This is a genomic window from Mycoplana ramosa (assembly GCF_041930185.1).
GTDB classification, from domain to species: Bacteria; Pseudomonadota; Alphaproteobacteria; order Rhizobiales; family Rhizobiaceae; genus Mycoplana; species Mycoplana ramosa.
Genome location: NZ_JBHEEW010000009.1, coordinates 112,745 through 168,722 on the forward strand (window position 1 = coordinate 112,745; position 55,978 = coordinate 168,722).

Sequence of the window (55,978 nt, forward strand, 5' to 3'; positions counted from 1 at the left end):
GATGCATGGGGCAGGTGTAGACCGTGCCTTCCGGCACGGTCTGCGTTGAAGTCGCGCCGGACTGGCTCGATCCAGGACGATGTCCGTCGTGATCATGGCCGTGGTGATCCTGTCCGGAGTGTTCGTGCCCATGTGTGTGGTGTTCATGTGCCATCGTAAGTCTCCGGCTAGATCGCGTTTTGATAGGCTACGAACGACATCATGCCCGTCGCCATGTGATAGAGGTGGTGGCAGTGGAACGGCCAGTGTCCAGGGTTTGTCGCATCGAACTGGACAGCCACAGTCGCCATGGGCGGCACGAGCACCGCATCGCGCACCGCTCCGTTGATGCGCTTGCCGTTGATGCCCACCACCTGGAAATGATGGCCGTGCAGGTGCATCGGATGCGCCATCATCGACATGTTCCGCATCACCAATTCTACGCGGTTTCCGCTCGCCACCTCCATCGGGCCATCTGCGGTTCCGATTCCCCAGGTATAGGAGGCCATGTCTCCGGTCAGCGTCAGGGCATACGTCCGGTCCGCGGCGCGTTGCGCCAGCGGGTTTTCCGCCTGCAGCGATTCTTCCATCGCCAGATCGAGCACCGGGCCGCTCTCTGCAGCCATCGTAACGACCTTGAAGATGCTGGCGTCCGCAGTCGCGAGGATGACGCCCGTCCGCTCCTTTGCCCCCTCGCGCAGGGCCAGGATGGGGAAAGCCCCGGAACCTGGCGGAAGCTGCAGGCGGATGTCGAGCCGCTGCCCCATTGAAACTGGGAAGCGGCTTCCTTGTAGCGGGACGACGTCCATCCCATCGACCGCGATCAGTTCGCCTGGGAGGGTGCCGGTGTCGATGGTGAAGGCGGTCGCGGTCGCGCCGTTGATGATGCGCAGGCGGACGCGCCCGCCCTTCTCGACCGCGAAGACCTCCGGATCATCCAGCGTGCGATCGTTGGCAAGGTAGGCGTCGTACTCGATGTCGTTGAGGTCCATGGCCGGCATGCCCGGCATCGCCATGCCCGGCATGTGCTGCTGGTGCATCCCCTCCATGTCGGGCATCGCCGACGCCATGTGCCCGGCGGCCATGTGCCCCGCCATGGCGTGGCCGGAACCGGGGGCCTTCAATCCGGTCAGCAGTTCCTCCGGTGTCTTGAAGGAAAAGTCGTGGAGAAGGATGACGACCTCCTGCTCGTCACGCGCACGGTCGGCCGCTGTCCGCACGATAAGCGGGGCCGCCAGCAGGGCTTGCTCCTGCAGCGTGTGCGCGTGCATCCAGTGCGTGCCTCCCTGACCAACCGGGAAGAGGTAGTGGCGGGTTTCGCCGGTGGGGAGGAGCTTGGCCGGATTGTCAGGCACGCCGTCCATGTCCCACGGAGGCGTCAGCCCATGCCAATGGATCAGCGTGTCTTCGCCCGAATGGTTCAACAAATTGACGTCGAAGTCGCCTCCGGCGTCGAGAACCAATCCGGGCTTTCCGTCGGCCGTGCCAAGTTGAAATACGGTCGCGGCTTTCCCGTTCACCTCAAGGACGCGCTTGGAGATGGACAGATCGGTTGTTCTGTTGGTCGCCGCCCGGGCGGCGCTTGACCAGGGATAGTTTGCGATTGGTGCGAGGGCCGCTGCGCCAATGGCCAGCGTCTTCAGGAATTGTCTGCGGTGCATCTTGATATCTCTCGATCTCGGTCGGAAGCCCGACCTGCTGACGTGTCGGCCCGAGATGGCTCGGGCCGGGTTTCATTCACGACAGGTTGGATCGAGGCGGCTCGAAGACGGCAGCCGCATCCTGGCCCGATAGGCCGACAAGCGCGGTGGGAAAATATGACGGCGTGATTTCGTTGCTCCACGCCGACGAAGCGGGAGAAGGGATGGCGGCACCACAGATGGCGCATGACTTCGCGCAACAGAGCGTGTCCTTGACCGTCTTACCGTGGTGATGGTCTCCGTCGACGGACGCTTGTTGTGGCGACGCGAGAAGGCCCTGAACGGCCACGTCCGCAGTGTGGCAATCAGCCGGCATGGCCTGTGCCGGCGCGTTGAGGAGCAGGCCCGCAATGAGCACGGCCAGAACCAACCTCAACAATGTCACGAAGCATTTGCGGCTTATCATCAGCTCGGCTCAAACCTCGGCGTTGACTGCTAAGTAGGCGCTCCCCTTTGGCGCGCCTTGACCTTCATCAATCTAAATTATGATCCCCCGGTGCGGGGGCATGCAAGTGGATGGCGGCTTCAGCCCCCCTTGCAGCAGCACGATTTTTTGGAGGTGGCCCCGTAACCGGCTTCCGCGATCGCGGCGACGAACCTGTCGGCTCCGACCTGGGAGTCTATGGATGCCGTTTTTGCCTCGAGGTCGATAGCGACCTCCGCCGCAGGATCTACCGATTTCACGGCCTTCGTCACGGCCGCAACACAGTGGCCGCAGGTCATGTCCGGAATATCGAGATGGAACATTAGGAAGTCTCCTGGTGGTTGTTGGAACGAGAATGGGGCTTCCCACTGTGGGAAGGTCAAGGGGGCCTTGGCAAAACATTTGGATGGTTTCGGGTGGTGCGGTGCATCCGTCCGTCGCAGCAGATGCTGGCTTCCAAACGCCCATTGATTTCGCCTTTCGACGCCTGATGATCGTGCTGGCAATGCTCGGAGTTTTCCTCGCGCCAGTGGGCATCAGCGCGGCTGCAAGCGCGATGACGTCCGCCGCCCTGCAGCGTACGACCGGCATGGTCGCCATGGCCCAGATGCCGGCGCGTCGTGCTGCCCCGCTGACGAACAGGCGCAACCGGGCAATTGCGACACGTCTTGTCCTCTGTCTTTGATATGCTCGTCCGCTGTTATCGTCGGTGAACGCCTACCTGATGGCTGGCCGGCCGCGCCGCGCTTTGGCCCGTTCTTCGACATTGGCCCGGACAGGCAGCTTTCCCCGGCGTTTGTCGAACCACCTTCTCATCCTCTAAAGGCCTGATTTCGATTTCGATCATGTTGGCCACTCTCCATAGGTGGCCGACTAGAGTGCGGAACGGCTATCCGTGAGGGGGACTCGTCACAGTCAGTACTTCAGTCTTTCGAGTCGACAATATTTTGGGCGAGGGCAGTTTGTGGCAAACCTATCGGCGCGAGTTACCCAATCCAACGGTCCCAGCGACGAACCAATGGAGCGCCATCAGCTGCTTCATTGATTTTACTGATGAATAATGAGGAAAATGGCGCGCCGAAGAGGATGAAACTGGGAACGCGTATGTGATTGTATTTGACATCAATTCTACAAAATCCTAGCGCCGCTTTAACCTGTATCTGCTCAAGCGGGCAGGATGATCGTCGGCTTGCCAAGCGCTTGGACCGGATAGAGAAGGATGATGATATTGTGCGTTGTATCAAACGCCTCAGCGACGCATTCATGTGGTGCGCCATTCCGGTCCGCAATTGATAGCGTTCGCGGGCTTGTCATTTTGCGGCCCAAGGGCAGGACGGCGCCCAGGGCGTGGTCTAGCGTGATGTGGGAATCGTCAGGCCGTCCGAACTGAGCAACGAATGACGGCGAAGGCTCGATCCTTCGAACGGCGGCCTGTGCCCCATGTCCGTTTACGTACTCGATCGGTTCTAGGATATAGACTACGCAAGCCCTGTGATGCGTGCGCGCGAATTCACGTGCTGATGCGTAGTTGGAAGCACCAAATTTTTTGGCAAGCTTGATCGGCGTTTTGATGTCAAAGGAGCAGTCGGCAGCAAGACGCGCGTAAGTGTCGCCTTTGAACAGTGCAAAACGCGCAAAATTGTTGGCCTCGCGTTCGAACTGATCGGCGATCTCCGGGGTAAGCGTCTGGTCGCAATCCTGGAAGAAGCGAAACATCTTGCGATGAACGGGAAGATCGTGATGCGCGGTCTCATGCAGGGTTAGAAAGGTCTTTTTCGAATTCGATTTGATAGATGTACCGTCGATATGAATCAGGCCCTCGGCGGCATCGTAGATGCCAAACACCTTTGAAATGGCGGACTTGATTTGATTGCCAGCTTCGGCGGCCTTGCCGCGCAGGTATCCAAGTATGGCGGCGGGATCAAAAAGGCTTGTCGGCGCGAGTTGAACGTTGGCAGCGGCGAGAATATCATCGATCGGCACGGGGAACCTGTCCCATGCACTTGCGCGGTCGAGGAGCCGCCGTGCCCGCTCCTCGACCGCGTGAAGGTCCTCGGGGTTTAGACTGCTGTCATCAGGTTTGGTCACCCGGCTTTTTCCTACTACGCATGAATTTCAGATATTGAAGCATCTCTGCTTCTTCCTCGGAAGTTAGGTTGTGTTCGGCGAAAGTAGCGACGCGCCCATGCCGCTCGGTATCGTCGCGTTTCGTTGACGACGTGAGAAATCCGGCCATCTCCATGAGCTTCTCAAAATCGATCGCATAGAGTTCGGCGAGCGCATGCAGGATATTGGGGGAGGGCTTCTGAATCTTCCCGTTCTCGATTTGGCTGAGATAGGCGTTCGACACCTGTTTATTGGTGGCCTCCTCTACTCCACGCAACGTCATTTTCCGGTCGGTCCGAATCGAAGCGAGATACTGACCGAGGGTGGGCTTCGATGAGCTCCTCCCGTCAGTGGGGGCGAGCATGACTGTATCCTCCTGTAAGGCATTGTAGCGTTTATGATTCTAGCGCGATTTCGCTATTCAGGTCAAGCTTGCTAAGTTTGTGCTTGATAAACCTAGCATGCTATGTTACATACTGGGTGAGAGGGCATCCCGCCCGATCAGGTTCTGAATGGAGTATGTGCAATGGCCGAACTTAGAGAAGACAGGAGGGCCGATTCCGGCGTGGAAGAGGTCCTCGATGAGATCATCGATCTCGAAGAATACGCGAAGGCGGGCAGGAGACCGCCTTTGTCCAAGGGATACCGGGTCCTTGTGAACGGCGATGCGTTCGTTCTGCATGATCCCGAGCTGACCGGGCGCGAAGTCTTGACCCTTGCCGGGCTGTTGCCCGCAGAGAACTACACGCTGCGGCTGAAGATGGTGGGCGAGCGGCCGCGGAAGGTCGGCCTCGATGAGAAGATCAATCTTCGGCATCGGGGCGTGGAAAAGTTCAAGGCGCTGCCCCGCGACCAGACGGAGGGCTGAGAGATGGCCCTTCGCCGCGAGTTTGATCTGCCACCTACCGATCGTGAGTTTCTCGATGAGTACGGTCTGCCGTGGGAGACAATCGTGGACGGTTCCCAATGGGTGCTTGTCCATGATTTCCCTCTCCCGCGCGGCTACAACCATGAGACCGTCACTGCTGCTATTAGGATCGAGACGGGCTATCCCAACACCGAACTTAACATGGTGTACTTTTACCCGTCGCTCGCGCGCAAAGACGGGAAGCCGATAGGGGCAACGGAGGCTCGGCAGGCGCTCGACGGCAAGACTTACCAGCGGTGGTCCCGCCACCGGACCGCTGCCAATCCTTGGAAAATCGGGCGTGACCATATCGGAACGCACGTCATTCTGATCGAGGACTGGTTGGATCGGGAGTTTGAGAAATGCCCGTGCCAGTGACCCTCGCGCTCTCGGGCGATCAACACGAACACCTGAAGAGTATTCTCTTCCCCGGCGACGGAAACGAAGCCGTCGCTATTCTGCTCTGCGGCCGCCGCGCGGGCGACCGACGCCATCGTCTCGCGGTCCGCGAAATTCATGGCATTCCCTACGAGGAATGTGTCGAGCGGACGCCGATGCGGGTCACATGGCCGCCGGACTATATCGCGCCGATTCTGGAGCGCGCGGCGGATGAGGGCCTCTCGGTAATAAAAGTCCACAGTCATCCCGGTGGCCACGCGGCATTTTCTTTGACCGACGATAAGGGCGATGCTCAGCTGCTCCCAATGATCCGCGGTTGGGTCGAAGCGGATATACCGCATGGCAGCGCCATCATGTTGCCGGATGGGCAAATGTTTGGCCGCGTTCTGAACGCCGATAACGGGTTTGATCCCATCAATTGCATCAGCGTCGCTGGTGACGATCTTCATTTTTGGTACGCTGATGCCGGCGGCGTTGGACTGCCGAGCTTTGTTGCTTCTCACGCGCAGGCATTCGATGACGGTACAATCGAGCGCTTTCGCCGACTTTCTTTCGCTGTTATCGGAGCGTCCGGCACCGGGAGCCCAACGATCGAGCAGCTCGTGAGGCTTGGAGCCGCGGTCGTTGTCAGCGTGGACGACGATCACATGGAGGAGCGCAATGTAAATCGCATCCTCAACTCGACGATGGAGGACGTGAGGCACAAGCGCTCGAAGGTCGATGTCCTGGCAGATGCCGCTGAGCGAACAGGGCTAGGAACGAAAATAATTCGGGTAAAAAAGAATCTCTGGGACCCGGATGTCGTCCGCGAGGTCGCGCAATGCGATATCATTTTCGGATGCATGGACACGGTGGATGGCCGTTACCTCCTGAATGCGATCGCTTCCTATTACTCGATTCCCTATTTCGATATCGGAGTTCGGCTCGACGCCGTGAAATCCCCTACTGGCAAAGCCCGTATTCGCGAGGTCTGCGGCACCGTCAACTATCTTCGTCCGGGACGCTCAAGCCTGGTTAGCCGCGGCCTGTTTTCGATGAGCGATGTCGCCGCTGCGGGTTTGCGGCGAAATGATCCTCGCGCGCACGAACGGCAAGTCGAGGATGGATACATCAGAGGGGTCCTCGCCCACCGGCCGGCTGTCATAAGCGTGAATATGTTCGCTTCGAGCCTTGCGGTGAACGAACTTCTTGCCCGCCTTCACCCGTTCCGCGAGGAAAGCAATGGCGCTTATGCAGCCGTCATTTTCAGTCTCGCCAGCATGGAGTTCTTCTATGATCCCGAGGAAGGGATTTGCGACATCCTCGGCGGCAAGGTCGGCTTTGGCGACACTTCGCCCCTGCTGGGCCTCATGGAACTGTCGAAGAGGCAAGGCGCATGAGAAAGCTCAGAGCCTTCCTGTATAGCGTATGCCTGCGCCTCTACGGATGGATCGTTCCACCCTATGCAACCCAAGTGGTCGAGGAGAGCCTTCCAAAGCGGCTAAAGCGTCGGACGCTCTACATTGTGGAAGAGGACGGATACCAGGAACAGGCGGCTATGATATGCCCGTGCGGCTGTAGGGCCGTTCTCCATATGAATTTGCTCCCCGATGAACGGCCGTGCTGGCGAGTGACGAGGCATATGGATGGCAGCACAAGTCTACATCCGTCCGTATGGCGTCAAAAGGAATGCAAATCGCATTTCTGGTTCCGCAAAGGCCGCGTGAAGTGGTGCCGAGCAGCCTAGCCGTCGCTCCCCATGATCGGACAGGCTCTTGAGAAACAATAAACTATTCTACAGAAGGGCCGGAAGTTCCTCATTCTCTAGGAACTCCAAAAAATCTGGGTTGCTCAGGACGGCGTCGTAAAAAATATGCTCCCAGCTATTTGGAGTAAGGTCTTCCGCATTGGTCTTAAAGAGTTCCAAGGATGCTCTGACATCCTGTCCCGACGCCCTCATCTTGGAGACCAATCGGAGAAGCCTACGGAACTGCTCGCGGAAAAAGCGTGTGTAGCGCGGGACAATGGCAAGCTCCCTTAGATGGCATCCAACCAGACGTTCCTGCACCGGTGTTAACCCAGGGGCCGGAAGGAGATCGAATAACGGAGCGGTGAACGGTGCCTGAATGGTGAGCTGAAGAACTTGTTCCGCGATGAAGACATCGAAGTAAGGATGAAGGAAGAAACGAGAATCGGCATGATCGCCCGTTTTTATCCCTTTCTCCTTCTGGCACGCGTCGCACATGGGAAAGAGATTGTGTGGCGTAACACAGAAATGCGGATACTCAGTTTTGGGAAGATAGTGATCTAACGTGTTGGGTCGTCCTGCCTCCCCGCACGCTGGGCAAGCAGTAAGATCATGATCGCGAAGGTCATCCAGGATCAGTCGCTGTGCTGCCCCTTCCTTAGGAGAGAGGTACAGGTTCAAAAAGCTCTTTTTTCGTACGTTCGCCGCAGGCCACGGCGGCACGACTGCGGGTGAGCCGCCCGCGTTGAGGTATGCCTGTACGCGGCTTCTCCATTCACCAGCAATGCCGGTGAAGTACGCGGCATTTCTGCCGCCCTGACGTTCTGCAACGACGTCGTCTACGAGCTGAAGCGCGCAGGCTGTCGGTGCTGGCAGCCTCATTATCATCAGTCTCGCTCCATTGCCCTGATCTGGATGATGAGCTCTTCGTTCACATCATCACCAAGGGCTGCAATCAGATCGTCAGCACTATCGTAGTCGGAAAGTTGCTTCTTAATCCAAGCTTCAAATGGTTTTGAAACCCCAATATCTCCGAAAACATAAGAGGAAATTCTCTGTATATCTCCGCCAAAAGTCTGAAATGGAGGATTCTTTAATATGAGTTCGTCATCTCCTTTTTCGAAAACATGCACACACTCGGAGGGCACTTCCCTGACCGTGACTACGGAATGTGTTGCCAAGAGTGCCTTTGAGTTGAAGCGCAACAAAATCTGCTTCAACATGTCAATGAACTGTATCTCAAGGGTCGGATGCAAAAACAGCTCGGGCTCATCGACCAAGATCAGGCTATTGCGCCGAATAGCGCCGACAACGTTGATGACAATATATGCGAAGAGACGTTGTCCCGAACTTAGCTCGATGGGCACGCCGTCTTTAAAGAAGGTGACGCCGCTGTGAGCGAAAATTGCGCCCGACAGCTTGTTCTCATCTAACTGATCAACACGGTCGGCTGAAATCGGGATATACCGGCGGCGATCCTCACCTGTTCCAACGTTGAAGCCGAGATCGCTTACATCAAGATCGTCCAATTCGTCATAGAACGTAGTGAAGCGACGACTGGAAGCAATTTCCACGGCTGCGGCGTCGAAGTCGATCGCGGTCCGGAGAACGCGCTCTACGGTCTCTAGCTTCTTGGACCAGTTGCGTATGGATTTGTACTTCTTGTCGTCCCGCAGGCAGTCGACAAGAGATTTAGCGGCGTTCTTTTTCGGAAACTCGTGAGATATCCGGATGTTGCCGCGCCTTTTGCCATCCGTAGGCTCGCTGCGTCCGCGGAATCCAAAATAGCGATAGGCATCCGTGTCCTGCAATCGCCGCCCGGCGAGATCGACGGGAAAGCGTTCGAACGGGCTATAGGAAATTACGACGATCTGACTGAGGTTGGGCTTTTCGACGAAGCCGGTTTCCGCCTCATCATCAGGAGAAATCCAGTCTCTAACGACCTGATGCAGGGCCTGCGATTTTCCGTGCCCGTTGGGGCCTATCAGCACGTTGATATCATACGGCAGCGGTCCCTCAGAACTGAATTTGAGGCTGAGGGTACTGACATCGCCGTAGATATCTTTGAACCGGAAGCCCAGATCGAGGACAGCAATCAGCTGCTGCTCGAAAACGCGCCAGCCGTCGATAAACGCTTTGGTGCTGCCCCGCTCGCGCTGCAATGAACTTCTGAAGCCTTCAGTCTGGGACAGGGCAATGGCACTATCATCTTCGGCAACGTGAACAAGATAACTTGCATCCCGCAACGCTTGGGCGACCGCCAGAGCGCCCTCCGTCCCGAGAAGCCCGTCAAGCTGCTCATAGAAAGTTATGTCCGAGGGAACGGAAATGTAGTTGGTATTAGGGATGGGAAACGTGCCGTCCCAACCTTCCTCAAGAAGGCGGTCGAGAGCCGTGCTGCTGGTATGTTCGTCTTCGATCAGTAGCCTGATTAGGTCCAGCTCAACGATCTTGTCGTTATATCGCGCCGTAACCGGGAAGCTTGTCTTGTAGCCGTAGTCGTCCCAGTTGTTGGCAAGAAGCTCTATTACATCACCGTCAGCAGAAGGAGGAGGCGTAATTCGGCGGCTCTGCCGACCTAGATAGACGACCCTCATGTGCTTCACGCTCCGGCAATAGGATTGTCACGCACCGCTCGAAGAGCTCTTCCAAAAAAGTGCCGCGTCGCCTTGTCTCTTGCCTCGGCATCAGTCAGCACGATGTTCCGCATCTCGTTATCGCGCTGGAACATTCGGATGGCCCCTTGGAAAAAGGCATCACGGAAGGCTGCGTAGACGACATCGGGCGGGTTGTTGCGGAGCATTTCCGTCAGGTCGTCATTCATGATTTCGCGATTGACCTGTTCAAAACGGATCATATCGGCTTCCGTGAACTCGGTTCCGTGGCGATCGTTGAATGCCTTGACGATCTCGGAGAGCTCCTTGCGCTCATCCTCGGTATACGGCTTTGCGCCGAATTCTGTGATGCCGGCGAGCGCCTCGCGGTCACCGGGCGACAGCGAAGCCGAGCCCTTCTCCTTCTCGACTACCTTGAAGGCCTGAAGTTTCAGCATGTCCTCGGTGATTTCGATCTCGGGCGGTAGCTGCCGGTGGGGCAGCAGCCGGGCCAGCCAGGACGCATAAGAATAGAGCTTCTCAAGGGCCGTATCCTCTAGCTTTATCACCTGCGCGATGAAGCTGTAGAAGCGCATGTAGCTACGCAGGAGCTGCCGGAATTCTTCCTGGCGACCTTCGTCGTCATCCGCCTCGAAACGGCCGACTGCCGCCCGCACCAGACCTTCGAGCCGCGCACGATCACCGCCGCTTAGGTGGCCGCCGTAGAAGGTTTCGGCGAACCGTTCGATCTCCGGCCTGTCCAGATAGCCGAACTTATGCAGGCGTCCCTCCAGTTCGTAGACCTGATTGGGATCGGACATCGCTTCAAGGCTGGTGATCTCGTAATAAGGGCGGAAGGCCGCCTGTATGTCCTCGATCGTGTTCTGAAAATCGAGGATATAAACCCGCTCCTTGCCTGCTCTCGTGCGGTTTAGGCGCGACAGCGTCTGCACAGCCTGCAATCCCGCAAGCTTGCGGTCGATATACATTGCGCAGAGCTTCGGCTGATCAAAGCCGGTCTGGTATTTTTCGGCGACGATCAAGACCTGATAGGTTTCAGGATAGGGTGTGCCATCGGGCTTGAAGCCGTCAAAGCGCCCCGGAAGCTCCGTTTCGGAGAAGCCGTTCAAGTCTGCCTCGGTGTAGGTTTCACCTTCGTAGTCAAGCTCACCGGAGAAGGCGACCAACGTCTTCAGGTCCGTGTATTTTTGAGACGCCGTATAATCACGCACGCCGAAATAGTAGCGAAGGGCATGGTCCCGGCTGGAGGTGACGATCATCGCTTTCGCCTGACCGTTGAGCTCATGCATGACATGGCGGCGGAAATGTTCGACGACGATCTCGACCTTCTGGCCGATGGCCGTCGGGTGTAGATGGGCATAGCGGGCGACCTTGCGCTGCCCGCTGCGGCCACTCAGCTCGGGATCGTCTTCAATGGCCTTCTCAAGCTTATAATAGGCCTTGTAGGTCATGTAGTTCTGGAGCACATCCAGAATGAACCCTTCTTCGATAGCCTGCCGCATCGAGTAAAGGTGAAACGGATGCGGTAGACCGTCAGGACCGACCACGCCGAAGCGTTCCAGCGTGACGTTGCGCGGCGTCGCGGTGAAGGCGAAGAAGCTGATATTCGATTGCGGGCCACGGCTCTTCTGATACTCGGCGATCAGGTCCTCGATATCGTCACTGGAGGTGGCTTCGCGAGTCAGTGCGTCCGTCATGGCCTGGGCCGATCTTCCGGACTGGCTCGAATGTGCCTCATCTATGATGACGGCAAAGGAGCGCTTTGATTGCCCTGAAATCTCCTTGAGGTGCTCGGTCGAAAATTTCTGGATCGTCGTGACGATAATTCGTGCACCCTTGGCGATCGCGTCCTTCAACTGGCGTGACGTGCCGTCGATCTTTTTCACGACGCCGGCCGTTTGCTCGAACTGAGCAACTGTGCCCTGAAGCTGGCGGTCCAGCACAACACGATCAGTGACGATGATCGCGGTGTTGAATACCGCTTGATCGGCAGCGTCATGAAGATTGATGGCCTGATGGGCGAGCCAACCGATCGTGTTGGATTTGCCCGATCCCGCTGAATGCTGAATCAGGTAGTTGCGGCCAGCGCCATGCTCCCCGGCATGCGCCATAATTCTGCGCACCGCGTCGAGCTGCTGGAAGCGCGGAAAGATCATAACTTCCTGCTTGCCTACGACCTCAAGGTGCATAAAGCGGCCAATGATGTCGAGAAGCACGTCGCGTGAGAAGATCGCGCTGCCCCATGCGCCCGCGCGGTACAGGTACGCCACGCGGAACTCGCCGTCGACATCCGGATTGCCGGCACCACCGTCCCGGCCGCGATTGAAGGGCAGGAAGCGCGTCTTCCCGTTTGCAAGCCGCGTCGTCATTGACGCGTTGTCTTCATCCATCGCGAAATGAACGAGCGCCCCGCGCTTGAAGGTCAGAAGCGGCTCGCCAGCAGGCCCCCGATCCTGCCTGTATTGCCGCTCCGCATGGCGGAAGGTCGAGCCGGTCAGAAGGTTTTTAGCTTCAATGGTGACTACGGGCAAGCCGTTCAAGAACAGGACAACATCCAGCCGGCCGCCGTGGCGCTGGCTGTATTCAACCTCCTTTATCACACTGAGAATATTGGCCTGGTACTCGGCAACGCGCTTGGGCTCCAACGCGCTGGCCGGCTTGAAATAGCAGAGCGAGAATTTGATGCCGGGGACGATCTTGATCCCCTGACGCAGCACGTCCAGCAGGCCGCGGTCCTTAAGCGCCTTTCCCAGCTGGCCAAAGAGGGTATCGGTCGCTGAATCGCTGTAGTGAGCGACCAGCTTTTCCCATTCCTCCGGCTGGGTCTCCTGAAGGAAGCGGAGCACCAGCCCTTTATCCATAGCCAGCGGCTTGTCGTAATCTGGCTCGCAGGAGCGCAGGAGATAGCCTTCCCCGGCAACCAACTGCTCAATCAGATGGTTCTGGAGGACGTTCTCCTTATGTGCGTTGTGCTTCTGGTATTCCTGCATAGCCCCCTCAAATCGCGATCAAATCCCCCGGACACTCCAAAAGCAACCTAACTTATTGATTTTACGCTGCTTCTGTTTGCAAACCCCTGCCTCTATGGCCCCTCGCGTCAAATCACGATCAAATCCCCAAAATCACGCCCACACAGGCACATAGCCCGCCTTGGGCCGTTCCGGGTCTGCCGGACGGATCAAATTGCGGTCAAGAGCTGCCCGGATGACTTGTGATACCTGCGCCGCGTTCTGAGGCTCGATCCCGAACCGCTCTCGCAGGGTTGAATTTCTCATGACCTCGCCACTAACGAACTTCAGCACGGCATGCTGCTGACAGGCGCGGATGCGCTCGTCGGTGGTCATGTCGGCGAAGCGGCGCGGCGCCAGAAGCACGGCGCGGGTCGCATTGTTGTCTGCCTGAAAATCCGGCGGCGGGAGCTGATAGAGCTCCGCTGCCGCCACCACCTTGTCGATGCCGGTTCCCTGCTCCTCACAAATCCGCATCCGGCGCATCAGGGCGGCCATAGCCTCGTTGCGGGAACGCGGCGGGGCATCGATAAAGCGATCGGGACTGACGAGCGGCTCGCCCGGATTGGTGATCTCCATCCGGTCCTTGAATAGCTCGATCAGCGGCCCTGTGCCCTGGATCGTCATGTCCTGATGGATGAGCGCGTTGGCGATCAACTCGCGTATGGCAATCGGCGGAAACACTACCGTCTCCGTCCGGAAGGCCTGCCCGATATGTTCATTCTCCGGCAAGAGCGCGCTAATATATTCGATCAGCCCCTTGAAGCCGGAAGCATAGCCGCGTTTGCCGTCCTGCCGCCGCACAACATTGGCGGCACGGTTGTTGCCGTCATAGGCAACAAACCGCACGCCCTTGCGCGACAGACGCGTGTCGAACTCATCCAGATTCTTGGCAAAGAGGATCGCGCCTAGATTGGTGATATTCCAGCGCCCTCCCACATCGGCAATAACCAGCTTCTCAGCCTGAAGTCGGTCGAAGATGCCGTTGCGGTTGTCCGGCAAAGGCTGCTGTGTCAGCTCAAAAAAACTCGTGTAGTCCAGCCGTGCCAGCACCTCATCGCTGGTAACATACTGCGCCGCGATGCCGGTTTCCCAGACATAGGGCTGGAGCTTGGCCCACAGCGCCCGCATGCGATCCGGATAATCTGACAACCTCGGCGTGGCGCTGCCAATCCGGATATAGGCCGTACGGTCGAACTCCACCGGCGCGACAGTTGCTGCCGGTATCTCCAGCAACAACACGCGCCCGTCGGGATGGACGATCTCGTGAAAGGAAAACGCCACGTCCGGCGAGAGCCGCTGCGACAGCCAGAACTCCAGGGGTTGGCTCTGGACGCGCTCCGACGACGGCTGAAACCCCGTACCGATGACCGCATGATCACCGTCCTGCACACCCCACAGCATATAAGCGTGGTTCTTGTCCGCCAGCCGTGCCGCGTTCGACAACGCCGAAATGCGCTCGCCTATCATCTGCGGGTTGGTATTGTTTCCCTTAAACTCAAGCCACGACTGCTCGCCCGGCAACGCCAGAAGGTCATTCACCAGCGCAAGAGGCCGCGACGTCGTCATGCGCGCATCGCCTCCTCGATCTGGTCAAGACGGCGGTCGGTCTGCCCTTTCTTGCCCCAGGTCGCCACATCGATCTCGCCGGTGACAGCAGCCGTAATCAGCGCAGAACGGAACTCTCGCAAGAGAGACGTTGCCCTCTCATTTTTCCTAAGCAGCTCGTCTTCCCTTTGGGTCCTCAGCGAAATCTCTTGCAACAGGGCAAGCTGAGTTTCGATAGGCGGGATTGGCAGGCGCATGTCTAGGAATGCGTCAGGGTATAGACGCAAACGCGAGGAATGAATTCCCTTGCTTCTCCTCGTTGCCTCCGCAACGAATGGCTTTGAACGAACCATCATGTCAACGAAGGCAGGTCGAAGCTCTACAGAGATCGGCGAATACACGCCGTATGATGGGCTGATAAGGCCATGTTCGGAACTCACGCCCATTGCGCCCATCCAAGCCCACATCGTATTGATGATGAGATCGCCAGGCGCGACCAGCTTATAACCCTCGTTGCTCTCCGCCATGAACATGTTCACGTCTTTTTCTGATCGTTTCGTCACGCCCGTGATATGAGAGACTGTCAGAAGCTCTTCCTCGCCTGTTTCGCTCCTTTGCTGGCTTTCACGAAAGTGGACCTTTGCGCGTTCCGCTCTCCATCCGTCTGGCACGACTTTGAGCCAAGGCGTATCATCTGCTATACCCGTGACGGCTCTTGAAGTTATTGCCAAGCGCCTTTCAAAAACAAGTTCGGCAAATTTCGCTCGTTTCTCGATCAATTGATCGATGCGGGCAGTTTCGTGGCCAAGAAAATCTGCGATGACCTTTTGGGTTTTGAGGTCGATATTTGGCAATTTCAGATTGCCAAGCTTGTTGGCGTTGAAGTTGCCAATCGTGCTTTCAATCGTATCGGAACGAATTTGACTCCAATACTGAGAACTTTGGGCCCACCAATGGATGTATCTGGGTTCAACCTTCAAGCGATTCGGGCGAAATCGAACAAGGTATGCTGCAAAAGTAGCAGGTTCTTCTCTTTCAAATACCGTACAACGACCGATAGTTCCTGCGCGTGAGAAGAGAATGTCACCAATTCTCAGCATCTTTTCTTTTGCTGCGTCCTCATCGACCATTTTGGGATTGATGAGATGTAACCTGCCAAAGTCATCGAAATCGGAAGTGCGGATAAGCGGGACTCCGCTATCGACGTACTCGTCTGCCGAGATATTTAGACCGTAGTCGCCATAGATTGAGCATCCATGTTTAAGTCTCACGCCGCCACCTCCTTCAGAAGCCCGGCGATTTCTGCCTCAAGCGCCTTTAATTCGCCATCGATCTCCTCCAGTGGGCGCGGCGGCACGTACTTGTAGAAATAGCGGTTGAAGTTAATCTCGTATCCAACCCGCCCAACCTGACGATCGCTGGCATCTCGGTGGCTCTCGTCAACCCAAGCATCCGGTACGAATGGCTTCACTTCGCGTTCAAAATATTCCCGCCAATCCTCCTTGAGCGGCACGAGCTCATGGTCTCGCAGCTCAGAATCAGGCTCTGGATTCCCTTCCTTATCGGTACAGATGTCCGCGTCCTCGTCGCGCTCTGAAAGCGCAGAGAAGATGGCCTTCTTCATAGGCGCCGCGAGCTTAGTACCTTCCGCCTTTGCTGCCTTGTTCAGTGCTTTCTCGAACGCCGCACGATTAGTGAACAGCGTCTTCGGCAGCGCCATCAGGAGGTCGAGGATCGCCTCTTTCTCGTCCTCACCAAGCTTCTTGAACGCCTTCTCCGCAGACAGACGCTCGATCCGCTCTTCACTCGCTTGGAAATTCAGCCGCAGCGGGCGCTCAACGCGAATCTCGCGGTAGCCGAAATCGGCGGTGTCGAAAATCTTGGCGACATCGGACTCGCCGCTCTCCCCGTTTAGGAAACCGGCATAGATGCGCACGATATCGGCGCGCGCCTCATCCGGTATCTCCCGCCGCTTTGAGCCCAGCGACTTGCGCATAGACTTCCAGAAGCGGTCGCCAGAGGCATCGATGAGCTGGACTTTGCCTTGCCGGTCGGCTGGTTTGCGGTTGGTCAGAAGCCAAGCATAGGTCTGGATGCCGGTGTTGTAGAAGAGGTCCGTCGGCAGGGCGACAATCGCCTCCACCCAGTCATTCTCCAGCATCCAGCGCCGAATTTCGCTCTCGCCCGAAGCCGCGCCGCCCGTAAATAGCGGCGAGCCGTTCATAACGATGCCGATGCGCGAACCGACCTCATCGTCCCGCATCTTGGAGATCATGTGCTGAAGGAACAGCAATTGGCCGTCTGATATGCGAGGTGTGCCAGCGCCAAAACGACCCGAGAAGCCCAGGTTTTCCGCCTCGGCCTTGATCGCGTCCTGATACTTTTTCCAGTCCACGCCGTAGGGTGGATTGGACAGCATGTAGTGGAATTTCTTGTCGGCGTGTGCGTCCTGCGTCAGCGTATTGCCGAAGGCGATCTGCTCGGGGTCGTGGCCGGTCACGAGCATGTCGGATTTGCAGATGCCGAAAGACTCGCCGTTCAGCTCCTGCCCGAACAGCTCGACACGTATGGAAGAGTTAAAATCCTTCAGCGCTTCTTCGGTCAGTGCCAGCATGCCGCCGGTCCCGCAGGCGGGATCGTAAACCTGCCGAATGATCCCCCGGCCGGTAAGTTTCGCATCGTCATTGGCGATCAAAAGGTCAACGATCAGCCGGATAACTTCGCGCGGCGTAAAATGCTCTCCGGCGGTCTCGTTTGAGATTTCCGAGAAGCGGCGGATCAGCTCTTCAAACAGGTAGCCCATTTCGATGTTGGAGACGCGTTCGGGGTGAAGGTCGATCTGGCTAAACCGTTCAAACACCGGCCAGAGTATTTCGCCTTCCTTGAGGCGCTTGAGCTGGTCGGTGAATAGGAATTTGTCGAGGAAGATGTCGCGCACGTTGGCGGAAAAGCTGGTGATATAATCAACCAAATTGGAATGGAGCTGCCGTGCGTCTTGGCCCTTCAGCGTCTCAAAGGTGAAGCGCGAGAGGTTGTAGACCTTCACGTTGCCGCCAACCGCACCGAACAGGATCATATCTCGGGTGGCATCATCGACGCCGTCGGGCAGCCCCTCGGCCGCCTTCAGAACAGCGTCCTTTGATGCCTCAAGAATGCAATCGAGGCGGCGCAACACCACGAAAGGCAGGATGACCTTGCCATACTCGGACTGCTTGAAATCGCCCCTCAATATGTCGGCAATCGACCATGCAAATGCACTGAGGCTCTGCACTTTTGCGCTCTGCTTGGCCACAACTATTCCCCTTGCTGCACTTCGACCTGCGGGAGGGGATTCGTCTGGAGGCCCGTGAGGCGCTCATACTCCTCGATGCTGATGACGACCACGACGGCGCGGCCGTGTTTTTCGATCTTCACCGGTTCCTGACGCGCAATGTCTATGAGATGGCCAAAGCCGTTTTTGGCTTCAGCCGCCGACATCGATTTCATCCTCAAGGCTCCGGAATCCCCCGATTTTGGATATTATGGCCATTTTAGACGTTCGCTACAACAGCGATATCATTCAAGTTGAGTTCGGCGCTCAAAAGTTTCCATAGCCTGCTTCGTCCGGAGCCGTCCGTCGCCCTCACAACGGGCGTGGCGACGGCGATCCGGACAGCAGGCCGGCCTGCTTTGTCTGGTGGGCTCCCGAGCCCTCCTTAGCCTGCGCGAAGGATCGTCACCCGGATGGGCGGAGACCCCGGGCCGGTTATATCCCGGCCATGCGGGGGCTCCGGGCCGCGCTGCGCCGCAACGGCGCCAGCGCCAAGCCTAGAGCCTGACCGCTTTGCGGGCGCGCCCTAAGGCTGCGCGCTCTCATCCTCAGCCCCCTTAAAATGCACCTGCGCCGCAGCACTATAGGCAGTATAGAGAAGCGCCTGCGCTTCCCTGACCCGCTGATACCAGGCGGGATCGAGCAGCACCGCGCTGTGCCCGACCAACTCCCGCTCGATCAAATCGACCACGAGATGGGTGACATGCAGGGCCTCATGACAACCGAACGTCCCCGGCCCGAACCGCTCTTCCAATGACGGGCCAGCCCTATCCCGGCTCTCCGCCTTCCGCCGCTGATCCAGCGCCGCCACACGCTCCTGCTCATAGTTTCCCATAGCCACCCTTCCTCAACGTCTAGAATTCTGGTCTCAAGCCACCCTTATGTCCAATCAAATGAACAAAACTTGACGCCCCACCCGTCATCATGACATAATGTACAAAATTCTGCACATCAACGTGCCTTACGACCAAACCAGTGAACAGACAGGATAACAGACGTGCCGCGCAAGAGAAGTTATTCAAGGGTGACGCATCAGGCGCTCGCCATGCTCGGCAAGCTGATCCGCATCGGCCGGGCCGCGCGCGGCCTGACCGCGCAGGAACTGGCCGACCGTGCCGGCATCAGTCGCACGACTCTCTCCAGCATCGAAAAGGGCGCACCGGGACCTGAGATCGGCATCGTGTTCGAGGTCGCCTCCATCGTGGGTGTGCGGCTGTTCGACTATGACGAGCGCACGCTCCAGATGCACAATGCCCGCCTCGACGAAAAACTGACCCTGCTGCCCAAAAGCGTCCGCCACAGTGTGAAGGAGGTCGATGATGACTTCTAAGACGGGCGCAACAAGGACGGGCGCAACAAAGAAAGCCACGACAAGGAAAGCCACCACGAACACCGACCCCACCGAGGCCTTCGTCTGGGTCTGGCTGCCGGACGCCACGGAGCCGGTGGTGGCCGGCCGGCTCGTACAGGATGGCAACCGTCTGCTTTTCACCTACGGCGCAAGCTACCGCCGCCGCGACAACGCGATCGCGCTCTACGAACCCGAGCTGCCGCTCCAGGAAGGCACGATCGCCCCGCTCAACGGCCTGAACATGGCCAGCTGCATCCGCGACGGCTCGCCCGACGCCTGGGGTCGCCGGGTGATCATCAACCGGCTCACCGGCAGCAAGCCCGATGCCGCCGGCATCCCCGAGATCAGCGAGCTGACTTATCTCCTGCATTCCGGCTCCGACCGGATCGGCGCGCTGGATTTCCAACAATCAGCGACAGAGTATGTCCCCCGCCTTGCCGCACAGGCTTCGCTCGCCGAACTCCAGGAAGCGGCGGCTTTGATCGAAAAGGGCCTGCCGCTCACCCCGGCGCTCGACCAGGCCCTCAATCACGGCACCTCGATCGGCGGCGCCCGCCCCAAGGCGCTGGTCGATGACGACGACAGGAAATTCATCGCCAAATTCTCAGCCGGCAACGACACGCACAGCGTGGTGAAGGCGGAATTCATCGCGATGAGGCTGGCCGCATCCTGCGGCCTGAACGCCGCCCCCGTGTCCATGACCCGCGCCGCACAGAAGGACGTGCTCCTGATCGAGCGCTTCGACCGCACCCACACGCAAAACGGCTGGACCCGGCGCGCGATGGTTTCAGCGCTGACCATGCTCGGCCTCGATGAGATGATGGCCCGCTACGCCTCCTACGAAGACCTCGCCGAACTGATCCGCCACCGCTTCACCGATCCAAAGGATACGCTGCGGGAACTTTACGGCCGCATCTGCTTCAATATTCTCTGCGGCAATACCGACGACCATGCGCGCAATCACGCCGCCTTCTGGGACGGCAAGAACCTGACCCTCACGCCGGCCTACGACATCTGCCCGCAAAGCCGCACCGGCAGCGAAGCCACACAGGCGATGCTGATCAAGGGCGACGCCCGCGCCAGCACACTCGCCACCTGCCTCAATGCCGCCCCCGACTACCACCTCAAGGACGCCGAAGCCGCCGCGCTGATCGAACAGCAACTGGAAACCATCGCCCGACACTGGCCCGCGATCTGCGATGAAGCACAGCTCAGCCCCGTCGACCGCAAGCTTTTCGCCGGCCGCCAGTTCCTGAATCTCTACGCGCTCGAAGGGCTCGAAGGCCACGAGGCGCTGCACGACGCTTACCAGACGACCCGCAACGCGCTGATCGAAGCGGCCGGCACCTGATGATGAGCGCGCCCAACACACTCATTAGACGCAAATGGCCCGGCGCTTTGCTGCGCGCGATGGGCCACGCGACCTGGGCCGCCGAACAAACCGGCTCGGGCATCACGCTGCTGGGCGGCCGCCATCAGGCGCCCTTTACCGCCTGGGCCGGACCGGCCCGACTGTCCAGCACGCTGGGATTCACCACCGTCACCATCCCCCTTGCGGGCAACCACACGGCCAGGCTTGCCGGCGTTACCGTCCCCGAGGCCACGCGCTTCATCGCGTGTGCCAATGACGCCTTTCATGCCTACATACGTGAGCAGTGCGCCGCCGCCGAAGATGAGCTGCGCGCGCTATCCGACGCCGTAAGCCGGCTCGATCAGCCCCGCCGCTACCCGGCAGCCTGCCTGCTCGCGCCGTTCCTGACGCGCGCCACCGCCATCATCGATCGCTTGCCAACCGCTATCCCCGAGGGCGTCCTGTCAGGTGATCAGGAACGGCTGATCGCCACCGTCCGCTCCTTCCGGGACCAACCGGAAGAGGCGCGCCGCGCCGCCATCGCCCGCTTCATCGCCTCCGAGCTGGCCGCGATGAACGGCTTTTTCGAGAACATCGAGAAAAATCCGCTCACGCCCGAACAACGCCTTGCTGTCGTGACGGACGAGGATGCCACGCTGATTCTCGCCGGGGCGGGTTCGGGGAAGACCAGCGTCATCGTCGCCAAGGCTGCCTATCTGATCGAGCGCGGCATCCGCCGGCCGGAAGAGATATTGCTGCTCGCCTTCGGCCGGGACGCCGCCGCCGAAATGGCCGCCCGTATCAAGGAGCGGGCCGGTGTCGATGTCGACGCGCTGACGTTTCATGCGCTCGGCAACCGCATCATCCGCACGGTCGAGGACAAAGGCCCGGCGCTGGCCGCTCATGCCAGCGACGACGCGAAATTCCGGACGCTGCTGCGCGACATCTTGCTCGATGAGGTCGCGTCCACGGCCGGCCTCGGCACGCTGCTGATGGATTGGTTTTCGGCGTTCTACTGGCCGTACAAGACCGAGTGGGATTTCAAGACGCAGGACGCGTACTTCCGCTGGGTGGAGGCGCATGAGCTGCGCACCCTGAACGGCGATCGCGTCAAGAGCTTCGAGGAATGGGAGATCGCCAACTGGCTCTATCGCCAGGGTATCGCGCATGAATATGAGCCGCTTTATGAGGGACCGCTCCCGCCGGATGCGCGCGGCCCCTACCGGCCTGATTTCCGGCTGACGGAAAGCGGCATCTATATCGAACATTTCGGGGTCAGGAAGGCGCGCGAACCGGACGGCTCGACCCGCCTCACGACCGCGCCCCATATCGACCGCGCGCGCTACCTGGCCGACATGGCATGGAAGCGCCAACTGCACGCGACGAACGGCACGACCCTGATCGAGACCTTCAGCTATGAGAAGGTCGAGGGCACGCTGCTCGCCAATCTCAAGGCCAAGCTCGCGCCTCACGTCACGCTCAAACCCGTGGCCGAAGACCGGCTCTTCGCCGCGCTCGCCGCAATGGGACAGGTGGATGCCTTCACGCAGACGCTCGCCACCTTCCTGCGGCATTTCAAAAGCGCGGGCGCGACCATCGCAAGCTGCGAAGCCCGCGCCGCCAACGCGCAGGATGTACCGCGCAGCCGCGCCTTCCTGAAGATTTTCGACGCGCTGATCGATGCCTATGAGGCGCGGCTGGGCGACATGATCGATTTCGAGGACATGATCGTGCGCGCCACGGCCCATGTGCAGAGCGGCGGCTACAAGAGCCCGTACCGGCATATCCTCGTCGATGAGTTCCAGGATATCTCCGCAGGGCGGGCCCAACTGCTGCGCGCCTTGCAAGCGCAGCATGAGGATGCGCGCCTGTTCGCGGTCGGCGATGACTGGCAATCGATCTACCGCTTCGCCGGATCGGACATCCACCTGATGCGCGATTTCGGCAAAGAATTCGGCGGCCGCTTTGCCGGCACCGACGCCGTACACAGCATCGTCGATCTGGGGCGGACCTTCCGCAGTGTCGACAAAATCGCCCACGCGGCGCGGCGCTTCGTGCTGCGCAATCCGGCCCAGATCAAGAAGACCGTCAAGCCGGCCGCCACGACGGCAAACCCCGCGATCACCGTCGCTTATTACAAGCGCAACGAAGAAGGATCGGCGCTCCGGGCGGCGCTTGAGCGCCTGGACACCCGCACCGCGCCCAACACGAGCGTCCTCCTGCTCGGCCGTTACCATCATGCCAAACCCGCCGCGCTCCCGACCCTGATCCGCGCGTTCCCCAGCCTTGCGATCCGCTTCATGACGGTCCATGCGTCCAAGGGTCTTGAAGCCGACCATGTCATCATCCTGCGCGCCGCCTCCGACACGATGGGGTTCCCGTCGGAGATCGTCGATGATCCGCTGCTCGATCTGGTTCTGCCGGACCCTGAGAATTTCGAGCATGCGGAAGAACGCCGGCTGTTCTATGTGGCGCTGACCCGCGCCCGCGACTCCGTGACCATCCTCGCCGACCAGGAAAAACCCTCAACCTTTGTGCGGGAACTGGTCGCCCATCCCGAATACGAGACCACCGAGACGGGCGCGCCCGACCTGGCCCCGCGCCCATGCCCGTCATGCGGCGGCCGTCTGCTCGCGCAGACCGCGAAGGCCGGCGGTACGTATTATGCCTGTGAGCATCGTCATCTCTGCGGCCAGACCCTCAAACCGTGCAGCGTCTGCGGCACCGGCCTGCCGGTCAAAAGCATGGGCAATCCGCATAGTCTGGTCTGTCGCTGCGGCGCATCCTTCCCGGCCTGTCCGTCCTGCACCGATGGCTGGCTCGTCGAGCGTCGGGGCCGAACCGGGAGATTCCTCGGATGCGTGAACTACCCCGCCTGCAAGGGCACGCAGAACCTGCCCGGGCGCGAGCAGAACAACACGCGGTCTCAGCGCTTCTCACGCCGGAAATCCTGACCGGGCCACGAACAAACCCGCAGAAAGCTCACACCCAGAGAGGAACGATGAATCATGTTGGTTTTTCCGCGCCAGGCGCGGAGTTTTCCTCGCGATTCCGGCCACGCCCCTCCGGCTGCTCTTTAGCAATCCCCGGATCGGTGTACCCACAGTGCACGGATTAGCCCCGCATCACAGCAAAGGCCTACCGCTCCCGCTCAAAATCCTTCCCGTCCTCACCGCGCTCGGGCCCACGGGCAGAGCGTGAGCGCCTGATCCGCCGCCCGCCGGACCCGCCATCATCGCCGCCGCCATCACTATCCCGCGCCGCGTCCCGGAACTTGTCGGCGAGCGGCAACTCGGTCCAGTGCACCTCCGGCAGGCCGGTGGCGGGCGCGGCCGGATCGGGACCGCGCGGCACCGGCACCTCCGCCGCCACCTCCCGCGCCCGCCGCCGCCGACGACGGCGCCGACCTTCATCACCGCCGCCACCGCCGCCGCCATCACCGCGCTCGCCCTCCTCACGCCCGCCGCGCTGATCCTCTTTCACCGCCGGCCGCACCGACCCGGCAAAGGCTTCACGCAACGCGCTGCCCTTTTCCTTCTCCTGCCGATCGACGGTGATGACGATCTCCTGATCCTGCACCCCGCGATCAGGATGACGATCATGCCGATCATCATCACGCTGATGATCGCGCTTGCGATACCGGTCCTTCGCCTTGTGCGGCACGGCGGACCGGCCTTTGGGCTTCAGCGCCAGAGTGAGCGCCGGCATGTGGTCGTGGCCTGCGCGCTGGCGCACGCGCTCTTCACGGCGCTGCGCGACTTCATAGCTTTTCAGCTCGCGCGCCTCGATCTGCGCCAGCGCCCGCACTTCGCGCGCGATATCGACGGCCTGCAACGCTTGGCGGTGTGCGAGTGCGCGTTTGTCATCGGCCTGCCGCTCCGCAAGCGCCGCCTTCTCCACCTGATACGCCGCATGACGCTGCGCGTCGCGATGCTTGTGGATCTTCGCGATAACGAAACTCACGCCCGTCACCCGCCCGAGGAAGGCCGCAAGCCCGGTCGGCCTGGCGGCCGCGCGCGCCGCCTTCACCCGCCGCACCTCAGCGAGATAGCGCGCCTTCAGCGCCTGCCGCGCGGAAAGCTGCTCCCGCGCCAGCGCCGCCCGCTCATCGCGATGGCGTGCCCGCAAGGACGCTTGCGCCGCCTCGACCTTCTGCCGCCGTGCGGCCTGGGCGGCCTTGAGCCTGTCGAGCGCCTTGCCGTCGCGCTGGCTTCTGGCGAAGTCCTCGCGCGCCTGTCGATGCTGCGCGACCAGCGCTTTTGCCTCATCGACGCTTGGCAGGGACTCGGGCGGGAATTCGGCTTCCAGAAAGGCGCGGATATCTTTGGTGCGGACCGACCGGTCGTCGATCAGCTTCGGCAGCGCGTTCATGTTGCCGTAGAGATCGACCAGCACATAGGGCCGGCTGCCGGTGGCGAGGATATAGCCCAGCTCTTCGAGCGCGCGGACGAAAGCGCGCGGGCTGTCGCTGCGATTCCAGGCGGCGGTGACCGCCGCCATGCGCTCCTCCTTGGTGATGCCGGAGGATTTCTGCTGCAGCATCTCGTAGAGGGATTTTTTCTTCCGATCATCACCACCGCGCGCATAACCCTCCGGCAGCGCCAGCCCGTGATCGCGGGCGAATACCCGCGTCACCATCATCAGCTTGTCATGGTCGAAGGGCTGGTGGATCGCCTTGCCCGCCCGCGCATCGATGCGCGACCAGACGATATGACAATGCTCGCGCCCGTCCTTGATATGAAAGACGAGCGCGCGCGGCTGGCCCGCAAGCCCGAGCGCCTTCTCGACGCGGTCGGCGTAGTCGAGATATTGCGCCCGGCTGAGCTGCCCCTGGCCGAGATCGGGATTGACCGACAGGCTGTAGAGGTAATTCCGGCATCTGGTCAGGTTATGGGCGATCGCCTCCCACTCGGCGAACGCGCCATGCAGGTCGGAAGCCACCGCGCCGCGGACCTCCGCCACCTCGACATACTCATTGTCGAACGCGTTGAGCAGATGGGTGGCGAGGTCCTGCCCGCCGGCACGCTGGCTCGCCTTGGGGATCATGACGCGATCATGGCTTGCGCCCCAGGGCGGAGAGCAACGCGGCGCGGATGTCATGCAGGTCCCGGACCGCCGCATCGAACAGCGCGGGATCGACCCGATCCGCATCGCCGAGCGCTTTCAGGCGATCATGCAGGGCAGCGGTCTGCGCCAGAAGACGCGCGACCTGCTGCTGTTCGATAGGGGCGCGCCGGGCCTGCCGGGGGGCATCATCGGCGAAAACGGATTGCGTGATGAAGGCACTGACGGAGAGGCCGGATTTCTCGACCCGCGCCCGGAATTCCTCGCGGAGGGCTTCCGGGGGGCGATACGAAATCGGGGCATCGCGTTTCTTCTCCGTCATGCGCACATACATAAATGCGCCGCCGCATCACGGGCCGCGCGCATTCCGCGCGCCGCCGCCGCCACCCACAGCCGCCCGCCCGCACCAAAACGCGGGTCCAGGGGAGCGTCATCCCCTGCGTCGATGGGTTTCCAAAGGGAGAGCCGAAATCCGCCCTTTGGTCGAAGCCGATGCCGAAACACCGGTCGTGGTCCAGGGCGCGACAGCCCTGGCCGTGGTTGCAAGGGGCGCGGAAGCCCCTGCCTGATGGGTCCAGGGAGAGCAGCAATCTCCCGGTCGTGACGCAACGGCGAAACGTTGCCTCAGCCGGGGCGGGTTCGATACCCGCCAGCATCCGCGTCCGGCTGACCGCATCCGTTGGACCGACTCCGCCGCAAGCGGAGACGCAAGCCTTACGGATGCCACCGGGGGGTCCGCGGGGGATGTGAAATCCCCCCGGCAAGGTGCGCGTGGTAGTACCACGCACACCTTGTACAAAAACCTATCCGGACTTCCCCTGTTACTCTCATTATACCAGAGGAGCCGCTCGCTGTGGAAATCTGCACGCCGCTCACAAGCGATCGTCATGCACATTACATGACCGCGATCACGACTGCACGAGGTTTGCGCGCGGAAGATAGGCCGTAAACCAGCCGATATTGAAGCCATCTCTCATCTGCGGTCTCGATCCCGGGCCTGGTGCTGATTGTGATGTACATCCCGGACCGGGGACGGCCGCCGGAAAGGATGGCCCCTCATGAACATCCATGCGCAGGCCGATGCGCTGCCCGGAACCGGGCAGCAGCAGGCCGCCCCTGAGCTCACCCTCAAGCCGACGCGGGAGACCTACGACCGGCTCCAGCAGGCTTACGAGCATTTCAACAAGGCGCTGTTCGACGGCACGCTGCCGAACGCGCTCATCACCTTGCAGCGCCGCAAGGGCACGTTCGGGTATTTCGCGGGACGCAAGTTCAGCAACGATGCGGGCCAGCCCGCCGATGAAATCGCCCTCAACCCGCAGGGCTTCGCCGACCGGGACTTACCCGACATCCTCGCCACCCTCGTCCATGAGATGGTGCATCTGTGGCAGCACCATCACGGCACGCCGGGACGAGGCCGCTACCATAACCGCGAATGGGCGGAGAAGATGAAGGCGATCGGCCTTCACCCGACCGATAACGGCGCGGAGGACGGTAACGAAACCGGCGAGCGCGTCGGCCATATGATCGTCCCCGGCGGTGCTTTCGAGGCGGCCGCGAAGAAGCTCGCGGCCAGGGACTTCACCCTCACCTGGAAGGAAGTGAAACTGCCCCCGCAACAGCCGGGCGAAGGCGCAGCCCAGCCCGCCGACAAGAGCGGCAAGCGCGTGCGCTATTGCTGCCCGGACTGCGACCTCAAGGCCTGGGCGAAGTATGACGCGAAGCTCGTCTGCGGCGACCATATGGTCGCCATGACCCCCGGCGCATAAAGCAACAGGACCCAGAACAGGACGGCGCGCCCCGCACGGGGCGCGCCGTTTTCGCATGGCCGCAGCGCGCGGCTAGAACAATGTCATCTGCCGGGCGGCCTCCTCCTGCGCCTTCCAGGCCTGCGCCCCCGCTTCGCGCTCCAGCCACGCGATGGCGAACGCCACCGCGCCGCCGGCTGCGCCAATCACCGCAGCCGGGGTGAAGTGCGAGCGGTAGCCGGTTTCGGTGACCGGCAAGGGTGCTCTTGCCGGCGCGACGCTCTCCAGCTCCAGATGGGCGGTGCTGAACGGGCCGTCGGAACCGAGCCAGCGTTCTTCATAGCGGACTTCAATGGTGATCCCGCGCCAGACGATGGTGTGGGTTTCGCGGAGGCGCGTCATGACGCGCCCCCGGCTTCGTTGAGGTAAATGCGCGCCGCCAGCTGCTCGCTTGCGGCGAAATCGATGCCGGCCTGCGCGCACCAGTGCCTGATATCGACCAGCAGGTCGGTGATGGCATCGGCATCGTAATAGGGCGCGACCCCGCGGGCCCAGGCGGCGCGGGCGAGTGCGGCCCGCGCGGCGGTGATCTGTACGGTACAGCTCATGATCTCCTCCTTTTCCGGGACAGTGAGGGGGCGCTTACGCGCCCGCCTCCTGTTCGGTCTGTTCGCCCGGGGCCCGGAGGATGACGCGGCCGCCATTGACGGGGACCAGGTCGAGCTGGAGGGTGTAGCCTTCACCGTCCTTGTGATCCCAGGCGGCGCCGATGCGGGTCCAGAAGGACTTTTCGCCTTTTTCGTCGACGTGCCAGGCGATGAAGGCCGGGGCCTTGGGTTCGCGGGCGGGTTTGCTGTTGCGGTTATTGTAGCGTGCCATGATGTAAGCTCCTTTCGCTTGGGTTTTCCTCGACACGCCTCACCTTGGAGCGGGCGGAGAAGCGGCGGGTTCACGGCTGGCGCACGGGAGGGGGATCACCCGCCTTGCAGCGCAGCGAAAGGCGGGGACACCCGGGCGCCACCCCGAAGGGGCCGCAGGGCCTTGAACCGGCCGCGCGCCCGATCAGGTTCCGGCGTGTTCAGTCGAGGGAAATCCCCGGCGGAAGGACGAAGAGCGTCTCACGGCACGCCGCCGCAGCGGCAGGACATGACCGCCCCACAGCCCATGCCCAAGCTCTTGCGGGCACGATCATCGGCAAAGGCGCATTCCCGGACCCGCTCGCCGCCCTCTCGATCACGAAAGTGAAGGCGGCTCCCGGTCAAAAATGTTCCACAAGGCGTCCCGCCGTTCCGCAGGCCCCCGCGATAACATCACAGGAGCAAGCCGATCCGCGCCCCCCGGCTGACCAAAGGGGAGATCAGGCTGTAAGCTTCCGTATGGACAAGCCGAAGGTAAAATCACCGCCCCGCCGCAAGCGGGCGCAACGGCGGCTGAAGAATGACCCCGTCTATTACGTCGTCGCGGTCGAGGACTGGGACTGGGGCTTCTGGTTCGGGGTCAGCAATATGCCGGAGCGCAACGGGCCGTATGACGACTACCGTCATCTGAATCTGCCCGGCAGGCTGCTGCGCCCCGCGAAGCTCAAATGCGAAGACGTCGAGCTGCATATCCTGCCCGACAAGCGGCTCGATGAAGGGGTGCGGGAACAGAACCGGCCGGTCTCGATCGGCCATATCAACCTGCGCAAGGGAAGGATGGACGGCATCCTGTCGATGCCGGCCGACGCGCTGCCGCTGCTGCTGACGCTCGCGACCGCGGAGAAGCTGCGCTTTATGGTCATGCAGGGCGAGCGCCTGCGCTACGGCAGCGCCGCGATCAAAAGCTTCCGCGTGGAAATGAACATCGGGGAGGACGACCTGCCCGATGAAGATTGAGCCGGGACGGCCAGGCCGTCCCGGCCGGTGGTGTTCACCACCAGGAGGAGTAGAAGACGCTCAGCCCGGCGGCCAGAGCCTCACGGGCCTTGGCGACGAAGGCGAGATCGTCTGCGCTCTCGCTGCCGTCGGATGCGCCGAAGAAGAAGCCGGAGGTCGGCGGCAGGGCCCGGTCGCGGATCGCGGCTTCGAGCCGGTCGAGGTCCTCTGCGGTCAATTGCAGATTGACGCAGTTGAAGTCGGGGTCCGTACCGCCCTTCTCGCGGTAGAGCCGCTCCATCCAGCCGTGCAGGTTCGGATGCTTGCGCCAGTAGTGCAGTTCCGACACCTCCTCGGCCTTGAAGTCCACCGGCGTGGCGGGCACTTCGCGCAGGGTGCAGGCGTACATATCGAGTCCCATGATTTTCTCCTTTCGTTGTGGGCGTCCCGCAGGACGCGGCACGAAAGGCCGGGCGGCATCAGCCGCCGTCGTCATGGCCAACACGGGCCGCCGCCATCAGGCGGCCGGCCGGCGCGGGCCGGCCATTGACGCCAAGGCGCCGCCCGGCAGGGACGCGGCGAATACCAAGGGACGGCCACCGAAAGGGTCATGGGCGCGCAGACGCGCTGCACGCAATGCGAACGCCCCGCAGCAAGGCCGCGGGGCGCGCAAGAGGTACAGGCGGAACGGCGATCAGGCCGCGAGCAGGTTGCCGTTGGTCTCCAGCAGCTCCGGCGAGGCGAGGTTCGTGACCCCTTCCAGCTTCGCAATCTGCGCAAAGCTGTAGGTCGAGCCCGTGCCGTCGCGGTCGACCTCGACGAAGGTGTTGCCGCTGCTCTCCGTGAATTGCACGAAATCGGCAATCGCATCGGTCAGCGGGTCGTAGACCGTGTCGAGAATGTCGGTCAGGTCGATGACATCGTCGTCCCCGACGCTGAAATCGCGAATCACGTCGACATTGCTGAAGGCGCTCGCCAGCTCGAACACGAAAATGTCGGCACCCGCGCCGCCATGCATCGTATCGAGGCCCGCACCGCCATAGAGCGTATCGTCGCCGTCGCCGCCGTACAGCAGGTCGTCGCCGTCCTCGCCCTCGACCGTGTCATTGCCCGCGCCGCCATGCATGGCATCATGCCCGGCCCCGCCGGTCATGCTGTCATTCCCGGCAAACCCGATCAGTGTGTTGTCGTTGGCATTCCCCGCGACCATGTCGTTCCCGGACGTGCCGTTGAGCCAGCCATTATAGCCGACCAGCGAGGTCTGGAACCCGTCATCGAAGCGCACAAGCTCGACATGGTAGGTGGAAGTGCCGTGGCGCAGGTTGTTGACGATGATCTCGTCCACCGTTGCCGTGAGAGTAATCTTGGTGTGGTACGTGCCGGAATTGGAGAAGGCGAGGTCGTTGACCGTCCGCCCGCCCGTAATCCAGAGCGTGTCCGTTCCGGCGTGCAGGTCTTCGACCGTATCGAGCCCTTCCTCATAGACGAAGGTATCGTTGCCGGCGAAGCCGCGCATCAGGTCGTTACCCGCCTCGCCGTAGAGCAGGTCGTCGCCGTCGCCGCCCTCCAGCGTGTCGTTGCCGTCACCGCCATAGATCGTGTCATTACCGGCATAACTGCGCAGCGTGTCATTGCCGCCCCAGCCGTAGATGATGTCATCGACCGATGCGCCCGTTGAAATGCCGCTTATGGTTTCGCCGGAAGACGAGCCGTGGGTTTCGATCGTCATCGCCGTCACGTCGATATCCGCGATACCGGCGAGCCGGATCGTCTCGAACACCTTGCCGGCGCTGTGGAACTGGTTGTTGATCTGGATCGAGTTGTTTGCGTCGATCTCGATGAACAGGTCGTACAGGTCGCCCGCACCATTGATGTAGCGCCGGAAGGTCAGCTCGCTGAGGCTCCAGTCCTGGTGGAAGATGATGAGATCATCACCGCCGCTCTCGTCGAAATAGTCATGGCCGGTGGTGTAGACGTAGGTGTCGTCGTCCGCATGGCCGCGCAGCGTGTCGTCCCCCGACCCGCCATCCAGCCAGTCATTGCCGTAGCCGCCACCCAGCGTATCATCGCCGGTCCCGCCATAGAGCGTGTCGTTGCCATTGCTGCCGCTCGCCCCGTTCAGGGTGTCGTTGCCGCCTTCGCCGAAGATCACGTCGTCATTGGCCGTGCCGCCGATCGTGTTGTTGCCGCTGTCGCCCATCGTCACGGTCGAAACGGTGGTCAGGTCCACGGTCGTGAGGTTGGCGTATACCATCGACTCCACGGCTTTGCCGCCGTAGTGGTTCACGATCTTGATCGTGTTGTCTTCATCGAACCAGAGCGTCAGGTCGTTGCCGGAACGCAGATAGTGCGGCGTGATCCCGTTCCACGCGGCGTCGAGTTGAAGCTCCTCCGTCCCGCCCTGGTCGTCGATAGTGTCGTTGCCGCCGGTGTAGATGTAGGTGTCATCATCGACTCCGCCGCGCAGCGTATCATTACCGGCGCCGCCGGACAGGGTGTCCTCGCCGTCGCCGCCCTCCAGCAGGTCGTTACCGTCCCCACCATACAGCGCGTCGTCACCGTACTCGCCCTTGAGCGTGTCGTTACCTGCTTCGCCGTAGAGCGTATCGTTACCATCCTTGCCGTTGATCGTATCGTTCCCGGCCCCGCCATAGATGGTATCGGTGGTCAACGCATTGCCGGAGGTTACGCCGTTGAGCACATCGTTTCCGGCCGAGCCGTACATGGTCCAGGCGATGTTCGTCAGGTCCAACGTAGACGTATCGTCGAACTCAATGGTTTCAACAAAGCCCCCACCTGTCCCAAAGTTAAACTGGTTCTCGATGATGATCTGGCCGACAAAGCTTCCGGTGTCGATATCGATCTGAAGGCCGGTGTTACTTACACGGGTCAGGGTGATATCGCCGGAATCGATGCCGGAGCTGAATAGAATGCGGTCCGCATCGTTCCCCGACCCGGTTCCCTGCTCCCGGATGGCGGCATAGCCGTAATTGATCCCGTAGACGTAGGTGTCGTTGCCCGCGCCGCCTTTCATATAGTTGCTGCCGCTGCCGTCATCGAGCGTGTCGTCGCCGGCCTCGCCGTTCAGCGTGTCGTGGCCCCCGCCGCCATCGAGCGTATCGTTGCCGTTGCCGCCGTTCAGTGTGTCGTCGCCCCCGCCGCCATCGAGCGTGTCGTTGCCGTCGCCGCCGTTCAGCGTGTCGTCGCCAGCACCCGTCGCTAGATTATCGTCACCACTGGTGCCGTTATAGATGCTGCCGTCCGGGGAATCGTACACCAGCAACGCCTCGATATCAGCAAGGTCGAGTGTCGCATCGCTCGCCGTGATCGCCGCATCAAGGTATGCTTGATCACCGCTGGACAGCGTATCCACGCCGATCGTGAACTCGATAACCCGCACCACATTGGCCCAAAACGTCTCGCGTTCGCCTGTGGTGGACAGCGCGGTCGCGAGCGTTTCGAGATCGTCGATGGTGTCAGCGTTCAGGCCGGTCACATCCACAACAATGTCGGACCAACTGTCATAGTACCAATCGCCCGCAAACAGCTCTTTCCCGGCACCCTGCACTAAAAGACGGGAATAGAAATGTTGCTGCGCAATCCAAAACGCTTCCTCCAAGTCTTTGGCAGCGTTGGCGTACGGATTGCTCTGCCCCACTGAACCCGTCTGCACGAAATCTCGACCCATCATCTGCTCAAGGAATTCGAGTTTGCGCGCGTCGATATTGGGGCCGCGGCTGTTGGCAGAAACATCGTCCACGCCCGCCCAACGGTACATGATGTCTGTGACATCATCCATGAGCGATGCGTTAGCCGTGAACAGATCGGCCAACTCTGTGTATTTCAGGACCTTGACGAGATCGAGAAGGTTACCGGTACCCTCATTATCCAGAGACATTGCAACAAACAAATCAGGCAGCAAGCCATATCCGCGAAGCTTCGGTAAGAATGCAACCCGGACATCAGGGTTAAAGTCCTGCGCATAAACCGTGTTGACGTTATCATACTGAAACCATACATCATGAACTATACGGACATCGGGAGCGCTGATGCCGTCATCCACGGTGAACGTACTCGTATGGGAGATGGAGTGTCCTTGATTGGTTGCAGATGATTCAACAGCATTTAAGCTTATGCTGACAATATCAAATTCATCGAGAGAGTGCATTTCAACCACTTCCGAGTGGCCATTTTGATTCTGGTCGCGCCAAATAATTAGCTCAAACCAAATTACGTCTTCTTGGCTTATATTGCCATCTAGGTTGGAGTCATACTGAGACAATATTGTAAAACCATCACTGTATATAGTTCCAAATAGCTCGCTATTGTCATCAATTAAGCCGTTCTTGTTTACGTCTATTGCAAGGAATCCATCTTCAGGCTCTACCCAACCTGTTACTTCACGAAACCCATCTTGATCAATATCCCACGCTACAGTGCTACTTGCGAGAGTGACAAGATTAATTGTTCCGGAGTCATTCAAATCAAGAACTAGCGGTGATCCGTTCTGTTCTGAGTTTCCAAACTTTTGTTTAACTTCATCGATAGGTGGCGGTGGATTTGGCTTGCGCTCGGGGAGCGGGGGCGTAGTTCCTCCTAAATCAACCGGATCCCCGCTGCCAAGATTGTCTCCGGTTGCCTGCAATTTTCCAAGATCGACTTCGGATAATTCATTAAATAAATCGGGCGATGGATTTAGTTTTGAATCCTCCGGCGACATCGCTAGCTGGTTATTATCTAATGCATCTATAAGATAATCTTCAAATTCCTCAAGCGTTCTGCCGCGATGTCCAACTCGGCCAAATTCGTTATTATAGAAGTCCATTTTCGACTGACTTGCGCTATCGGACCATAGCTCCCAGAAAGCCCCAGCAACTCGCGATGTTGCTTCATCGCTAATTTGCTCCATACGGCCATGTATCCAAGCGTGGCGGAATGAGTCGCGAGCAAAAGCGCTACCTCCCGGAAAACTCTCACCGTTTTTCCTTTTGCCATCTGGGAACTCGCGGTCGAAAATTTCGTCAGCCTTATTTCCTTCTTGGATTGCATACAAGGGAATGGTGACAATCGCTCCACCAGCGACAATAACACCACCACCCCAGACAACAAGATTTATTAGCCCCATTTCATTAGTCTCCTTTCAAGGTCAATATAACATTGTCATTATTAGAAGATATCGTCGAAAAATGTAGAATCTCAGATTCCCGACTTATGCATGGCGTGTCATTCTCTGAAGTGCTGTAGAACAGATATCGCGTAGAAAATACTTCTACGTATCCCTTTTTCAGAGAAAGTATATCCGAGACTTCTCCATTACTGAAGAATACGTACGCCAAATCGTATGGCGGCAATCGTAGATTGGGTATATCGTCGCTGTCCCTGATCTTTAATGTAGCAGGCAGTGACATTGTCAAGAAATGGTCTGTTTTCTTGCCTGTCGTCGAATTTTTAGGAAAGTAACATACGATATCCCATTTACCCGGCTTGATTTCAGATATCGAGACTCTTTTATAGCCGATTTCAATTTTGCTAATAATGCGATTCTTAAATAGCAAAACATCCTTGGACTCTACATATGCCCAAATAAAAATAGAACAAGTTACGATAATCATAATTATAGTGATAAAAGATAACGTAAATCGCATTTCGTATGTGGACATTTGTTATTTTCGAGGTTCGAATATCTTTAACTGCGGAAAAAATACTTGCATTTATAAGATGGACTAGGCAACTAAAAAGCGAATTTCCGAAATTTTGGCCTCCGCCGATAGCGAGGCATTGGCGAGGAATCAGCGACTGCTGCACAGCTAGATTCAAAAGTGGACCCGAAAGGTTTTCACTATGCGCCACTCCCCCACCGACTTCACCCGCGATATTCCGCGCGGCATCGCCACGCGGTTCCTGAACCAGCAGTGCGTGCCGCAGGCGCGGTGGCAGGACCCGGCGCAGTTGGCGCGATCACCTGCTGTCGCATACGACTGTAACCGTCCCAGCGCGAAGGTGCTGGTCGGGGCGATTGGTGAGCGCCTGATCGGCATTGAGGACAACCGCCATATGCTGACCGTCGCCGGGTCGCGGGCGGGCAAGTCAGTGATGCTGGTCGCGAATTTGATGTTCTATCGCGGCAGCGTGCTGGCGCTTGATCCCAAGGGAGAACTCGCGAACCTGACCGCGCGCCGCCGTGCGGCGCTGGGGCAGGATGTGCATGTGCTGGACCCGTTTCTCACCTGTCGTGACCATGTCGCGCCATACCGCAAGCGCTACAACCCGCTGGCGATACTGCGGATCGACAGCGACACGGTGATCGAGGATGCGGGGATGATCGCCGACGCGCTGGTCGTGCCGTCCGCGAACTGTATTCCGTGTATTACGAATTTCTACGCCGCGTCTTTGCGCGGCCTGCCGCGCGGGGCGGGTTGCATGGGGTGGCCGGTGCGACGTTCGAGGCGGGCGAGGAATTGCTTTTCCCCCAAAGGCCAGCCGCTGGAAGCGTGGCGTTCAAAATGCGCCGCGAAGTCATCGGCCGGATCAGCTTTCAGGAACGCACGCCAGTCATCGACATACGCCCGCAAGGGCGCGGTCTGCACCAGGCCGTCGTCGCGGCCGGCAATGTGCGCGCGGGTGCTGCTCCAGGCATAGTCTTCGGCGCGCCGGACCATCTTCTCGGCGACGGGATTTCGCTCGACGTAGCGCGCCGCCTGCAAGGTGTAGGCTTCGTCCATCGCGAACGAAGCAAAGCGCCCCTGCCAGAGATAGCCGGTCCAGCGCTTGCGCCGGTTGATCTCCGACGTGTAACGCCGATGCGCCTCGCCGATCCCCCGCGCCAGCGCGTCTTCCGTCTTCGGCACCGCGATCAGGTGGACATGATTGGTCATCAGGCAATACGACCAGATACTCACCCCCGCCCTGCCGCAGCACTCCGCCAGAAGCTCCTTGTAAAGCTCGTAATCCTCGTCCCGAAAAAACACCGGCTGACGGCGATTGCCCCGCTGCGTCACATGATGCGGGATGCCGGGGATCACAATGCGGGCCGTGCGCGGCATGCTTACCTCAGTTCAAAAAATGTATTGTGTCCCGGTTTTTCTCCTGGCGTTAACGCTCTTTCTCCCACGTATTCCTCCTTTTATGATTATGATTAGATGAGCAGTGCGGACTAAAACCCGCGCTCTGTAGTGCGTCAATTGAATCGGAAAATTCAGAAAAAGTAGGTATCAATCCCAGATTAACGGCCAATTGACCACAATTCTCGTTGCGGTTTTTTAAACAGTCTATAACGGCGGGCCCGTTATAGAATGGTGACAATTGCTCTACTAGGAATGGCAGTAATACATTTCCTTTTACACGCTCGTCGGAAACGACAAAACTATGAATACCAACAACTATGGTATTTCGTATGCGCGAAACATCATCGCCGTTAAAACCTGGCGGAACAATTGGTGCTGCTTCAAACGGCGGCGATAGTGCAAGGAATAACTTAGTAAGAGCTTCCGGATTTCCGGCCTTTGCCCAAAACCACAATATATTCCATGCGTTCCGGCACTCCACCGGACCCATATTCGATGATAACAGACGGTCCAAAAGGCGATTATCTGAGAGCCACGAATCCCCAATTTTGGTACTGGTACTGATTGCCTCTCGTTCTAATGCGGGATACGCCTTACTACTCGTATGTGAGTGATTGCCGGCTTCGCCGGTCCCAGCGTTGGCGAGGGCAGCAACATGATCACCTCCACACGAATCCACCACGGCGGGGTTATCTATTCGTCTGTAGTGAGCGTGCAAATTCTCTGCACGCGCGTAGTCGGAAGCACTTGCAAATAATAGTGTTGCCAGTATGGTTAGAATTCGTCTGTGAAGTGATTTATATAGCATTATTTTTCTAAATAATCGCGATTCGTAATGCAGTATAAATATATTGGCATTGTATTCGTGGCAGCTCAACACCTAAAATAATTTATGAAGCATTATGATAACTTATATGGGTAATATGGAACCGAGTTAATCGAGAGGTCCTCCGAGTTACAATTCATTTTCTACGCCGACACGCAGTGATTCCTCGCCTGCCTTGCACGTTGTAGAGGCCACGATGTGCAACCCGGCCCGCCGATAGCTACATGGCATTCAAGTGGTGTCGGGAAGACATCTACTGAGTCGGTTCTCATGAACATACGCCAGTCATCGACCTAAGCCCGCAACAACGCCGTCCGCACCCAACCGTCAACAAGGCCGGCTGGCGCTGGTACGCCATCGATATGTAGTCACGGCTCGCCGCCCGACAGGGCACAGCAAATGCGCGGTTTCGACGGGGAATGGCCGTTGGGGATCACGCTACCTTTACTTCGAAGGAGCTTCAGCAATGAGCGGCATGGGCTCAGATTTCTCGCGCGACATCCCGCGCGGCATCGCCACGCGGTTTCTCAATCAGCAGAGCGTACCGCAGGCGCGGTGGCAGGACCCGGCGCAGTTGGCGCGGTCACCTGCTGTCGCATACGACTGTAACCGCCCCGGCGCGAGGGTGCTGGTCGGGGCGCTTGGTGAGTGCCTGATCGGCATTGAGGACAACCGCCATGTGCTGACCGTCGCCGGGTCGCGGGCGGGCAAGTCGGTGATGCTGGTCGCGAATTTGATGTTCTATCGCGGCAGCGTGCTGGCGCTCGATCCCAAGGGCGAACTGGCGAACCTGACCGCGCGCCGCCGTGCGGCGCTGGGGCAGGATGTGCATGTGCTGGACCCGTTTCTCACCTGCCGCGATCATGTGGCGCCGTACCGCAAGCGCTATAACCCGCTGGCGATGCTGCGCATCGACAGCGACACGGTGATCGAGGATGCGGGGATGATCGCCGACGCGCTGGTCGTGCCGTCGGCGGGCAAGGACCCGCACTGGGATGAGAGCGCGCGCAATTTCATCGAAGGGCTGATCCTGCATATCGCGAGCGACGCGTCGTTTGAGGGGCGGCGGACGCTGGTGACCCTGCGCGACCTGCTGCGCGATGCGATGATCGCCGCCGAAGGCGATGACGAGGTCTTCGCCCTCGAAGACGCGATGTTCGCCAATGCCGAACGCCTGTCGCGCAGCAGCGACACCGACGACCTTGCCAATGCGATCGAGAGCGCGGCGCGGGAGTTCTATGAGAAGCCCGACCGGGAGCGGGCGAGTGTGCTCTCGACCGCGCGGCGGCACACGAAGTTCCTGGATTACAAGGCGATGCGACGGGTGCTGTCGGGGCACGATTTCGACCTGGCCGACCTGAAGCGCGCGGCCAGAGGGCAGACGCTCTATCTCTGCCTGCCCGCCAGCCGCATGGGGCTGTGCAATCGCTGGCTACGCCTGTTCGTCAACCAGATGCTCGACGCGATGGAGCGCGAGCGCGCGAAGCCCGCCGCCCCGGTGCTGGTCTGCCTCGACGAGTTCCCGGTGCTGGGCCATATGCGCCAGCTGGAGGATGCGGCGGGACAGATCGCGTCGTTTGATGTGAAGCTGTGGGTGTTCCTGCAGGACTGGGGCCAGGGCAAGGCGCTGTATGGGGAACGCTGGGAGACGTTTGCCGGCAATGCCGGGGTGCTCCAGTTCTTCGGCAATAATGACCTGATGACGATGGAGTATGTCTCGCGCCGGCTCGGCAAGACGATGGTCGCCGTCACCCGCGAGGGCGAAGTCGGCCCGGACCAGAGTGCCGCCGGCCTGTCAGGACGCTCGGAGAGTATCGAGCTGCACGATTTGCTGACGCCGGAAGAAGTCAGCCGCCTGTTCGCGCGCGCCGACCGGCTGAAGCGGCAGCTGGTGATCTGGGCGGGCTACCACCCGATGATATTGCAGCGGGTGGAGTATTTCGACGCCACCAGCCCGCTGCATGCGCTGTTCGCCGGGAAGTATGACCCGGCCTAGCGGGCGCGGCGATCCTTGCGCGTTATGGACGCCGCGTCGCCTGCGGGCTGGGCGTGCGGGTTCTGGCGGTATTGTTGGTCGTAGAGATAGCGGCCCAGCACGGGATTGTCCGCCACCTCCACCGCGAGCGTGGCGGGGGTGCGGCCCTGCCGGTCCTTGCGGGTGAAGTCGCACGGCCCCGCCGCGATCATAAGCTTGAGGATCGCGACGGCGTTGCGGGCGGCGGCGTAGTGCACGGCGCTCAGGCCCGTATCCGGCTCCGGGTGGTCGAAGTCGCGATAGCCGTCGGCGATCATGCGCTTGACGGCCTCGACATTGCCGGTGCGCACCGCTTCGATGAAGGCGGGCGGCAGCGGGGTGCGGCGGGCTTCGGTGTCATCGCTCATCGCACCGGCTCCTGCCGCTCGAACCGCCAGCTGTTCCATTGCGCCCAGGCGGCGACAAGCTCCGGCAGTGCCGGTTCCCCCTGGGCGTCACCGCCGATACGGATCATGCCGCGCGGCGGGGCGAAGGGGCCGTGCTCCAATATGTGAAGCGCGCGGGCGCTGCCCCGCTCATCACTGTCGCCGGCCGGGAACAGGGTCCGCAGCGCACCCGCGCCGCTCAGCCGGTCGCGCACGAGGATCAGCGCCTGCCCGCCGGCAAGCGCCACGGCCCAGCCGTCGCAGCGGGTCATCGCGGTGCTGGCCACCTTGAAGAAGCGGCGCAGCTCCACCGGGTGGCGCGTATGGGTGCGGGCTGTTGTGACATGGGTGACTTCCTCCGCCTCCAGCGCGCCGCTGCCGTTAAGGGCGATGGTCAGGAGCCGGTATTCGTTACGCCCGCCCGGCGCGTGCCGCGCGGCAAGGTAATCGCCGCACAGCGCCTGCGGGTCGGGCAGGCTGCCATTGCCGAAGAAGGCGGCAAGGCCGTGCAGGATCTGCACCGGCGCCTCGGCCTGCTGAAGGTCGGCGTCGGTGAGGTAGCCCTTCTCTTTGAGGAATGAAGTGGTCGCGTCCAGCCGTTCGCGGCTCAGGACCTGCGTGCCGGCGGCGAAGCGGCGCAGCGCCTCGCCGAGCACGGCGAAGTCGTCTTCCCGGTCATAGAAGGATCGCGGCACGGACTCGGCATCGGCGATATCCAGCGCGACCTGGTGCCACGGGCGCTTGCGCCCGCCCATGCGGGTCTCACTGCGGTAGCGCAGCAGGCGGTCCCGCAGCCGCCTGATGATGGCATCTCCATACTCCATGTCCGGCTCCGCCCGACGCGGTTTGCGCGAGGAATATCCGCCGCAATCGCGCTTATTTTTTGCGCAGACACAGCAAAAGACAAGTCCTTACGAAGAAAGGAGCGCTGGCATGGCCCGCTATACATCGCCCTTCGACGGCGCGCCGTGGACGCGCCAGTATGAGGACGCCGACGGCAATCTCGCCTTCACCATCGAGGCGCGCGCGCTCACGCCCCTGCGCGCCCGGATCGCCGATGGCTGTGCCGGTGTGTGCATCGCCTATCACGTCGTGATGGGCGTGGTCTTCGGCATCCGCGAAGCCAATCCGTGGTGGACCATCGTAATGACCGGCGGCGCGCTTGCCGGCCAGGGCATCATCCGCAGCTGGATCGGGGAGATGTTCGAGCGCCGCGCGCTCATGACCATCACCACCGACAGTTTCGCGGTGCAGCGCCGCCGGTTCGGGCCGTGGGAGCGTTTCGACCGCCGCCACGCCCACCGCTTCGCCCTCGTGCCGCACGACAAGGCGCGGCGCGAGCAGGCAGAGCACGACTATGAGCAGCGCGTCGACCAGGCGCGGGGCCGGCCGCAATTCCGGACGCCCTACTACCAGGAGTCCTACATCGTCACCTTCGAATATCTCGGCCAGCGCCATGACCTCATGGCCGTCTATGGCCGCAAGACAGCCCTCGCGATCCTCGCCCGCCTCAAGGCGTGTGACGAGGTGGTCGAAGCGCAGGCGCGCAAGGGCAAGGGCGTGGCCCTCACCCCGGCGCAGGAATGGGGCGAACAGCCGGGCGACATCCCGGAGCACGCCTGAGGGAAAGGAGAAAGACCATGATCCATGACAGGAATGCCATGCAGCAGGCATGGCTGACCGAGCTTGACCCGCACTACATCCCCAGCCACCCGGCGGCGCTCGCCGCCAAGGCGGCGCGGGAGGTCGAGCGCGGCAGCCGCGCCCGCAGCGCGGCCCCGGCAGCGGGCGGTTCGTCAGCGCTCGGCTGGATCGTGACCGCGATGGTGCTGATCGCGCTCTGCGGCGGCGGCTGAGGTGCGCGCCGCAACATTGAAAGGCCGCCGCTCACGCGGCGGCCTCCTGCGGGCGGGCGAGCCCATGCAGGTAATCGATCGCGCGCTGCGCGTGCGCGGCGGCGGTGAAGACGGCGCGCTTGTCGTCCTTCAGCACCGCCAGCCAGTGCCCGATATAGGCGGCATGGTCGGCGCGATCCTCCAGCGCCAACCCAAGGTCGGCGCACAGGAACGCCGCACCCAGTTCGGCGACCAGCTCTTCGCGGGCGTAGCCGTCATCGCCGAAGCGCTTGCGCCCGAAGTCGCGATCAAGCCGCGTGGCATGGCGCGTCCAGTGCGTCGCCTCGTGGGCGAGTGTGGCGTAGTAAGCCTGCGCGTCGCGGAAGGCTTCGAAGGGCGGCATCTGGATGTAGTCCAGCGCCGGGCTGTAATAGGCGCTGTCGCCACCATGCCTGATATCGGCGCGCGTGGCCGCGAAGTAGGTTTCAGCGTCGGCGATGCGCTCATCGGGGTTACGGCTGCTCTCGGCGGGCGCGTAGAAGTGGCCCGGCAGGCCCTCGATCTGTTCGACGTTGAAGACCGTGTAGGCCTTGAGGAACGGCACGGTGCGTTCGATATCGTCGCCGGTGGCCTCATCCGTCTCGGCGCGGGTGATGGTGTTGGCGTAGACCACCGGCGATCCCTTCTCGCCCTTGCGGACATGGCCGCCCAGTTCGATCGCCTGGCGGAAGGTCATCCAGATCGGCGCGCTGAACGAGCCGCTCATCGCGGACGCCCACAGCGTCAGGACGTTGATGCCGGCATAAGGCTGGCCGTTGTGCCGAAGGGGCCGCGACACATGCCCGGCGGCGTGGGCGGCGTTCCAGGGCTGGGTCCAGGGTTTCACGCCCTGCTCAAGGGCTTCGATGATCTGGTTGGTGATGCGGCTGTAGATGTCCTGCCGCGGGGTTTGCGTTTTGTCCGACATGACCTGTCTCCTTTGCGTCGGGGGTTCCTCAAGACGCGGCAAGGAAGGACGGGCGACCGAGACGGACGGTCAGGCCCTAACACGGTCCCGGCGCAAGCGCCGGGAGTGGTGCGGGCGGGGTTTGAGCGGCCGGCGCGCCCGGCCAGGACTCGCGTCGATCCTTGAGGACCACCGCGCCTGAAGGAGCGGCAAAGGCAGGATGCAAAACGATCCGCGGCACGGGACCGCGCAGGGAAGGAGCAGGCAGATGATGAGCTATGAGCAATGGAAGGCGCTGAACCCGCGCCAGAGGGCGAAGACCCCCGCCGTCGCCGGCGGCTACCTGCGGCCCCAGCACTACGTCACGATCAGCCTCGATGCGGACCTCGCCGCCTGGCTGCTGGAAAACGTCGTCGGGCGGAGTTCATTCACCGCCGATATGGAGGAGACCGTCATCACCGCCCTGCGGATCATCAGGGGCGAGCTGGATGACAGCGTGCTGGACGCCATCAAGGCCCAGGCCGGGGTCTCGGGCCGCAGACGGAAAAGGCCATAACGAACGAAGGGACTTGCCACAAACTCGCCACACGCAGAAAAAGATCGCCTCGGACAATCGAGGTTTTCTGCGGGCTACAGCGGATTCTGAAAGTGGCGGGATGTGGCGCGTTTTTGGCGGTTATGAAAACGAAATCTGCCGCTAACTGCTTGATTTTAAAGTGGTGCCCAGGGACGGAATCGAACCGCCGACACGGGGATTTTCAATCCCCGAAAAACGTCGATTAAGCGATTGATATACAAAGATACTGCTAAGCGCTTGCCACAAATTCGCCACACGCAGAAAGTTGAGCGGCAATTATGTTGGCTCTTTCGGCTCGCAAATGCGTGTGATCCGAGAACAAATGGCCGTAGACGTCGAAGGTTATCTTGACGGAAGAATGCCCCATCAGCGCCTGTACTTCTTTCGGTGTCGCGCCGCTATGAATTTCCAGGGATGCGCGCACGTGCCGCAACGACTTGAGCGGATAGCGCGGCCGCCCCGCGGAATCGACGATCCCACAGGCGCGCTGCAACACGTACCAGCCGCGATTGGTGATGTTGCCGTGGCTCTCGACCATGCCGGTTCCGGTCGGGAAGACCAGATCAAACTCGCTGTGCGGGCAGTGGGCTTTCCAGGCCCGCAGAGCATCGATGACGAGGTCCGGCATATGAATGGTCCGGTAGGAGGATGCTGACTTCGGCAGTCCGATCTCCCGCGTCTCCGTGGCATCCTGCGAAACAGTGATCGTACGCTTCTCGAAGTTCACGTCCCTCCAGGGCAGGCCGATCACTTCGCAAGGACGCATGCCGGAGTAAGCCAAAACAAGAAAAAACGGTTCGTATCGCGCCCAGGCTTTCTCTGTTTGCCGATTGGCGCTTTTTCTCAACTCATGCGCCTTAGCCAACAAGGCCCGCACCTCTGCGAGGCTGGGGATCGCCATATCTTCCTTCTTTTCGTGACGCTGCGAGATCAGAATGGCCGTGCTCTCTGCGGGGTCACTCCGAAGCCGCCCATCAGTCCGGGCTTGCGCCAGTATCGACTTGAAGGAAGTCAGTATTTTCTTTGCGTACTTGCGCGAAAAATCCCGCAGGAGATTGTCACGAAACTCATCGCACATGACCGGCGTCAACTGGTTCAGGCGGACATTGCCGATCTTGGCCGCGATGATCTCGACGTGCTCACGGTACTTTCTCAGCGTCGAACCTTCTACGGGCTCGCGACCCTTGCGGCCTGTATTCTCGCACACATCCAGCCAACGGCTGGCCGCTTCGGAAACAGTGACCGTATCGCGATCATGGAGGAAATCATGATGACCGAGCGTCGCCACAAAGGCGTCGGCGTCCATGCGCCGCGCGAAAGATTTATAGCGGATATGCCCTGACACCGGCTCTTTGTACCGGACCTGCCAGCCAACGCCGGATCGCCCTTTTCTCTTTCTGATGTCTGCCATAATGAAACAATTTTTTTTGTTATATCTGCAATATAGAACAAAAAGTGAACTTATAAGTCAATCCTTATTTCTGTATTGATTCTCCGCGTCTATTTGCAGCTGCCGGTAGATATTCACCAGCGTGCCGCGCTCGATCTTCAGGGTTCCTTCGATGGGATCGACGAAGAAGGGAAGCTTGCGGCGCCCGGCGGCATCCTTGTCGGCGGCCCGCTTCATCTGGCGCGGGGTCAGTTCGACCCCCATTTCGGCCAGCACCTGCCGCGCCTGTTCAAGGCCGATATAATGCGGCGGCATTTGCATCCGCGCCCCCTTTTCTCCTGTCTCCCCTGCGTCTTGTCGCTACCGCGGATCGTACTCGTCGGCGGCGGAGCGATAGGCGCCTTTCTTCGTCACTTTCTCCACGCGACGGCCAAGCTTGTTGCGCGCGACGATTTTCTCGCCGAGCCCGTCAGTCGGATTGATGAACAGGACCGCACCGAACGAATGGCGCAGCCTGTACTCATCCTCGATTTCATGGAGGGTTTCGAAGAGCGCCTGACGCAGTTCGGCGAGGCTCATCTCGCCGAGTATTCTTATCTGCATCCAAACACTCAAAATAATCGTCATTAGAAATCACTCTCAATATTCTTAAATTATATCGCGGCCTCCGCGCTCCAATCAAATTTTTTGAAACCCTCAAACCCGCACAAACGCTGGGCTTTGCGCGTGCTGCGCCTGTCGCCACGCATGCAACGGCCGTGATCCGCGCCCGTCGCCGCCGCGACGCTGCGCGCCTTCTTCTTCCCGCTACTTCTCTCCGCCCGACCACAGGGACCTCATCCGTCGATGATGTGTGTGACCGGGGCCGTTGAGGCCCTGATGGTCGGGGCCTCCGAGAAGAAGGAGAATGCGATGTCCCGCATCATCACTGTCAGCGAACTCAGCCACAAATCCCTGGCCGAACTGCATGTCCTGTACCGTCAGGTGCAGCTTGCACTGGCCCAGGCGCAACCGGGCACGGAGGCGCACCGTCACGCGGTCGCGAGCCTCGATGCCGTCAGCCGGATGATCAGCCTGCGGCAGCAGGCGCCCGCGCCACGGTTCTAATGCCGGCCTACCGGCCCGGTTGCCGCCGGGCCGGTTTCGCGGGGTTTCGGCGAGGATTGGCCCGCCGGAGCACCGCTATCTTCTTTTCAGAGGAAAGGAGATCGGGATGCAGTGTTCTCACCATCGGGAAATGATGACCATCGAGGTCACCGTGCCGCCCTGCCAGGTGGCACAAGCCCGTGCGCTTCTGGCGCGGATGGGCCTGCCTGCCACGGAAGAGAATATCCGCTGGCACTTTGCCATGTTCTTCAATCAGGTCTGGGATCAGGCCTGTTTCATTCATCGTCAGCGGGGCGACCGCTGCGATCCGGGCGGCGGACCACTCGGCCCGGACGACGAAGAGCCGGAATATTGAGCGTAACCGAAGGCCCGCATCTCAGGATGCGGGCCTTCTTCATTATGACGCCGCGCATTTCCACGCGCTTTCCCCGTGAAAACCCGCCCGTCGCCGACCGCATATTCGTCTCATGAGACAGGAGGCGAATATGGACGGTCATCGACAGGAGCGCTCCGGTGCCGTGCCGGCGGAATTTGTACGCTGGGCGCGGAACTACCTGCGCGCCCGCAACGAGCGCGCTACCAGCACCCGCATTAACGCCATGTACGACGCTGTGAGCCTGGTGCTCGGGCTGACGGCGGCGGCGCATTCGCCCGAAGCGTACGAACGCGCCTGGGAGGCCTATTGCGACGGGCTGGGCGCGATCAGCCGCGAACGCGGCCTGGAGCGCCATCCGCACCGTCATCGCGGCGCGGCGAACGACAACTGAACCGGCCGGCGGCTGGGCTGCCGGCTTCCCACTAATACCGAGGACGATGAGATGCGCGGGCATATGTCCAGCGATCGCCGGGCTTTGCGTGCCGATGCGGCCATTGCCGCATCGGGCGCGCACCCGCATGCGTCCGCGGATATGCGCGTCACCAGCACGCTGGGCGGAGATTATCCGGTCAGTGACGAAGAACTGGCCGTTCTCGAAGCCTTCCTGATGCCGGCGCTCGCGCGCCTTTTCGACGACGGCAAGCTTAAACCAGACTCGAAACAGCCGCAAAGGCCTGCCATACAGGATGAAGACTGTATCGATACGGAAATACGGTCATGACACGGCATAGTGCACCATCGTCAACCAATGCAGCGCCGCTGCGCGCTGCGCTCTATATGCGCGTGTCCACCGGGCGGCAGGCGGAAAGCGACCTGTCGATCCCCGACCAGCGGCGGCAGATGACGGCGTTCTGCGCGACGCGCGGCTGGGAGGTGGCGGCGGAGTTTGTCGATGCGGGCCTGTCCGGCACGGATGACAACCGGCCGCAGCTCCAGCGCCTGCTCGATATCGCCACGGCGGGCGGCTCACCCTTCGATGCCGTCGTCGTCCATAGCTTCAGCCGCTTCGCCCGCGATCACTTCGCGCTCGAATATCATGTGCGCCGCCTGCGCAAGCACGGCATCCGCCTTGTCAGCATCGCGCAGGATTTGGGTGACGACCCGATGAGCGTGATGGTGCGGCAGGTCTTCGCGCTGTTCGACGAGTACCAGTCCAAGGAAAACGCCAAGCACGTCCTGCGCGCGATGCAGGAAAACGCCCGGCAGGGCTTCTGGAACGGCGCGGCGGCCCCCTACGGCTATGCCATCGTGGCCGCCGGTCAGCGCGGGGCGAAGACCAAGAAGAAGCTCGCGATCGACCCGGTCGAGGCCGAGACCGTGCGGCTGATCTTCCGGCTGTTCATCGAGGGCGACGGCACGTCCGGCCCGATGGGCGTGAAGGCGGTCGCCGCATGGCTGAACGAACACGGCCATCGCACCCGCCGCGGCGCGCGCTGGGGCATCGGGCCGCTGCACAAGCTCATCACCAGCACGGTCTACAAGGGCGAGTATCGCTTCAACCAGAAAGCCTGGAAGACGAAAGAGCAGAAGCCGGCGGACGAACAGGTCGCCGTGCCGGTCGACCCGATCATCGACCCGGCGACCTTCGACCGGCTGCAAAAGATGCTGAAGACCCGCAACCCGAAGGTGACACCGCCGCGCACCGTGACCGGGCCGATCCTGCTGACCGGCCTTGCCACCTGCGCCAGCTGCGGCGGCGGCATGACCCTGCGCACCGGCAAGTCAGGGCGCTATCGCTACTATGCCTGCGCCACCTGCGCGCAGAAGGGCAAGAGCGCCTGCAAGGGCCGCGCGATCCCGATGGACCGACTCGACAGCATCGTTACGGAAAGGCTCGCTGCCGACCTGCTGACACCCTCAAGGGTCCACACCCTTCTGGAAGCCCTGCTGGAGCGGCAGGCGGCCCGCAAAAGCGACCATGCCGAACGGGTGGCGGCGCTGCGGACCAAACTGCTCGAAGCCGAGGGCCGGCTCAGCCGCCTCTATCAGGCCATCGAGACCGGCATCGCCGACCCCGCCGACCCTACTCTCAAAGACCGGATTGAAATGTTGCGCACCGAGCGCGACATCGCCCAGGCGACACTCGACCGGGCGCTCACCGAAATGCGCCCGGAGGCACGGATCACGCAGGAGAAGATTCAGGCTTTCACCGAAACCATGCGCGCCAACATCTGTGACGGCCCGGTCCCGTTCCGCCGCGCCTATCTGCGCGCCATGATCGACAATGTCGAAGTCGACGACACGGAAATCCGCATCCACGGCCGGAAAACCGTTCTGGAACGCTTGGTTATGGGAAGCGGAGCAACTGCGGCCGGAGTGCCCAGTTTTGTTCGTAAATGGCGCACCCGACAGGATTCGAACCTGTGACCTTTGGAATCGGAATCCAACACTCTATCCAGCTGAGCTACGGGTGCCTGCCGCAGGGGCGATGACTCGCCCCGTCCGATGTGGGGTTCTTAACCCAGGAATGGCCGGGCATCAATCGTGAAAATTCGCAAATCCCTCGACAATCAACGGTCGGCATGATGAGCCCGGTCAGACGGCGGCGCCCGCGGCGGCGTCCATCGCGGCCGTCAGCCGGCTGTCGCCGCCCGTCGAGCCTGCGCGTTGGGCGATCGGGCTCCCGCGGATCGATTGGGCGTGAGCCTCCGGCGTCGCGGCGCCAGGGGCCAGGGCGCCTCTTTTTCGAAGGGGGCCTGTCAAGTTGTTGCCATGGTCGGGCGCCCCGGCAGTGCTGGGGCGTGCTGCCTCAGCCGATCGCGATCTGCCGCTTTTCCTGGACGGATCTGAGCGCGGCGTCGGCGATTTCCAGGGCCGCCAACCCGTCGGCGCCGGAGGGCGAGAGCGGCGCGCCCGATTCGACGGCGGCGATGAAGCTTTTGATCTCGTTGGCATAGGCCTCGGTGTAGCGGGTCATGAAGAAGTCGTGCAGCGGCGGGCGAGTATAGCCGTCGGCATTGGCCAGCTCGATCGACACCGGCCGCTGGTTCTCGGCGCAGACCATGCCCTTCGAGCCGTGCACTTCGATGCGCTGGTCATAGCCGTAGGTCGCGCGGCGCGAATTGGAGATGATCGCCTGCTTGCCGGACGCCGTCTGCAGGATCACCGAGACGCTGTCGTAGTCGCCGGCCGCGCCGATCGCCTGGTCCACCAGCACGGCGGCGGTGGCGCAAACGGAGACCGGTTCCTCACCCAGCAGGAAGCGCGCCATGTCGAAGTCGTGGATCGTCATGTCGCGGAAAATGCCGCCGGAGCGCTTGATATAGTCGACCGGCGGCGCGCCGGGGTCGCGGGAGGTGATCGTCACCATCTCGACCGCGCCGATCCGCCCCTCGTCGATCGCCTTGCGCACGGCCATGAAATGCGGATCGAAGCGCCGGTTGAAGCCAACCATCAGCTTGCCCCTGGTCCCGGTCACCACCTTGATGCAGGCGCGGACGCGATCGACGTCAAGGTCGATCGGCTTTTCACAGAAGACCGCCTTTCCGGCACGCGCGAATCGTTCGATCAGGTCGGCATGCGTATCCGTCGGCGTGCAGATGACGACCGCGTCGATGTCCCTGGCCGCCTCGATCTCCTCGATCGTGCGCACCTGGCAGCCATATTGGCCGGCGATTGCTGCGGCCGCGGCCGGCAAGGCGTCTGCGACCGCGATCAGGAGCGCGTCGGGGTTGCCGGTCACCGCCCTGGCGTGAACCTTGCCGATACGGCCTGCGCCGAGAAGCCCAAATCTCACAGTCATGTCCATACCCTCTTTTGGCCGGTCGTCCGTGCCGGGTGAGGGGCCGAGAACGCGCTACCCCGGTCGCGCCCGCGTTTGGTCGCGGAGTTGGAGCCGCTACTCGGTCGACGCACGCCAAATGTGCGGAACGCGTGAACCGAATGCGATTACATTTGGAATTTTTATTCCATCCGATGGCCGACCCGTCAAGCGTTTCCTGCCACGGCCGTGCGGTTTGCTTTCCGCACGAAACGCCCTAAAAATGTGACGCACAGAAGCCGGAGGCACCCCGTGAAGTTCATCGACCCCGCCCACCCGTTCTATCGCCCGCTCTGGGTCAGGTTGCTGCTGGTCGGGCTGTGCGCTGGCTGGACGGCGGTCGAATACCACAACGGCCAGCAGATGTGGGGTCTGATCTTTCTCGTCATGACCGCCTATGCATTTGCGCAGCTTCTGCTGTTCTACAAGCCCGCCGATCCTGCCGAGAGGGCACCGGAGGAAGACGGTCAAAAGTAGACCTTCGCGCGCTTGTCCGCGCCGCCGGTTTTCCCTTTCCGGGAGCCGGCTTCAGCGTTCAAGGCCGATTGCTTCCTCCGCCTGCAACCGTCGCAGCGTTTCGTCGAGCAGCATGTTGGCGATGGTCATTCGGCGCGTCGCGTTCGCCCTCAATTCGGCCGGAACGCAGTCGGGGTGGTTGTCGCGGGCGAACGCTCGGCGCAGCGCGACGAGCTCGGCGCGTGTCTCCCGGCCGGTCAGCCCGAGATCGGCGGCAACGTCTTCCGGCGCGGTGCGCAGCAGGTGTGGCGGCGGGCGAGGCGGGACAAAAGGTTGCGGTGCCACCATTTCCTGACCGCTGTCGTCGAAGACGGTCCTATAGGCGGCAGCGGCAGCGGCATGGTTTGCCGAGGTATAGGCAGAGCCGGCTGCGAAGACGAAGGGCGTAGAGGGGGCGACGGCCGTCGGGGCAAGGCTCGCCTTGCCATCTGCCGCCGCCTCGGCTTCCTGCGCCTCCGCCTTCAGGCGTTCCAGCACGGTTTCAAAGACGCTTCTGCCGAACACGGGTCCTCCTCAGGCCTGCGCACGGTCGGGGAAGAGCATCCGGGCGCGCTGCAGAATCAGATCATAGAACAGCTTCGCGCTTGGCGGCAGCGCCCGACCCTTCACGGCGATCAGGCTGTAGGGCTTGATGTCGATGTCGAAGTCGGTGTCCAGGATGCGCACCTCGCCGGGACCGCCACCCTTTTGCGTGACGAATTCGGCCATGTCGCGGGCGATCGGCGCGACGGCGTTGGAGGAGCAGACAAGCGCAACGGTCAGCAGCAGCGAGGCGGTGTTGACCACCGTCGTCGGCAGCGGGACGCCTGCGGCGATGAACAGCTCCTCCACGCGGCGGCGCAGAAGCGTGCCGGGCGGCTGGAACACCCAGTCGTAGGCCGGCAGGTCCGAAAGTGACACGACCGGCTTTTCCAGCAGCGGATGGCCGCGGCGCGCGATCAGGCAGGCCTTCTCGATGCCGATCTCCTGGACGTTGAAGAGGCGCGGATCGAGATCGTCGGGCACTCGGGCGATGATGAAGTCATGCTTGGCCGACAGCAGTTCGCGCGCCAGCACGTTGCTCGTTTCGATGCGGACATTGACCTCGATCCCCGGATAGGCGGCGCTGACCTGCTGGACCGCCGGCACCGCAAGGCTGATCGCCGGTGCGGTCACGGTGCCGAGGAAGACGGTGCCGCCGGCGCCTGATTTCAGCGCGGTGATCTCCCGGTCGACCTCGTGCAGTTCGAGCAGGATGCTCCTTGCACGCCGGGCAAAGGCCCGTCCGAATTGCGTCAGTTCCACGCCGCGCGAGGCGCGCTCGCACAGCTGGGCCTTAAGGATCCCCTCCATTTCCGTCAGCATCCGCGAGGCGGCGGGCTGGGAAATGTTGAGGGCCGCGGCGGCGGCGCTGATCTGCCTGTGGTCGTCGATCGCGACGATCATCCGCAGATGGTTGAGTTTCAGGCCGGAGCGCAGCAGGCCGAGCCCGAATTGTTCCTCGCTCGGCTTTTCCGGCAATGGGGTGTCGATGTCGTGCAGCAACGCGAGCCTCTTTGTAAAAATAATACCATTGGCTTTGTTTATATCAACATTGGTATGTTAACAAAAGTTTATTATATTTGACAGTTATGGCAATTCGGTGGATTTTGCCGGCAGGTGCGCTCGTGCCCGAGGGAGTGTGGGGGGCAAGAGGGTTTTTGGATCCTTTTCCTCCGTTGGAGACCGTCGTCTGCAGCAGCGGGCAACGAAGCACTGATTGCGGTCCGAACCATGGGGCGGGCCTGGCAAAACAAGGGAGAGATTTGCCAATGAAATTGATCACCTCGCTTCTCACCGCGGCTGCCATCAGCGTGGCGTCCTTCGCCGTGCCTGCGCTTGCCCAGGACAAGGGCACCGTCGGCATCTCCATGCCGACCAAGACGTCGACCCGCTGGATTTCCGACGGCGAGACGATGGAGAAGCTGTTCAAGGAAGCCGGCTACGAGCCGGACCTGCAGTTCGCCGACGACGACATTCCGAACCAGCTCGCCCAGATCGAGAACATGGTCACCAAGGGCGCCAAGGTGCTCGTGATCGGCGCCATCGACGGCACCACCCTTTCCGACATCCTGGCCAAGGCGCATGACGCCGGCGTCAAGGTCATCGCCTACGACCGCCTGATCCGCGATTCGGCCAATGTCGACTACTACGCGACGTTCGACAATTTCCAGGTCGGTGTCCTGCAGGCGACCAGCCTGGTTGACGGCCTGAAGGCGAAGTTCGGCGATGTGAAGCCTTGGAACGTCGAGCTCTTCGGCGGATCTCCCGACGACAACAACGCCTTCTTCTTCTACGACGGCGCGATGTCGGTTCTGCAGCCGCTCATCGACAGCGGCGACATCGTCATCAAGTCCGGCCAGCAGGGCATGGACCAGGTCGGCACGTTGCGCTGGGACGGTGCGGTCGCCCAGGCCCGCATGGAAAACCTGCTGTCCTCGACCTACACCGACGCGCAGGTCAACGGCGTGCTTTCGCCCTATGACGGCCTCTCCATCGGTATTCTCTCCGCCCTGAAGGGCGTCGGCTACGGTTCCGGCGACATGCCGATGCCGGTCGTCACCGGCCAGGACGCGGAGCTGCCGTCGGTCAAGTCGATCCTCGCCGACGAACAGTTCTCCACGGTCTTCAAGGACACGCGCGAACTGGCCAAGGTCACCGTCGGCATGGTCAATGCCCTCATGGACGGCAAGGAGCCGGAAGTGAACGATACCAAGACCTATGACAACGGCGTCAAGGTCGTTCCCTCCTACCTGCTGAAGCCGGTTGCTGCCGACAAGTCCAATGTCAAGGACATCCTGGTCGGTTCCGGCTACTACACGGAAGATCAGATCAACAACTGATCGCGCAACGAGCAGGGTCCGCGATCCGTTGCGGACCTTTTTTCTCGACGGGGAAGACTGTAGTCTCGGCAGTCGTGATCCATCGCTCGAAGACTGCCGCGGAATGCTTGGACATGGACAACATCATTCTCGAAATGCGGAGCATCACCAAGACGTTTCCGGGCGTCCGGGCGCTCGACAACGTCAGCTTCAAGGTCCGAGAAGGGGAGATTCACGCGCTCGTCGGTGAGAACGGGGCCGGAAAATCGACCCTGATGAAGGTCCTGAGCGGCGTCTATCCCGCCGGTACCTATGACGGCGAGATCCATTACGACGGCAAGCCGCGCCGCTTTTCGACGATCTCCGACAGCGAAGAGCTCGGCATCATCATCATCCACCAGGAACTGGCCCTTGTGCCGCTCCTGTCGATTGCCGAGAACATCTTTCTCGGCAACGAGATCGCCAAAAACGGCGTGATCCATTGGCCGCAGACCTTCGCCCGCACGAAGGAACTTCTGAACAAGGTGGGCCTCAGCGAGTCGCCTGCAACCCTCATTACCGATATTGGCGTCGGCAAGCAGCAGCTCGTGGAGATTGCCAAGGCGCTGTCGAAAAAGGTGCGGCTCCTGATCCTCGACGAGCCGACCGCCTCGCTCAACGAAAAGGACTCCGACGCGCTTCTGAAGCTGCTCATGGAGTTCCGCAACCAGGGCATGACCTCGATCATCATCTCGCACAAGCTGAACGAGATCAGAAAGGTCGCCGACAAGATCACCATCCTGCGCGACGGCGGCACGGTGGAGACGCTGGACTGTCACAAGGAGGACATCAGCGAGGACCGGATCATCAAGGGCATGGTCGGGCGCGACATGGAGGACCGCTATCCATCACGCGAGCCGAAGATCGGCGAGACGCTGCTGGAAGTGAAGAACTGGAACGTCTTCCACCAGCAGCACCGCGACCGGCAGTTTCTGCACGATGTCAGCTTCACCGTCCGCGCCGGCGAGGTCGTCGGCATCGCCGGGCTGATGGGCGCCGGCCGCACCGAGACGGCGATGAGCATCTTCGGCAAGTCCTGGGGCCACAGGATCACCGGCGAAGTGAAAATGCGCGGCAAGCCGGTCGATGTCGGCACGATCCCGAAGGCGATCGACGCGGGCCTCGCCTATGTCACCGAGGACCGCAAGCATCTCGGCCTTGTACTGATCAACACCATCAAGCAGAACACGACGCTGTCGAACCTCGAGGCGGTTTCGAAGAACGGCATCATCGACGACCACAGGGAAGCGAAGGTCGCCACCGACTACCGTTCGAAGCTGCGCATCCGGTCGCACTCGATCTACCAGGAAGCGGTCAACCTTTCCGGCGGCAACCAGCAGAAGGTCGTGCTGTCGAAGTGGCTGTTCACCAATCCCGAGGTGCTGATCCTCGACGAGCCGACCCGCGGCATCGACGTCGGCGCCAAGTTCGAAATCTACACCATCATCAACCAGCTTGCAGCCGAGGGCAAAGGCATCCTGATGATCTCGTCGGAGATGCCGGAACTGCTCGGGACCTGCGACCGCATCTATGTCATGAATGAAGGACGCATCGTCGCCGAGCTTTCCAGGGAGGAAGCAAGCCAGGAATCGATCATGCGCGCCATCATGCGCTCCGGGGGGAAACACTAATGGTCGCCGATACCAGCGCTCAAACCGTCAAACCGTCCATCGGGGACTATCTCAGGAACAATATCCGCGAATACGGCCTTCTCGTCGCGCTCGTCGTCATCATGGTGTTCTTCCAGATCGTCACGAACGGCGTGCTGTTCCGCCCCGTCAACATCACCAACCTCGTGCTGCAGAACTCCTTCATCGTCATCATGGCGTTGGGGATGCTGCTGATCATCGTGGCCGGGCACATCGACCTTTCGGTGGGCTCGATCGTCGCCTTCATCGGCGCGATATCGGCGATCATGCTGGTGAAATGGGGCTTGCCGGCGATTGTCGTCGTCCCTGCCTGTCTCATCGTCGGCGGCATCATGGGGGCTGCGCAAGGCTATTGGGTGGCCTATCAGAAGATCCCGGCCTTCATCGTCACCCTCGCCGGCATGCTCGTCTTCCGCGGCATGACCTATGTGGTGCTCGGCGGCCGGCCGATCGGTCCGTTCCCGAAGGAATTCCAGATTCTATCGACCGGCTTCGTGCCCGACTTTTTGTATTTCCTCAATCCGGCACCGGAGACGATCAAGAACATGGTTGCGCTCGTGGCGGTTCTGGTCCTCGTCGGACTGGCGATCTGGTCCGGCTTCCGCAACCGCCGGATCAACGAGATGCATGGGACGGAGAACGAGCCCTTCGTCTTCTTTGCGATCCAGATGGCGGTCATCGCCGTCGTGGCGCTGTTCATCGGCTTCCAGCTGTCCACCTATCGCGGATTGCCGAACGTGCTGATCGTCATGGGCGTGCTGATTGCACTCTACTCGTTCCTCACCACCCGCTCGACGATCGGCCGGCGAATCTACGCCATGGGCGGCAACGAGAAGGCGGCCAAGCTCTCGGGCATCAACACCGAACGGCTGACCTTCTACACCTTCGCCAACATGGGCGTGCTCGCAGCCCTTGCCGGCATGATCATCACCGCGCGCCTGAATTCGGCCACCCCGAAGGCGGGCGTCGGCTTCGAGCTCGACGTGATCGCGGCCTGCTTCATCGGCGGTGCCTCGGCCTCCGGTGGCGTCGGCAAGATCACCGGTGCCGTAATTGGTGCCTTCATCATGGGCGTGATGAACAATGGCATGTCGATCATGGGCATTGGCATCGACTACCAGCAACTGATCAAGGGGCTGGTACTGCTCGCTGCCGTGTTCTTCGACGTCTACAACAAGAACAAGGGCTGATCGGCTTCGGCCGGACAGCAGGACAAGCCATCTAAGGACGGGGCCGCGCGGCGGTCGGACGGCGCGGCCTGAACCGCGTCCCTGGCGGCGTGTTGCCGGTGCCTCGGGAAATGCAAGGAAGCGAAGCATGCTGGTATCACAGTTGAAGAATGCCGACGGCTCGATCACCGTCGTCGTGCGCGAAGAGGGGCAGAGCGGTCAGGCGATGAAGGGCGCCGCGAGCCTCCATTCGCTGGCGATGGAAGCCGCAGATGCCGGCAAAAGCCTCAAGGACGTGATCGAAGCCCATGGCCTGGGCGATGCCGTCGACCTTGAAAGGGCCTATGCCGAGGGCCGGCTGCTATCGCCGATCACCCACCCCGATCCGGCGCACC

Annotated in this window: 54 protein-coding genes, 1 tRNA gene and 1 pseudogene (2 of these 56 cut by a window edge); 24 read left to right on the forward strand and 32 right to left on the reverse strand. The window is 61.0% G+C overall.

Annotated elements, in window-relative coordinates; all coding sequences use genetic code 11:
* The 6 genes from JNC62_RS13285 to JNC62_RS13310 all read right to left on the reverse strand — a co-directional run.
* Positions 1-7, reverse strand: the beginning of a protein-coding gene (locus tag JNC62_RS13285; protein WP_374839592.1) for a copper-transporting P-type ATPase. It extends 2,084 nt beyond the left edge of the window; only the first 7 of its 2,091 coding nucleotides appear in the window; it begins with the start codon at positions 5-7; its stop codon lies beyond the left edge, outside the window.
* A gap of 160 nt (positions 8-167) precedes the next feature.
* Positions 168-1,640 carry a multicopper oxidase family protein gene (locus tag JNC62_RS13290; protein WP_374839495.1) on the reverse strand — a complete coding sequence of 491 codons (1,473 nt, stop codon included), beginning with the start codon at positions 1,638-1,640 and terminating at the stop codon, positions 168-170.
* 76 nt (positions 1,641-1,716) lie between these two features.
* Complete coding sequence (locus JNC62_RS13295; RefSeq protein ID WP_374839496.1) at positions 1,717-2,085, reverse strand: hypothetical protein; 369 nt, start codon at positions 2,083-2,085, stop codon at positions 1,717-1,719.
* A 119-nt stretch (positions 2,086-2,204) separates the two neighbouring features.
* The gene (locus JNC62_RS13300) at positions 2,205-2,426 is read right to left on the reverse strand and encodes a heavy-metal-associated domain-containing protein (RefSeq protein ID WP_374839497.1); all 222 of its coding nucleotides are present in this window, start codon (positions 2,424-2,426) and stop codon (positions 2,205-2,207) included.
* Positions 2,427-3,267: 841 nt separating this feature from the next.
* The gene (locus JNC62_RS13305) at positions 3,268-4,191 is read right to left on the reverse strand and encodes an ImmA/IrrE family metallo-endopeptidase (RefSeq protein WP_374839498.1); all 924 of its coding nucleotides are present in this window, start codon (positions 4,189-4,191) and stop codon (positions 3,268-3,270) included.
* Entirely contained in the window at positions 4,178-4,573 is a 396-nt protein-coding gene (locus JNC62_RS13310) for a helix-turn-helix domain-containing protein (RefSeq protein WP_374839499.1), read from the reverse strand. The genes JNC62_RS13305 and JNC62_RS13310 overlap by 14 nt, the downstream gene beginning before the upstream one ends.
* Before the next feature lie 162 nt (positions 4,574-4,735).
* On the opposite strand from JNC62_RS13310, the gene JNC62_RS13315 reads away from it, so the two are divergent.
* Genes JNC62_RS13315 through JNC62_RS21135 form a run of 4 tightly spaced genes read left to right on the forward strand, consistent with a single transcriptional unit; the run spans position 4,736 to position 7,241 of the window.
* Positions 4,736-5,077, forward strand: coding sequence for a multiubiquitin domain-containing protein (locus tag JNC62_RS13315; RefSeq protein ID WP_374839500.1), 342 nt, complete (start codon positions 4,736-4,738; stop codon positions 5,075-5,077).
* Between the two features lie 3 nt (positions 5,078-5,080).
* Positions 5,081-5,494 (forward strand): E2/UBC family protein, encoded by a 414-nt coding sequence (locus tag JNC62_RS13320; RefSeq protein WP_374839501.1) that lies wholly within the window; start codon positions 5,081-5,083, stop codon positions 5,492-5,494.
* Positions 5,479-6,894 carry a ThiF family adenylyltransferase gene (locus JNC62_RS13325; protein WP_374839502.1) on the forward strand — a complete coding sequence of 472 codons (1,416 nt, stop codon included), beginning with the start codon at positions 5,479-5,481 and terminating at the stop codon, positions 6,892-6,894. The genes JNC62_RS13320 and JNC62_RS13325 overlap by 16 nt, the downstream gene beginning before the upstream one ends.
* A complete protein-coding gene (locus JNC62_RS21135; RefSeq protein ID WP_510186523.1) occupies positions 6,891-7,241 on the forward strand; it encodes a ubiquitination-like system serine protease family protein in 351 nt (116 codons plus the stop codon). Before JNC62_RS13325 ends, JNC62_RS21135 begins: the two co-directional genes overlap by 4 nt.
* Positions 7,242-7,289: 48 nt before the next feature.
* Here JNC62_RS21135 and JNC62_RS13335 read toward each other — a convergent pair whose 3' ends face one another.
* The 8 genes from JNC62_RS13335 to JNC62_RS13370 form a co-directional block, all read right to left on the reverse strand.
* Positions 7,290-8,129, reverse strand: coding sequence for a hypothetical protein (locus JNC62_RS13335; RefSeq protein ID WP_374839503.1), 840 nt, complete (start codon positions 8,127-8,129; stop codon positions 7,290-7,292).
* The gene (locus tag JNC62_RS13340; RefSeq protein ID WP_374839504.1) at positions 8,129-9,838 is read right to left on the reverse strand and encodes an ATP-binding protein; all 1,710 of its coding nucleotides are present in this window, start codon (positions 9,836-9,838) and stop codon (positions 8,129-8,131) included. Before JNC62_RS13340 ends, JNC62_RS13335 begins: the two co-directional genes overlap by 1 nt.
* Positions 9,839-9,843: 5 nt before the next feature.
* Positions 9,844-12,846 (reverse strand): type I restriction endonuclease subunit R, encoded by a 3,003-nt coding sequence (locus tag JNC62_RS13345; protein ID WP_374839505.1) that lies wholly within the window; start codon positions 12,844-12,846, stop codon positions 9,844-9,846.
* A 132-nt stretch (positions 12,847-12,978) separates the two neighbouring features.
* Positions 12,979-14,433 carry an ATP-binding protein gene (locus tag JNC62_RS13350; protein ID WP_374839506.1) on the reverse strand — a complete coding sequence of 485 codons (1,455 nt, stop codon included), beginning with the start codon at positions 14,431-14,433 and terminating at the stop codon, positions 12,979-12,981.
* Entirely contained in the window at positions 14,430-15,683 is a 1,254-nt protein-coding gene (locus JNC62_RS13355) for a restriction endonuclease subunit S (protein WP_374839507.1), read from the reverse strand. Before JNC62_RS13355 ends, JNC62_RS13350 begins: the two co-directional genes overlap by 4 nt.
* Positions 15,680-17,704, reverse strand: coding sequence for a type I restriction-modification system subunit M (locus tag JNC62_RS13360; RefSeq protein ID WP_374839508.1), 2,025 nt, complete (start codon positions 17,702-17,704; stop codon positions 15,680-15,682). The genes JNC62_RS13355 and JNC62_RS13360 overlap by 4 nt, the downstream gene beginning before the upstream one ends.
* Before the next feature lie 2 nt (positions 17,705-17,706).
* Positions 17,707-17,889 carry a type II toxin-antitoxin system prevent-host-death family antitoxin gene (locus JNC62_RS13365; protein ID WP_374839509.1) on the reverse strand — a complete coding sequence of 61 codons (183 nt, stop codon included), beginning with the start codon at positions 17,887-17,889 and terminating at the stop codon, positions 17,707-17,709.
* A gap of 359 nt (positions 17,890-18,248) precedes the next feature.
* A complete protein-coding gene (locus JNC62_RS13370) occupies positions 18,249-18,557 on the reverse strand; it encodes a hypothetical protein (protein ID WP_374839510.1) in 309 nt (102 codons plus the stop codon).
* Between the two features lie 210 nt (positions 18,558-18,767).
* Between JNC62_RS13370 and JNC62_RS13375 the strand changes: the two genes are divergently transcribed.
* The 3 genes from JNC62_RS13375 to JNC62_RS13385 are packed head-to-tail and all read left to right on the forward strand — an operon-like array spanning position 18,768 to position 23,378.
* Positions 18,768-19,052, forward strand: coding sequence for a helix-turn-helix transcriptional regulator (locus JNC62_RS13375; protein ID WP_276200643.1), 285 nt, complete (start codon positions 18,768-18,770; stop codon positions 19,050-19,052).
* Positions 19,042-20,424 (forward strand): type II toxin-antitoxin system HipA family toxin, encoded by a 1,383-nt coding sequence (locus tag JNC62_RS13380; protein ID WP_374839511.1) that lies wholly within the window; start codon positions 19,042-19,044, stop codon positions 20,422-20,424. The genes JNC62_RS13375 and JNC62_RS13380 overlap by 11 nt, the downstream gene beginning before the upstream one ends.
* A gap of 2 nt (positions 20,425-20,426) precedes the next feature.
* Positions 20,427-23,378 carry a UvrD-helicase domain-containing protein gene (locus JNC62_RS13385; protein WP_374839512.1) on the forward strand — a complete coding sequence of 984 codons (2,952 nt, stop codon included), beginning with the start codon at positions 20,427-20,429 and terminating at the stop codon, positions 23,376-23,378.
* Between the two features lie 184 nt (positions 23,379-23,562).
* On the opposite strand, the gene JNC62_RS13390 is transcribed toward JNC62_RS13385, so the two are convergent.
* Positions 23,563-25,470, reverse strand: a complete 1,908-nt coding sequence (locus JNC62_RS13390; RefSeq protein WP_374839513.1) for a relaxase/mobilization nuclease domain-containing protein — start codon at positions 25,468-25,470, stop codon at positions 23,563-23,565.
* A 7-nt stretch (positions 25,471-25,477) separates the two neighbouring features.
* Positions 25,478-25,810, reverse strand: a complete 333-nt coding sequence (locus JNC62_RS13395) for a hypothetical protein (protein ID WP_374839514.1) — start codon at positions 25,808-25,810, stop codon at positions 25,478-25,480.
* A 736-nt stretch (positions 25,811-26,546) separates the two neighbouring features.
* Between JNC62_RS13395 and JNC62_RS13400 the strand changes: the two genes are divergently transcribed.
* Positions 26,547-27,257 (forward strand): SprT-like domain-containing protein, encoded by a 711-nt coding sequence (locus tag JNC62_RS13400; protein WP_374839515.1) that lies wholly within the window; start codon positions 26,547-26,549, stop codon positions 27,255-27,257.
* 72 nt (positions 27,258-27,329) lie between these two features.
* Here the strand turns inward: JNC62_RS13400 and JNC62_RS13405 are convergent, their stop codons facing one another.
* Genes JNC62_RS13405 through JNC62_RS13415 form a run of 3 tightly spaced genes read right to left on the reverse strand, consistent with a single transcriptional unit; the run spans position 27,330 to position 28,115 of the window.
* A complete protein-coding gene (locus tag JNC62_RS13405) occupies positions 27,330-27,638 on the reverse strand; it encodes a hypothetical protein (protein WP_374839516.1) in 309 nt (102 codons plus the stop codon).
* On the reverse strand, positions 27,635-27,844 hold the full coding sequence (locus JNC62_RS13410; RefSeq protein ID WP_157290593.1) for a hypothetical protein: 210 nt from the start codon (positions 27,842-27,844) through the stop codon (positions 27,635-27,637). Before JNC62_RS13410 ends, JNC62_RS13405 begins: the two co-directional genes overlap by 4 nt.
* A gap of 34 nt (positions 27,845-27,878) precedes the next feature.
* Complete coding sequence (locus tag JNC62_RS13415) at positions 27,879-28,115, reverse strand: hypothetical protein (RefSeq protein ID WP_157290595.1); 237 nt, start codon at positions 28,113-28,115, stop codon at positions 27,879-27,881.
* 497 nt (positions 28,116-28,612) lie between these two features.
* On the opposite strand from JNC62_RS13415, the gene JNC62_RS13420 reads away from it, so the two are divergent.
* A complete protein-coding gene (locus JNC62_RS13420; protein WP_374839517.1) occupies positions 28,613-29,110 on the forward strand; it encodes a hypothetical protein in 498 nt (165 codons plus the stop codon).
* A gap of 34 nt (positions 29,111-29,144) precedes the next feature.
* Here the strand turns inward: JNC62_RS13420 and JNC62_RS13425 are convergent, their stop codons facing one another.
* Together JNC62_RS13425 and JNC62_RS13430 are read right to left on the reverse strand one after the other, a co-directional pair.
* Positions 29,145-29,510 (reverse strand): phosphoglycerate kinase, encoded by a 366-nt coding sequence (locus JNC62_RS13425; protein ID WP_374839518.1) that lies wholly within the window; start codon positions 29,508-29,510, stop codon positions 29,145-29,147.
* 273 nt (positions 29,511-29,783) lie between these two features.
* A complete protein-coding gene (locus tag JNC62_RS13430) occupies positions 29,784-34,214 on the reverse strand; it encodes a calcium-binding protein (RefSeq protein WP_374839519.1) in 4,431 nt (1,476 codons plus the stop codon).
* Between the two features lie 929 nt (positions 34,215-35,143).
* Between JNC62_RS13430 and JNC62_RS13435 the strand changes: the two are divergent.
* Positions 35,144-35,425 (forward strand): annotated as a pseudogene (locus tag JNC62_RS13435) (type IV secretory system conjugative DNA transfer family protein); the annotation flags it as partial.
* A 41-nt stretch (positions 35,426-35,466) separates the two neighbouring features.
* On the opposite strand, the gene JNC62_RS13440 reads toward JNC62_RS13435, so the two are convergent.
* Positions 35,467-36,132: a transposase gene (locus tag JNC62_RS13440; RefSeq protein WP_374839520.1), complete on the reverse strand. Its 666-nt coding sequence runs from the start codon at positions 36,130-36,132 to the stop codon at positions 35,467-35,469.
* A gap of 1,313 nt (positions 36,133-37,445) precedes the next feature.
* On the opposite strand from JNC62_RS13440, the gene JNC62_RS13445 reads away from it, so the two are divergent.
* Positions 37,446-38,975: a type IV secretory system conjugative DNA transfer family protein gene (locus JNC62_RS13445; RefSeq protein ID WP_374839521.1), complete on the forward strand. Its 1,530-nt coding sequence runs from the start codon at positions 37,446-37,448 to the stop codon at positions 38,973-38,975.
* Here the strand turns inward: JNC62_RS13445 and JNC62_RS13450 are convergent.
* Positions 38,972-39,361: an ankyrin repeat domain-containing protein gene (locus JNC62_RS13450; RefSeq protein ID WP_374839522.1), complete on the reverse strand. Its 390-nt coding sequence runs from the start codon at positions 39,359-39,361 to the stop codon at positions 38,972-38,974. The two genes, JNC62_RS13445 and JNC62_RS13450, sit on opposite strands and share 4 nt — an antisense overlap.
* Positions 39,358-40,203, reverse strand: coding sequence for a cupin domain-containing protein (locus JNC62_RS13455; RefSeq protein ID WP_374839523.1), 846 nt, complete (start codon positions 40,201-40,203; stop codon positions 39,358-39,360). Before JNC62_RS13455 ends, JNC62_RS13450 begins: the two co-directional genes overlap by 4 nt.
* A 109-nt stretch (positions 40,204-40,312) precedes the next feature.
* Between JNC62_RS13455 and JNC62_RS13460 the strand changes: the two genes are divergently transcribed.
* Entirely contained in the window at positions 40,313-41,002 is a 690-nt protein-coding gene (locus JNC62_RS13460; protein WP_374839524.1) for a hypothetical protein, read from the forward strand.
* A 17-nt stretch (positions 41,003-41,019) separates the two neighbouring features.
* A complete protein-coding gene (locus JNC62_RS13465) occupies positions 41,020-41,235 on the forward strand; it encodes a hypothetical protein (protein WP_374839525.1) in 216 nt (71 codons plus the stop codon).
* 31 nt (positions 41,236-41,266) lie between these two features.
* Here JNC62_RS13465 and JNC62_RS13470 read toward each other — a convergent pair whose 3' ends face one another.
* Complete coding sequence (locus tag JNC62_RS13470) at positions 41,267-42,181, reverse strand: ArdC family protein (protein ID WP_374839526.1); 915 nt, start codon at positions 42,179-42,181, stop codon at positions 41,267-41,269.
* A gap of 247 nt (positions 42,182-42,428) precedes the next feature.
* Here JNC62_RS13470 and JNC62_RS13475 point away from each other — a divergent pair, with 247 nt between their 5' ends.
* The gene (locus JNC62_RS13475; RefSeq protein ID WP_374839527.1) at positions 42,429-42,716 is read left to right on the forward strand and encodes a hypothetical protein; all 288 of its coding nucleotides are present in this window, start codon (positions 42,429-42,431) and stop codon (positions 42,714-42,716) included.
* Positions 42,717-42,966: 250 nt separating this feature from the next.
* On the opposite strand, the gene JNC62_RS13480 is transcribed toward JNC62_RS13475, so the two are convergent.
* Genes JNC62_RS13480 through JNC62_RS13490 form a run of 3 tightly spaced genes read right to left on the reverse strand, consistent with a single transcriptional unit; the run spans position 42,967 to position 44,730 of the window.
* Positions 42,967-44,148: a tyrosine-type recombinase/integrase gene (locus JNC62_RS13480; RefSeq protein ID WP_374839528.1), complete on the reverse strand. Its 1,182-nt coding sequence runs from the start codon at positions 44,146-44,148 to the stop codon at positions 42,967-42,969.
* Between the two features lie 57 nt (positions 44,149-44,205).
* Positions 44,206-44,448, reverse strand: coding sequence for a hypothetical protein (locus JNC62_RS13485; RefSeq protein WP_369986443.1), 243 nt, complete (start codon positions 44,446-44,448; stop codon positions 44,206-44,208).
* 39 nt (positions 44,449-44,487) lie between these two features.
* A complete protein-coding gene (locus tag JNC62_RS13490) occupies positions 44,488-44,730 on the reverse strand; it encodes a hypothetical protein (protein ID WP_369986444.1) in 243 nt (80 codons plus the stop codon).
* Between the two features lie 309 nt (positions 44,731-45,039).
* Between JNC62_RS13490 and JNC62_RS13495 the strand changes: the two genes are divergently transcribed.
* From JNC62_RS13495 to JNC62_RS13515, 5 genes are all read left to right on the forward strand, one after another.
* Positions 45,040-45,234, forward strand: a complete 195-nt coding sequence (locus JNC62_RS13495) for a hypothetical protein (protein WP_374839529.1) — start codon at positions 45,040-45,042, stop codon at positions 45,232-45,234.
* Between the two features lie 133 nt (positions 45,235-45,367).
* Entirely contained in the window at positions 45,368-45,589 is a 222-nt protein-coding gene (locus tag JNC62_RS13500) for a hypothetical protein (RefSeq protein ID WP_374839530.1), read from the forward strand.
* A gap of 130 nt (positions 45,590-45,719) precedes the next feature.
* Positions 45,720-46,001 (forward strand): hypothetical protein, encoded by a 282-nt coding sequence (locus JNC62_RS13505; protein WP_374839531.1) that lies wholly within the window; start codon positions 45,720-45,722, stop codon positions 45,999-46,001.
* Between the two features lie 51 nt (positions 46,002-46,052).
* Positions 46,053-46,331 carry a hypothetical protein gene (locus JNC62_RS13510; protein ID WP_374839532.1) on the forward strand — a complete coding sequence of 93 codons (279 nt, stop codon included), beginning with the start codon at positions 46,053-46,055 and terminating at the stop codon, positions 46,329-46,331.
* Positions 46,328-47,977, forward strand: a complete 1,650-nt coding sequence (locus JNC62_RS13515) for a recombinase family protein (protein ID WP_374839533.1) — start codon at positions 46,328-46,330, stop codon at positions 47,975-47,977. Before JNC62_RS13510 ends, JNC62_RS13515 begins: the two co-directional genes overlap by 4 nt.
* Here JNC62_RS13515 and JNC62_RS13520 read toward each other — a convergent pair.
* A tRNA-Arg gene (locus JNC62_RS13520) sits at positions 47,948-48,024 on the reverse strand. The genes JNC62_RS13515 and JNC62_RS13520 overlap by 30 nt on opposite strands.
* A 335-nt stretch (positions 48,025-48,359) precedes the next feature.
* Positions 48,360-49,352 (reverse strand): inositol 2-dehydrogenase, encoded by a 993-nt coding sequence (iolG, locus tag JNC62_RS13525; RefSeq protein ID WP_374839534.1) that lies wholly within the window; start codon positions 49,350-49,352, stop codon positions 48,360-48,362.
* 270 nt (positions 49,353-49,622) lie between these two features.
* On the opposite strand from iolG, the gene JNC62_RS13530 reads away from it, so the two are divergent.
* Positions 49,623-49,847, forward strand: coding sequence for a hypothetical protein (locus tag JNC62_RS13530; RefSeq protein WP_374839535.1), 225 nt, complete (start codon positions 49,623-49,625; stop codon positions 49,845-49,847).
* A gap of 51 nt (positions 49,848-49,898) precedes the next feature.
* On the opposite strand, the gene JNC62_RS13535 is transcribed toward JNC62_RS13530, so the two are convergent.
* Together JNC62_RS13535 and JNC62_RS13540 are read right to left on the reverse strand one after the other, a co-directional pair.
* Positions 49,899-50,390 carry a hypothetical protein gene (locus JNC62_RS13535; protein WP_374839536.1) on the reverse strand — a complete coding sequence of 164 codons (492 nt, stop codon included), beginning with the start codon at positions 50,388-50,390 and terminating at the stop codon, positions 49,899-49,901.
* Positions 50,391-50,399: 9 nt separating this feature from the next.
* On the reverse strand, positions 50,400-51,407 hold the full coding sequence (locus JNC62_RS13540) for a LysR family transcriptional regulator (RefSeq protein WP_374839594.1): 1,008 nt from the start codon (positions 51,405-51,407) through the stop codon (positions 50,400-50,402).
* 269 nt (positions 51,408-51,676) lie between these two features.
* On the opposite strand from JNC62_RS13540, the gene chvE reads away from it, so the two are divergent.
* From chvE to araD1, 4 genes are all read left to right on the forward strand, one after another.
* A complete protein-coding gene (gene chvE / locus JNC62_RS13545; RefSeq protein WP_374839537.1) occupies positions 51,677-52,747 on the forward strand; it encodes a multiple monosaccharide ABC transporter substrate-binding protein in 1,071 nt (356 codons plus the stop codon).
* A 113-nt stretch (positions 52,748-52,860) separates the two neighbouring features.
* On the forward strand, positions 52,861-54,396 hold the full coding sequence (gene mmsA / locus JNC62_RS13550) for a multiple monosaccharide ABC transporter ATP-binding protein (protein ID WP_374839538.1): 1,536 nt from the start codon (positions 52,861-52,863) through the stop codon (positions 54,394-54,396).
* On the forward strand, positions 54,396-55,604 hold the full coding sequence (gene mmsB, locus JNC62_RS13555) for a multiple monosaccharide ABC transporter permease (RefSeq protein ID WP_374839539.1): 1,209 nt from the start codon (positions 54,396-54,398) through the stop codon (positions 55,602-55,604). Before mmsA ends, mmsB begins: the two co-directional genes overlap by 1 nt.
* 127 nt (positions 55,605-55,731) lie before the next feature.
* Positions 55,732-55,978 carry the 5' end (the start) of an AraD1 family protein gene (gene araD1, locus JNC62_RS13560; protein WP_374839540.1) on the forward strand. Its footprint extends 749 nt past the window's final position, so only the first 247 of its 996 coding nucleotides appear in the window; the start codon lies at positions 55,732-55,734; the stop codon falls past the right edge of the window.

What these genes read in the sequence shown, in the direction of transcription:
- JNC62_RS13295 (WP_374839496.1), bottom strand. Translation starts at nt 2,085, where the DNA reads ATGATAAGCCGCAAATGCTTCGTGACATTGTTGAGGTTGGTTCTGGCC.
- mmsA (WP_374839538.1), top strand. Translation starts at nt 52,861, where the DNA reads ATGGACAACATCATTCTCGAAATGCGGAGCATCACCAAGACGTTTCCG.
- JNC62_RS13505 (WP_374839531.1), top strand. Translation starts at nt 45,720, where the DNA reads ATGGACGGTCATCGACAGGAGCGCTCCGGTGCCGTGCCGGCGGAATTT.
- JNC62_RS13380 (WP_374839511.1), top strand. Translation starts at nt 19,042, where the DNA reads ATGACTTCTAAGACGGGCGCAACAAGGACGGGCGCAACAAAGAAAGCC.
- JNC62_RS13470 (WP_374839526.1), bottom strand. Translation starts at nt 42,181, where the DNA reads ATGTCGGACAAAACGCAAACCCCGCGGCAGGACATCTACAGCCGCATC.
- JNC62_RS13350 (WP_374839506.1), bottom strand. Translation starts at nt 14,433, where the DNA reads ATGACGACGTCGCGGCCTCTTGCGCTGGTGAATGACCTTCTGGCGTTG.
- JNC62_RS13445 (WP_374839521.1), top strand. Translation starts at nt 37,446, where the DNA reads ATGAGCGGCATGGGCTCAGATTTCTCGCGCGACATCCCGCGCGGCATC.
- JNC62_RS13325 (WP_374839502.1), top strand. Translation starts at nt 5,479, where the DNA reads ATGCCCGTGCCAGTGACCCTCGCGCTCTCGGGCGATCAACACGAACAC.
- JNC62_RS13465 (WP_374839525.1), top strand. Translation starts at nt 41,020, where the DNA reads ATGATCCATGACAGGAATGCCATGCAGCAGGCATGGCTGACCGAGCTT.
- JNC62_RS13390 (WP_374839513.1), bottom strand. Translation starts at nt 25,470, where the DNA reads ATGATCCCCAAGGCGAGCCAGCGTGCCGGCGGGCAGGACCTCGCCACC.
- JNC62_RS13475 (WP_374839527.1), top strand. Translation starts at nt 42,429, where the DNA reads ATGATGAGCTATGAGCAATGGAAGGCGCTGAACCCGCGCCAGAGGGCG.
- JNC62_RS13490 (WP_369986444.1), bottom strand. Translation starts at nt 44,730, where the DNA reads ATGCAGATAAGAATACTCGGCGAGATGAGCCTCGCCGAACTGCGTCAG.
- iolG (WP_374839534.1), bottom strand. Translation starts at nt 49,352, where the DNA reads ATGACTGTGAGATTTGGGCTTCTCGGCGCAGGCCGTATCGGCAAGGTT.
- JNC62_RS13375 (WP_276200643.1), top strand. Translation starts at nt 18,768, where the DNA reads ATGCTCGGCAAGCTGATCCGCATCGGCCGGGCCGCGCGCGGCCTGACC.
- chvE (WP_374839537.1), top strand. Translation starts at nt 51,677, where the DNA reads ATGAAATTGATCACCTCGCTTCTCACCGCGGCTGCCATCAGCGTGGCG.
- JNC62_RS13400 (WP_374839515.1), top strand. Translation starts at nt 26,547, where the DNA reads ATGAACATCCATGCGCAGGCCGATGCGCTGCCCGGAACCGGGCAGCAG.
- JNC62_RS13495 (WP_374839529.1), top strand. Translation starts at nt 45,040, where the DNA reads ATGTCCCGCATCATCACTGTCAGCGAACTCAGCCACAAATCCCTGGCC.
- JNC62_RS13385 (WP_374839512.1), top strand. Translation starts at nt 20,427, where the DNA reads ATGAGCGCGCCCAACACACTCATTAGACGCAAATGGCCCGGCGCTTTG.
- JNC62_RS13430 (WP_374839519.1), bottom strand. Translation starts at nt 34,214, where the DNA reads ATGGGGCTAATAAATCTTGTTGTCTGGGGTGGTGGTGTTATTGTCGCT.
- JNC62_RS13315 (WP_374839500.1), top strand. Translation starts at nt 4,736, where the DNA reads ATGGCCGAACTTAGAGAAGACAGGAGGGCCGATTCCGGCGTGGAAGAG.
- JNC62_RS13420 (WP_374839517.1), top strand. Translation starts at nt 28,613, where the DNA reads ATGGACAAGCCGAAGGTAAAATCACCGCCCCGCCGCAAGCGGGCGCAA.
- JNC62_RS13290 (WP_374839495.1), bottom strand. Translation starts at nt 1,640, where the DNA reads ATGCACCGCAGACAATTCCTGAAGACGCTGGCCATTGGCGCAGCGGCC.
- JNC62_RS13425 (WP_374839518.1), bottom strand. Translation starts at nt 29,510, where the DNA reads ATGGGACTCGATATGTACGCCTGCACCCTGCGCGAAGTGCCCGCCACG.
- JNC62_RS13320 (WP_374839501.1), top strand. Translation starts at nt 5,081, where the DNA reads ATGGCCCTTCGCCGCGAGTTTGATCTGCCACCTACCGATCGTGAGTTT.
- JNC62_RS13395 (WP_374839514.1), bottom strand. Translation starts at nt 25,810, where the DNA reads ATGACGGAGAAGAAACGCGATGCCCCGATTTCGTATCGCCCCCCGGAA.
- JNC62_RS13515 (WP_374839533.1), top strand. Translation starts at nt 46,328, where the DNA reads ATGACACGGCATAGTGCACCATCGTCAACCAATGCAGCGCCGCTGCGC.
- JNC62_RS21135 (WP_510186523.1), top strand. Translation starts at nt 6,891, where the DNA reads ATGAGAAAGCTCAGAGCCTTCCTGTATAGCGTATGCCTGCGCCTCTAC.
- JNC62_RS13460 (WP_374839524.1), top strand. Translation starts at nt 40,313, where the DNA reads ATGGCCCGCTATACATCGCCCTTCGACGGCGCGCCGTGGACGCGCCAG.
- JNC62_RS13440 (WP_374839520.1), bottom strand. Translation starts at nt 36,132, where the DNA reads ATGCCGCGCACGGCCCGCATTGTGATCCCCGGCATCCCGCATCATGTG.
- JNC62_RS13510 (WP_374839532.1), top strand. Translation starts at nt 46,053, where the DNA reads ATGCGCGGGCATATGTCCAGCGATCGCCGGGCTTTGCGTGCCGATGCG.
- JNC62_RS13370 (WP_374839510.1), bottom strand. Translation starts at nt 18,557, where the DNA reads ATGGGAAACTATGAGCAGGAGCGTGTGGCGGCGCTGGATCAGCGGCGG.
- mmsB (WP_374839539.1), top strand. Translation starts at nt 54,396, where the DNA reads ATGGTCGCCGATACCAGCGCTCAAACCGTCAAACCGTCCATCGGGGAC.
- JNC62_RS13310 (WP_374839499.1), bottom strand. Translation starts at nt 4,573, where the DNA reads ATGCTCGCCCCCACTGACGGGAGGAGCTCATCGAAGCCCACCCTCGGT.
- JNC62_RS13485 (WP_369986443.1), bottom strand. Translation starts at nt 44,448, where the DNA reads ATGCAAATGCCGCCGCATTATATCGGCCTTGAACAGGCGCGGCAGGTG.
- JNC62_RS13410 (WP_157290593.1), bottom strand. Translation starts at nt 27,844, where the DNA reads ATGAGCTGTACCGTACAGATCACCGCCGCGCGGGCCGCACTCGCCCGC.
- JNC62_RS13500 (WP_374839530.1), top strand. Translation starts at nt 45,368, where the DNA reads ATGACCATCGAGGTCACCGTGCCGCCCTGCCAGGTGGCACAAGCCCGT.
- JNC62_RS13345 (WP_374839505.1), bottom strand. Translation starts at nt 12,846, where the DNA reads ATGCAGGAATACCAGAAGCACAACGCACATAAGGAGAACGTCCTCCAG.
- JNC62_RS13480 (WP_374839528.1), bottom strand. Translation starts at nt 44,148, where the DNA reads ATGGCAGACATCAGAAAGAGAAAAGGGCGATCCGGCGTTGGCTGGCAG.
- JNC62_RS13340 (WP_374839504.1), bottom strand. Translation starts at nt 9,838, where the DNA reads ATGAGGGTCGTCTATCTAGGTCGGCAGAGCCGCCGAATTACGCCTCCT.
- JNC62_RS13415 (WP_157290595.1), bottom strand. Translation starts at nt 28,115, where the DNA reads ATGGCACGCTACAATAACCGCAACAGCAAACCCGCCCGCGAACCCAAG.
- JNC62_RS13450 (WP_374839522.1), bottom strand. Translation starts at nt 39,361, where the DNA reads ATGAGCGATGACACCGAAGCCCGCCGCACCCCGCTGCCGCCCGCCTTC.
- JNC62_RS13455 (WP_374839523.1), bottom strand. Translation starts at nt 40,203, where the DNA reads ATGGAGTATGGAGATGCCATCATCAGGCGGCTGCGGGACCGCCTGCTG.
- JNC62_RS13405 (WP_374839516.1), bottom strand. Translation starts at nt 27,638, where the DNA reads ATGACGCGCCTCCGCGAAACCCACACCATCGTCTGGCGCGGGATCACC.
- JNC62_RS13300 (WP_374839497.1), bottom strand. Translation starts at nt 2,426, where the DNA reads ATGTTCCATCTCGATATTCCGGACATGACCTGCGGCCACTGTGTTGCG.
- JNC62_RS13335 (WP_374839503.1), bottom strand. Translation starts at nt 8,129, where the DNA reads ATGATAATGAGGCTGCCAGCACCGACAGCCTGCGCGCTTCAGCTCGTA.
- JNC62_RS13365 (WP_374839509.1), bottom strand. Translation starts at nt 17,889, where the DNA reads ATGTCGGCGGCTGAAGCCAAAAACGGCTTTGGCCATCTCATAGACATT.